General features: G+C 54.4%; 31 protein-coding genes and 1 tRNA gene (1 of these 32 only partly in view). 22 read left to right on the forward strand and 10 right to left on the reverse strand.

From position 1 onward, the window contains the following. The 5 genes from ROA7450_RS08750 to ROA7450_RS08770 form a co-directional block, all read left to right on the forward strand. A protein-coding gene (locus ROA7450_RS08750) for a GcvT family protein (protein ID WP_085805321.1) crosses the window boundary here: on the forward strand, positions 1-1,207 show its final stretch. It extends 1,226 nt beyond the left edge of the window; 1,207 of the gene's 2,433 nt are visible here — the last part of the coding sequence; its start codon lies off the left edge, out of view; it ends in the stop codon at positions 1,205-1,207. A gap of 128 nt (positions 1,208-1,335) precedes the next feature. Next, on the forward strand, positions 1,336-2,430 hold the full coding sequence (locus ROA7450_RS08755; RefSeq protein WP_085805322.1) for an efflux RND transporter periplasmic adaptor subunit: 1,095 nt from the start codon (positions 1,336-1,338) through the stop codon (positions 2,428-2,430). Next, positions 2,427-5,507 carry an efflux RND transporter permease subunit gene (locus ROA7450_RS08760; RefSeq protein WP_085805323.1) on the forward strand — a complete coding sequence of 1,027 codons (3,081 nt, stop codon included), beginning with the start codon at positions 2,427-2,429 and terminating at the stop codon, positions 5,505-5,507. Before ROA7450_RS08755 ends, ROA7450_RS08760 begins: the two co-directional genes overlap by 4 nt. 241 nt (positions 5,508-5,748) lie before the next feature. Further along, positions 5,749-7,452, forward strand: coding sequence for an autotransporter assembly complex protein TamA (locus ROA7450_RS08765; protein ID WP_234999472.1), 1,704 nt, complete (start codon positions 5,749-5,751; stop codon positions 7,450-7,452). After that, positions 7,452-11,726 carry a translocation/assembly module TamB domain-containing protein gene (locus ROA7450_RS08770; RefSeq protein ID WP_085805324.1) on the forward strand — a complete coding sequence of 1,425 codons (4,275 nt, stop codon included), beginning with the start codon at positions 7,452-7,454 and terminating at the stop codon, positions 11,724-11,726. Before ROA7450_RS08765 ends, ROA7450_RS08770 begins: the two co-directional genes overlap by 1 nt. 45 nt (positions 11,727-11,771) lie before the next feature. Here ROA7450_RS08770 and ROA7450_RS08775 read toward each other — a convergent pair whose 3' ends face one another. The 7 genes from ROA7450_RS08775 to pdxH all read right to left on the reverse strand — a co-directional run bounded on the left by ROA7450_RS08775 (position 11,772) and on the right by pdxH (position 18,562). After that, the gene (locus tag ROA7450_RS08775; protein ID WP_234999473.1) at positions 11,772-12,029 is read right to left on the reverse strand and encodes a hypothetical protein; all 258 of its coding nucleotides are present in this window, start codon (positions 12,027-12,029) and stop codon (positions 11,772-11,774) included. A 508-nt stretch (positions 12,030-12,537) separates the two neighbouring features. Beyond that, positions 12,538-16,215, reverse strand: coding sequence for a vitamin B12-dependent ribonucleotide reductase (locus ROA7450_RS08780; protein ID WP_085805326.1), 3,678 nt, complete (start codon positions 16,213-16,215; stop codon positions 12,538-12,540). After that, complete coding sequence (locus ROA7450_RS21265) at positions 16,199-16,402, reverse strand: hypothetical protein (RefSeq protein ID WP_085805327.1); 204 nt, start codon at positions 16,400-16,402, stop codon at positions 16,199-16,201. The genes ROA7450_RS08780 and ROA7450_RS21265 overlap by 17 nt, the downstream gene beginning before the upstream one ends. Before the next feature lie 327 nt (positions 16,403-16,729). Continuing rightward, positions 16,730-16,806 (reverse strand) — tRNA-Pro (locus tag ROA7450_RS08790). A 45-nt stretch (positions 16,807-16,851) separates the two neighbouring features. Beyond that, on the reverse strand, positions 16,852-17,334 hold the full coding sequence (locus tag ROA7450_RS08795; protein ID WP_085805328.1) for a DUF192 domain-containing protein: 483 nt from the start codon (positions 17,332-17,334) through the stop codon (positions 16,852-16,854). Further along, the gene (locus ROA7450_RS08800; RefSeq protein WP_085805329.1) at positions 17,307-17,828 is read right to left on the reverse strand and encodes a cold-shock protein; all 522 of its coding nucleotides are present in this window, start codon (positions 17,826-17,828) and stop codon (positions 17,307-17,309) included. The genes ROA7450_RS08795 and ROA7450_RS08800 overlap by 28 nt, the downstream gene beginning before the upstream one ends. A gap of 128 nt (positions 17,829-17,956) precedes the next feature. Next, positions 17,957-18,562 carry a pyridoxamine 5'-phosphate oxidase gene (pdxH, locus tag ROA7450_RS08805; protein WP_085805365.1) on the reverse strand — a complete coding sequence of 202 codons (606 nt, stop codon included), beginning with the start codon at positions 18,560-18,562 and terminating at the stop codon, positions 17,957-17,959. Between the two features lie 184 nt (positions 18,563-18,746). On the opposite strand from pdxH, the gene fabI reads away from it, so the two are divergent. Both fabI and gpt read left to right on the forward strand, forming a co-directional pair. Continuing rightward, positions 18,747-19,553: an enoyl-ACP reductase FabI gene (gene fabI / locus ROA7450_RS08810; protein WP_085805330.1), complete on the forward strand. Its 807-nt coding sequence runs from the start codon at positions 18,747-18,749 to the stop codon at positions 19,551-19,553. A 9-nt stretch (positions 19,554-19,562) separates the two neighbouring features. Continuing rightward, positions 19,563-20,066, forward strand: a complete 504-nt coding sequence (gene gpt, locus ROA7450_RS08815) for a xanthine phosphoribosyltransferase (RefSeq protein WP_085805331.1) — start codon at positions 19,563-19,565, stop codon at positions 20,064-20,066. Positions 20,067-20,152: 86 nt separating this feature from the next. Here the strand turns inward: gpt and ROA7450_RS08820 are convergent, their stop codons facing one another. Then, positions 20,153-21,070: a DMT family transporter gene (locus ROA7450_RS08820; RefSeq protein WP_085805366.1), complete on the reverse strand. Its 918-nt coding sequence runs from the start codon at positions 21,068-21,070 to the stop codon at positions 20,153-20,155. A 134-nt stretch (positions 21,071-21,204) separates the two neighbouring features. Between ROA7450_RS08820 and ROA7450_RS08825 the strand changes: the two genes are divergently transcribed. The 4 genes from ROA7450_RS08825 (at position 21,205) to ROA7450_RS08840 (ending at position 26,419) form a co-directional block, all read left to right on the forward strand. Continuing rightward, positions 21,205-22,395, forward strand: a complete 1,191-nt coding sequence (locus tag ROA7450_RS08825) for an aminotransferase (protein WP_085805332.1) — start codon at positions 21,205-21,207, stop codon at positions 22,393-22,395. A gap of 82 nt (positions 22,396-22,477) precedes the next feature. Continuing rightward, positions 22,478-24,319, forward strand: coding sequence for a peptidyl-prolyl cis-trans isomerase (locus ROA7450_RS08830; protein ID WP_085805333.1), 1,842 nt, complete (start codon positions 22,478-22,480; stop codon positions 24,317-24,319). A 12-nt stretch (positions 24,320-24,331) separates the two neighbouring features. Next, positions 24,332-25,843, forward strand: a complete 1,512-nt coding sequence (gene trpE, locus ROA7450_RS08835; RefSeq protein ID WP_085805334.1) for an anthranilate synthase component I — start codon at positions 24,332-24,334, stop codon at positions 25,841-25,843. A gap of 15 nt (positions 25,844-25,858) precedes the next feature. Further along, entirely contained in the window at positions 25,859-26,419 is a 561-nt protein-coding gene (locus ROA7450_RS08840) for a pseudouridine synthase (RefSeq protein WP_085805335.1), read from the forward strand. Here ROA7450_RS08840 and ROA7450_RS08845 read toward each other — a convergent pair. Further along, on the reverse strand, positions 26,406-27,827 hold the full coding sequence (locus ROA7450_RS08845) for a divergent polysaccharide deacetylase family protein (protein WP_234999474.1): 1,422 nt from the start codon (positions 27,825-27,827) through the stop codon (positions 26,406-26,408). The genes ROA7450_RS08840 and ROA7450_RS08845 overlap by 14 nt on opposite strands. A gap of 99 nt (positions 27,828-27,926) precedes the next feature. Between ROA7450_RS08845 and ROA7450_RS08850 the strand changes: the two genes are divergently transcribed. The 6 genes from ROA7450_RS08850 to lexA all read left to right on the forward strand — a co-directional run bounded on the left by ROA7450_RS08850 (position 27,927) and on the right by lexA (position 32,768). Then, entirely contained in the window at positions 27,927-28,508 is a 582-nt protein-coding gene (locus tag ROA7450_RS08850; protein WP_085805336.1) for an anthranilate synthase component II, read from the forward strand. Then, a complete protein-coding gene (gene trpD, locus ROA7450_RS08855) occupies positions 28,505-29,527 on the forward strand; it encodes an anthranilate phosphoribosyltransferase (protein ID WP_085805337.1) in 1,023 nt (340 codons plus the stop codon). Before ROA7450_RS08850 ends, trpD begins: the two co-directional genes overlap by 4 nt. Continuing rightward, complete coding sequence (gene trpC / locus ROA7450_RS08860; protein ID WP_085805338.1) at positions 29,524-30,339, forward strand: indole-3-glycerol phosphate synthase TrpC; 816 nt, start codon at positions 29,524-29,526, stop codon at positions 30,337-30,339. The genes trpD and trpC overlap by 4 nt, the downstream gene beginning before the upstream one ends. Beyond that, on the forward strand, positions 30,339-30,815 hold the full coding sequence (gene moaC, locus ROA7450_RS08865; RefSeq protein WP_085805339.1) for a cyclic pyranopterin monophosphate synthase MoaC: 477 nt from the start codon (positions 30,339-30,341) through the stop codon (positions 30,813-30,815). The genes trpC and moaC overlap by 1 nt, the downstream gene beginning before the upstream one ends. Continuing rightward, a complete protein-coding gene (locus tag ROA7450_RS08870) occupies positions 30,812-31,984 on the forward strand; it encodes a molybdopterin molybdotransferase MoeA (protein ID WP_085805340.1) in 1,173 nt (390 codons plus the stop codon). Before moaC ends, ROA7450_RS08870 begins: the two co-directional genes overlap by 4 nt. Positions 31,985-32,066: 82 nt before the next feature. Then, complete coding sequence (lexA, locus tag ROA7450_RS08875) at positions 32,067-32,768, forward strand: transcriptional repressor LexA (RefSeq protein ID WP_085805341.1); 702 nt, start codon at positions 32,067-32,069, stop codon at positions 32,766-32,768. Here lexA and ROA7450_RS08880 read toward each other — a convergent pair whose 3' ends face one another. Next, positions 32,769-34,781 carry a ComEC/Rec2 family competence protein gene (locus tag ROA7450_RS08880; RefSeq protein ID WP_085805342.1) on the reverse strand — a complete coding sequence of 671 codons (2,013 nt, stop codon included), beginning with the start codon at positions 34,779-34,781 and terminating at the stop codon, positions 32,769-32,771. Between the two features lie 80 nt (positions 34,782-34,861). Between ROA7450_RS08880 and gltX the strand changes: the two genes are divergently transcribed. The 5 genes from gltX to ROA7450_RS08905 all read left to right on the forward strand — a co-directional run bounded on the left by gltX (position 34,862) and on the right by ROA7450_RS08905 (position 40,635). Continuing rightward, positions 34,862-36,271 carry a glutamate--tRNA ligase gene (gene gltX, locus ROA7450_RS08885; protein WP_085805368.1) on the forward strand — a complete coding sequence of 470 codons (1,410 nt, stop codon included), beginning with the start codon at positions 34,862-34,864 and terminating at the stop codon, positions 36,269-36,271. Positions 36,272-36,338: 67 nt separating this feature from the next. Then, on the forward strand, positions 36,339-37,634 hold the full coding sequence (gltA, locus tag ROA7450_RS08890; RefSeq protein ID WP_085805343.1) for a citrate synthase: 1,296 nt from the start codon (positions 36,339-36,341) through the stop codon (positions 37,632-37,634). 184 nt (positions 37,635-37,818) lie between these two features. Then, positions 37,819-38,490, forward strand: a complete 672-nt coding sequence (locus ROA7450_RS08895) for a TetR/AcrR family transcriptional regulator (protein ID WP_085805344.1) — start codon at positions 37,819-37,821, stop codon at positions 38,488-38,490. An 85-nt stretch (positions 38,491-38,575) separates the two neighbouring features. Next, positions 38,576-40,147: a DUF1254 domain-containing protein gene (locus tag ROA7450_RS08900; protein WP_085805345.1), complete on the forward strand. Its 1,572-nt coding sequence runs from the start codon at positions 38,576-38,578 to the stop codon at positions 40,145-40,147. 92 nt (positions 40,148-40,239) lie between these two features. Next, the gene (locus ROA7450_RS08905; RefSeq protein WP_085805346.1) at positions 40,240-40,635 is read left to right on the forward strand and encodes a hypothetical protein; all 396 of its coding nucleotides are present in this window, start codon (positions 40,240-40,242) and stop codon (positions 40,633-40,635) included. Positions 40,636-41,068 lie beyond the last annotated feature (433 nt).

The raw sequence follows: 41,068 nt of genomic DNA on the forward strand, positions 1-41,068 counted from the left end.
TAATGAGCATCGCCCCGCGGGCCGCTACGCCAAGACCACGCCCCTCACCCCAGTGCTGGAGGCGAATAATGCAGAGTTCACAGTGGTGAACGGTTGGGAACGTGCTGAGTATTTCAAGCCCTCACCCGATTTCCATGTGACTCATAGCTTTAAGTTCGATGAGGCACACGACATCGTCGGGGAAGAGGTTAAGGCGGTACAAAACGCCGTTGGTATGGCCGAAGTCAATGGGTTTAACCGGTTTGAGATCACAGGCGCCGACCGCCACAGTTTCCTAGATCGGATGATCTGCGGCACTGTCACAAAACGTGATGGCCGCGTCGGGTTGGGCTACCTGCTCAACCATCATGGCATGGTCAAAAGCGAAGCAACCGTGGCCAATATCCCGGCCTCAGACCGTGGCCCTGCCCGGGTCTGGTACGGCTCGGCTGCGGCGTCAGAATTTCACGACATGGATTGGTTGCATAAACACCTGCGCGATGATGAAGACGTTCAGATCAAATCGCTAACCAATGATCAAACCATTCTGGTTCTAGCTGGTCCCAATTCCCGCGCGGTTCTATCAGAAGTCTCCCGCGCGGATTGGTCGAAGGAAGCGTTTCCGTGGCTATCAGTGCGTGAGTGTTTCATTGGAATAGCCCCGGCGACGGTTATGGCGGTCAGTTTCTCAGGCGAGTTGGCCTATGAGATCCACATCCCCAACGCCAATCTTTATTCTGCCTATCGTTCGTTGCGAGAAGCGGGCAAGGCACACGGCATGAAGCTTTTTGGTGCGCGCGCGGTAGAATCAATGCGAATGGAGAAAGGCTTCCTGCATTGGAAGGCGGACCTGATCACCGAATTTGACCCGTTTGAAACTGGCCTGGATCGTTTTGTGAAGCTCGATAATGAATTCATCGGTAAAGAAGCCTTGCTCAAACGCCAAGAATCGGGTCCGAACCGCAAACTGGTCACGCTCAAGGTCGACTGCAACTATGCGGCAGCCCATGGCGGGGCGTCAGTGATGATCGGGGACAAGGTCATCGGCACCGTCACCTCGGGCGATTGGGGGTACAGAACCGACCTCAACTTAGCATATGCCTTTGTTGACCCTGAGCATTGCGCAGAAGGCAGCAGCGCCGAGATTGACATTCTGGGAAATATGATCCCCTGCACGGTCATTCCCTCAGCCCCTTATGACCCGGACATGACCCTTCCTCGAGGTTAAAGGCAAATACATTCAACATTGTGAATTGGCGTCTCCATTCAAGGAGTTGCCATTCCTATCGCTTGCTTTACCTTTCTGAGCACTGAGTCTCTGACCAGCCTTGACGCCAGAAAGAAAGAGAGCACTGCGTGACCGTCTGGAAACAACTGCTGATCGTGTGCCTTCTGGCCGCTGCCGGATATGGCGGCTTTACCTATTATCAGCATTACACAACCTCGGATGAAGATGAATCAACCGAACGCCCTGCCCGCCCAATCTTGGTGGAAACCGCTCATGTCGAATCTCAAATGATGGTTCAAAGTGTTGAGGCGGTGGGCACAACCCGTGCGTTGCGTTCCATTTCCATTGTTCCTTTAGTCAGCGGCAGGATTGTCTCGCTTGAAATCTCCCCCGGTCAAGCTGTTGAAGTCGGTGATGTACTGGCGCAGTTGGATGACCGGATCGCACAAGCCGATCTGGCCGAGGCGCAGGCTCGCCTGACCGAACAAGAGCAAGTTCTAACGAGAGTCAGACAACTGCGAGAGACAAACGCCGTTTCACAAGCCTCTCTGGATGAAGTCACCGCCAGACTGGCCGAAGCGAACGCACAGCTCGACCGGATGGAACAGCAACTCGAAGATCGGACCATTCGCGCGCCCTTTTCTGGGGTCATTGGTCTCAATGAAATCGATCTCGGCGCACGCGTCGATGAGGGTGAAACCCTCACGCGACTCGATGACCTGTCGCAAGTTATCATTGAATTCTCTCTGCCTGAAACGCTATTTGCCGAGATCGCGATTGGGCAGCCGATCAGTGCGCGTTCAGCAGCGTTTCCGGGACGCGCGTTTGCGGGTACCGTTTCGGCAATAGACACTCGGATTGATCCGACCAGCCGCGCGTTTCGCGCGCGCGCCATTGTCCCAAACCCTGACGGCACTTTGCCAGCTGGCATGTTCATGTCTTTAACGCTGATATTGTCGGAAAGTGAAAATCTGGTGGTACCGGAAGAGGCAATCGTTTTTGAGGCGGCATCGACTTATGTCTTTGTCATCGTTGATGATGTTGCTGAGCGCCGCAACGTTACGACCGGCCAACGTCAATCAGCAATTGTTGCCATCAATGATGGCCTTCAGAGTGGCGATGAAGTGGTCATTCGCGGTCTGAAGCGCGTGCGCGACGGCAGCCAAATCAATAGACCGGACCCCACCTCCGAGACAGATCAAACTGTGGAAAACGGCTCATGACCTTGTCTGACATTGCAGTTCGGCGCCCCGTTTTGGCGGCTGTAGCCAGCTTGTTGATCATCGTCTTTGGCATCGCCGCAGTGCAGTCCATCCCGATCCGCGAATTGCCAGATATCGACAACTCGGTTGTGACCATTCAAACCACCTATACCGGTGCCGCAGCCGAGGTCGTAGATACCGACATAACTGAAACCATTGAAGGCGCGGTCTCTGCCATCAACGGCCTGCGCACGATCAGCTCGGAAAGCCGTCAAGGGCGTAGCAATGTCACGCTGGAATTTGAAGTTGGCCGCGATATTGACCAAGCCGCCAATGACGTGCGTGACGCGGTGGGTCGTGTGCGAGGGCAGCTGCCAGAGGAAGCAGATGAGCCACGTGTCATCAAAAGCGACGCCGATGCCGACCCGGTAATGCGGCTTGCGGTAACTTCCTCGCGGATGACGACGGCAGAGATCACAGATTATATGGATCGATTCATTGTCGACCGGATTTCGACCATTGATGGCGTGGCCAGCGTTCGGATTTACGGCGACCGGCCGTTCGCAGTGCGCATTTGGTTGGACCGCAGAGCCTTGGCGGCCCGTAAGCTAACGGTAGCCGATGTCGAGGCCGCGTTGCGTCGCAATAATTTGGAACTCCCGGCTGGTGAGTTAAAATCGCAAAACCGGCAAATGACGGTCCGCCTGAACAGCCGTTTGGAAGCGGTCGATGATTTTCGCAATATCGTTGTCGACCGTATTGCCGGTTACCCCGTGCGTCTGGGTGACGTTGCCGTGGTGGAACCAGGCGTTTCAGATGATACCACCATCGTACGTACAAACGGCGAGGATGCTGTTGGCATAGCCGTCTTGCGACAAAGCCAATCCAACACGCTGGCCATCTCTAAGGCAGTTCGCAGCGAAGTTGCCCTGCTGGAACCCACCCTGCCCGAAGGCATGGAAATCATCGTGGGATCTGATGACGCCCTGTTTGTCGGGGCGTCAATCCGGGAGGTTCTGACCGCGCTGATGATTTCTTTGAGTTTGGTCATTATGGTGATCTTGCTGTTTTTGCGCAGCATTCGGATCACCTTGATCCCGGCGATCACAATTCCAATCTCTTTGGTGGGCTGTTTCATTTTCATCAATGCAATGGGATTCTCGCTTAACACCCTGACATTGCTCGCGCTGCTTCTTGCCATTGGTCTGGTGGTGGACGATGCCATCGTGGTGCTTGAGAACATTCAACGTCGCATCGAGCAAGGCGATACCCCTATTGTCGCCAGCCTGCGCGGCGCGCGTCAGGTCACCTTCGCCGTGATCGCCACAACGGTCACACTTGTCGCTGTCTTTGTCCCACTCTCGTTCATGCCGGGACAGGTAGGCCGCTTGTTTGTAGAGTTTGGTTGGGTGTTGGCGGCAACCGTCATCATTTCAACCTTTGTCGCCTTAACTGCCTGTCCTGCATTGGCGTCAATACTCCTGCGCAGCCGGGAAAGGGCAACGGGCGAAAGACTGGAACATAAACAGTCAACCATTGAGCGACCCTACGAAACCATCTTATCAAGGGCTTTGGGGATGCCGCTGGTTGTTCTGGCCATTTCGGCAGCCCTGTGTTCGGGCGCCTTTCTGGTTTACGAGACACTACCGCGCGAACTGAGCCCAAAAGAAGATCGCGGTGTTGGCTTTGTCCCTCTTACAGCTCCAGCAGGCAGCACGGTGACCCATTCAGACATCGCCGCCCGTCAGGTTGAAGAGATTCTTGCCCCGATGCGTGATGAGGGCATTTTGGAGACGGTTTATACCTTTACCGGCTGGGGCAATCGCGCGTGGCGTTCTTTTGTCGTGTTCCGTCTTGCCCCATGGGAAGACCGCGATGTGTTGGTGTCTGATGTGATTGGCCGGATCATGCCCCAGATGGGGAAAATCACCATCGCGCGTGGTTTCCCTGTGGCCCCGTCAGGGTTGGGGCTACGTGGCAGTTCGACCCCGGTTCGAATTGTGATCGGCGGACCAGATTTCGAGAGCGTTAAAGGCTGGGCAACGGAATTGTTGGCTGCTGCAGATGACGTGCCCGGCTTGGTCAACCCTGACATTAACTTTGAGCAAAACCTGCCGCAACTGGATATCAGCATCGACCGTGCGCGCGCCGACGATCTGGGCATCACCGTGGAGACCATTGCCAACACTCTGCAAACCTTCCTTGCTTCACGCGAGGTCACCGGATTTGTCAGCCGCGGTCGGGAATATCCGGTGTTGTTGCAAGCCAAAGCGGATGATCGCAACGCCCCTGCAGACATCAACAATATCTTTGTTCGCGCTGGAAACGGAGAATCCTTGGTGCCGCTGGGTGCCTTGGTCACTCTGACTGAAAACGCCGCCTCCCCGTCTCTCCGCCGCTATGACCGTCTGCCGTCGGTTCAATTGTCAGGTGCCCTAGCTCCGGGCTATAATCTAGGCGAGGTGTTGACATCTTTGGAAACGATTGCGCAAGACATCCTTCCCGCCGAGGCCAAGCTGGGCTTTGCCGGGCAATCCCAGACCTTCAAGGACACAACTTCTGGGACCACTTTGATATTCGCGTTGTCAATATTGATCGTCTTTCTAGTGCTTGCAGCGCAGTTTGAAAGCTTCATCCATCCCATCACCATCATGCTTACCGTGCCAGCCGGTTTAGCAGGTGCAATATATGCCATGGGCCTGTCTGGTTTGTCGCTCAACATCTATAGTCAAATCGGGATCATCCTTCTCACCGGAATGGTGGCAAAAAATGGGATATTAATCGTCGAATTCGCCAATCAACTACGAGACGATGGGTTGGCAACACGCGAGGCAGTACTTCAGGCATCCGTTCAGCGATTGCGCCCAATCGTGATGACGGTATTGTCCACAATCCTTGGCGCAGTACCTCTAGTGTTGGCTAGCGGTGCTGGAGCCGAAAGCCGCATTGCAATCGGCACTGTAATTGTTGCGGGGTTGGGTATGGCGTCAGCGCTGATGCTGGTGGTCACACCAGTCCTGTACGATTTATTGGCTCGTTTTACACGGCCGCAAGCAGAGCGAGAGGCGCTCTTGAGCGAAGGTATGTCACAGCATTAGCGACAAAGCCTGTTACGGATACAATTCATCGGCAAATATCAGCCAGTTATCAGCCCTTTTTCTGATTTCAGGCATAGCCAACCTTGATTTGTGATGTGATATTCATGCCCGAGGGGTGGGTAAACGCGTGTTCGAATCGAAGATCAGAAAAATACTTTGTTTTACGATATGGCTCATCATATCAGCGCAGTCATCAAATGCAGTTGAATTGACAATATATGCTCCAGGTGCTGACGAAGACTTGGCAAAAGCCCTTGAAACGGCCTCGTTAACGAACAAAACCAGGAGCGAAGAAACAAGCACATCGCAGGATTTTCTCGCCGCAGCTCGAGCCGATTATGCCCGTATAACCAGTGTTTTGTACGAATTCGGCTATTATGGCGGGGTCGTACACATCTTTGTGGACGGACGCGAAGCCGCTTCAATCCCTCCCGTCGACGAGCCACGTTCAGTCAACACCATTCAGATCACGGTCAAAACCGGTCCCAAGTTCGCCTTCTCCAAAACGCAAATTAGACCTTTGGCCCCTGAAACAATGTTGCCAGAAGGCTTTGCGATCGGAAAGCCTGCACTCAGCGGACTCGTCGGCGACGCAGCTGCCGAAGCTGTGTCCGCCTGGCGCGAGCACGGTCATGCCAAAGCCAGCATCAGTGACGAAAATATTACCGCAAATCATAAAAGCAGGACGCTGTCTGCCGACGTTGGAATTGCGCCGGGACAGCAAGTACAATTTGGTGTGCTAAATGTGGTAAAGGCTGAATCCGTCTCGACACGACGCGTTCAACAAATCGCCGATCTCCCCACTGGCGAAAACTTTTCTCCCCGCGAGTTACGTGACGCTGCCGATCGATTGCGTAAAACCGGAACATTTCAATCTGTCGTTTTACAAGAAGCCGAAGATATTAACCCAGATGGGACGCTGGATATCAACGCCGAACTGATCAACGCCAAACGCAGGCGCATCAGTGCGGGCGTCGAATATGAAACCATTGACGGCATAACGCTCACCGGCACTTGGCTTCATCGGAATATTCGCCGAGACGCAGATCGCCTCAAGGTTGAGGCTTCAGTTGGCGGCATCGGCGGCGACATCGGTGGTGTCAGTAGCAACGATAGCGGAATAGATTACAGCATTACGACACGGTATGATCGGCCCGCCACCTTCTCCCGTGACACAGGCCTATTTCTGGGGTTCCGAATCCAGTTGGAGGACGAGCCAGAATACCGCGAATACAGCTTTGAGATTGGAGGCGGTGTCACCCATGAATTTGCAGACGATCTGAACGCGGAGCTTGGGATCGGATACCGTTTCTCTGATGTTCGGGATGATCTAGGCACGCGGACGCTTCAGCACCTCATCCTTCCGGGCAAAGTGACATGGGATACGCGAGACAATGAGCTGGATGCGCACAAAGGAATATATGCCAACTTGCAACTCATCCCCTTTTACGAATTGAAAGACTCCGATCTCGGCACACGAGTTTACACAGATTTGCGTTCATACCGGGCCGTTGGCGCCAACAAGAATCTCGTCTTTGCGGGCCGTGCACAGCTCGGCGCAGTCAGTGGCTCAAGTCTTGCGAATGTCCCTCCTGAATATCTGTTTTACTCAGGCGGTGCTGATACCGTGCGTGGGCAGCCTTATGAATCTTTAGGCGTTGATTTGGGGAATGGCCAAACCATCGGTGGCCGGTCGTTCGTCGGTTTTTCGGGTGAGGCCCGCATTCCCGTTGCTGGAAACTTTTCCGCCGTGGCGTTTGCAGATACTGGATTTATCGGTCCCGAAGCTTTCAGTATCGACAACGGCGAATGGCAAAGCGGCGGTGGTCTTGGCGTGCGGTACGCCACCAGCATCGGTCCGATTCGGTTCGATCTGGCCACCCCGTTTGATGATAACGCGGGGCAGGATTTCGAATTTTACATCGGTATCGGTCAGGCCTTTTGATGCGCCGGTTTTTTATCATATCTCTTTTCATCGCCTTCGCCACGGTTTTGTGGGCGCAAGACGAACCTCCTGCTGAAGCAAGCGATGACGCGAGCTTTCTCGAAGGTTTGATTCAGAATGCTCTTTCTGGTGCTGGGCGTGAGGTGGAAGTCAAAGGCTTTCAAGGGGCGCTGTCCTCAAACGCCACGCTTGACGAACTGATCATCTCAGATGCAGATGGGCCCTGGCTCATACTCAAAGACGCATCCTTAGTCTGGACTCGCACAGCCCTTTTGCGCGGTCGGTTGAAAGTAAATGAATTGACCGCCAAAGAGTTGATCATTTCGCGTCTTCCCGACAGCTCGGAAGCGCCCAGCACAGAAGATTCCGTTGCCCAACCGTTTGCACTTCCGGAACTTCCTGTCTCGGTCGATATTGGGAAGATCAGTATCGAGAATGTTGAAGTAGGGTCTGATGTTCTGGGTGAAGCGTTGTCGCTCAGTGTTTTAGGAAATCTGACGCTCGAAGGAGGCAATGGTGAGGTCTTGATGAAGATCGCACATCAGCCTGAGGATAAGGGCCGGTTCTTTATCGATGGCAGTTACTCCAATGAAACGCGTCAATTAAAAATCCTTGTAGATTTAGAAGAGCAAGAAGGCGGCATTGTTGCAACCCTTTTGAAAATTCCGGATGAACCCCCTGTATCACTCAGGATCTTCGCTGATGCGCCGCTGTCGGATTTCAAGGCGAGCCTTGCTCTGGAAACTGAAGGTGAGCCCCGACTGGCGGGCATCGTGACCTATGCGGAAAAAGGCCACCCCACTGACCGCGTAAAAGAGTTCACCGCCAACATGGCTGGCGATCTGCGCAAGCTTTTCAAAACTGAACTACAACCGTTTTTTGGTGAAAAAACCCTGTTCAGCCTGAAGGGCCACCAAAAGCCGGACGGTGCCACCGATATCGAGCGCCTGTTTCTGAGTGCGGCGCAAATGCAGCTGGATGGCAACGCCGAACTAGCCCCCGGCGGCTGGCCTAGCAATTTTAATCTAAAGGGGCACATCGGTGGCAATGAGGTCGTTCAATTGCCCACTGCGGGACCAGCGACTTACCTTGAGAAAGCGGATATCACCGCATCATACGACGGTAACAACGGAGAAGCCTGGCAAGCCCAACTATCATTGAACGGCTTTACCCAAGAAGATGGCATAGCCTTTGAAAATACCATGTTGTCCGCATCCGGGACCTTCGGCCAAATGCGCCCTCGAAAACTCACCGGCAATTTGGAGCTATTGATCGAAGGCCTCACAGATGAGAACCCTGCACTTGCGAAAGTAATGGGCACGACCGTCACCGGCCAAACAGGCATCGTCTGGCAGAAAAACACCGGGGTGAACTTGCGGGGTTTTGAAATTCAAAGTGGTGACCTGCGGCTGTTGGCCAATGGCGGTTTAGGTGGCTTTGAAAAAGGCCTTCCTTTCAGAGGTCGCGCTTATCTTGGCGCTGGAGATTTGTCCCGCTTCTCAGAGATCGCCAAGCGTGATCTGAGCGGTGCAGTTGAGTTGGCATTACGCGGCGAGGCCGAGCTGCTCGGTAAGTCCTTTGACGCTGATCTGTCCATCCGCTCAACTGACATGAAAATCGGAGAGGACCGGCTGGATCCTTTACTGGCAGGCAAGGCCCAATTGGAAATTTCTGCACGACGCGATACCACCGGCACGACCATCGACAACATGACCGTGCAAAGCCCCCAAGTGGATGCTAAACTGCAAGCCCAGCTGAATCCTGAAAGCGGCGACCTGACTCTTGCAGCAAAATTGAACGATCTAGCCGTAGTGGAACCCACTTTGTCGGGCCCCGCAACGGTAGACACTGTCGTGAGCTGGGCTGCAGGCCAAAACCTGACCATCGACAAACTTGTCGCGCAGGCCATGACGGCTGAACTCTCCGTAACCGGAACCCTTGACCCAGAAGATGAAAAGCTCCCCTTCGAGGGTGACATCGATTTTCGGGCTACTGATCTATCAGCTTTTTCTGAAATTGCTCAACGCCCACTCTCTGGTGTGGTTGATCTGCAATTCAGTGGCGCGGCACAGGCCGGAGGGGACTTTATCAACGCCCCCTTCTCTGCTGAACTTTTCATGACATCGTCTGACATTCAAATCGGTGAAGACCAAATTGATGCTTTGATGTCAGGCAATACCAAACTGGTAGCTAAAGCCACGCAGGATGAAAATGGATTGCGCCTGGATACCTTCAACATTCGTAATCCCGCGCTGACCGCCACGGCAACAGGTCAACTGGTCAAAGGCGAGGATGGTACATTTGTCCTCAACGCCGAGATTGCGGATGCCTCGGCGATTGATCAGCGCCTGAACGGGTCAGCGCGTTTGGATACTGATCTTGGATGGGATGGGACAACAGAAACGTTAACCTTGAACCACTTATCAGCAGCGGTATTCGGCGCAGACCTTGCCGCGAAAGGTATGGTACAGCCATACGATGAAACTTGGCCATTCGAAGGCTCGCTGACCTTCACGGCTCCGGATTTGTCGCAGTTTGCTCCTCTGTTCAATAAGTCAGTGGCGGGTGCGATTGATCTGAAAGCCACTGGTAATGGCAAACTCAAAGGGCAAGAGTTCGATGTTGAATCCGATTTTTCCGGAACAAATCTAAGAAGTGGCAACTCCCAAATCGATGCACTCTTGGGGAGCAAGGTTATTTTCGAACTGTCCGCTTCATTGCTCAATCATGAACTGGATTTGCGAAAATTAATTCTGGACGCCGCTGAAATAACTGCTGATATCAAAGGATCAGGTCCTGGTTCTCCTATAAGCTTTGATGCACGCCTTGCCAATCTCGGGCGCTTTGCTCCCGGCTTTGAAGGGCCGCTGTCCGCCAAGGGGCAGGCGACGTTAAATGACGCGGCAGGCGAAAACATCTCCCTCGAACTCTCGGCTGAAGGGCCAGGTGGGGTGACGGCCAACATTGCTGGCGATATTCTGGAATACGGAAAATCTGTCGCGCTCTCCGTCACTGGCGGGCTTCCACTTGGCCTGATCAACCAATTCATCACGCCCACGGCCTTGGACGGCAACGCAACCTATGATCTACGCATCAATGGCAAACCATCGCTTTCTGCGATTTCCGGCACCGTCAACTTGGGGCCTGCACGGGTGTCCGACCCCAAATTGAATGTCTCCTTCGAAAATGTCAGGGGCACAGCCGACCTGGCCGGGGGCCAGGCGACCATTGATCTGACCGGGCAATCCGTTTTGGGGGGGTCGGTTCGTGCAACTGGCCCTGTCACGTTGACCCCGCCCTTCTCTATGGATCTAACGCTGAAGTCCCAAACTCTCACGATCCGTGATCCCGAGTTGTACCAAACTTCGCTCAATGCGGATCTCAAACTTACAGGTCCCTTGCTCTCCGGAGCCAAGCTAAGCGGCCGTGTCGATTTGGGAAAAACCGAAATTCGACTGAGTCCAAGCGTCGGATCCGGGATCAAAGACCTGCCGGGCTTGAAACACATCAACGAACCTGCAGCTGTTCGTGCAAGTCGCGAACGTGCAGGCCTTATTAAAAAGGAAAAGTCTGAACCCGTTATTCTTGGGTTAGATCTGGAAATTAATGCTCCAAACCAGATTTTTGTGCGCGGGCTTGGTTTGGATGCAGAACTGGGCGGAGAGCTTCAGGTCAGAGGCACCACCAAGGACGTTGCCCCCAGTGGATTTTTCGAACTGATACGCGGGAGAATTGATATCATTGGACAACGCATTGAATTGTCCGAAGGGCTGGTCGATCTGCGAGGCTCTTTGATCCCTTACATCCGCTTTGTTGGGGAAACAGACACGGGCGACATCACTGCGCGGGTAATCGTCGAAGGCGCCGCAGATGAGCCCGAGATCACTTTTGAATCCACGCCGGAATTGCCGGATGAGGAAATCGTCGCCCACCTGTTGTTCGGTCGGGGGCTAGACTCGATTTCGCCAATTCAGGCCGCGCAGCTCGCGGCGGCTGTCGCGTCGCTGTCGAGCGGTGGCGGTGGGCTCAGTGGAGGGCTGCGCAGCCGCCTTGGCCTCAGCAATCTTGACATTGGTTCGACCGATGACGGAGGAACAGAAGTCACGGCGGGCACTTATATTTCAGACAACATCTATTCTGAATTCACGGCAGACAGCGAAGGTAACGAAAAAATAAATCTGAATCTCGACGTCTCACCCAGCTTCACCGTCAAGGGGTCAACAAGCACCGATGGCAACAGCGGCGTCGGCGTGTTTTTTGAGCGGGACTACTAGGTTCGCCCCGCCACTTCGCATCAATCAGTAGGGTAATGAACGCGTTTAGGCGTTTTTCTGGCGTTCGCCCTCTGCTCGGCAAATATTATCAGCCTCTTGAACGCTCATGCTGTTCGGACGGCCAATTGAGCGGTCCCAAAGAACCCGTTCTTTCGTATACAGTTGGCAGGTCACCACGCCTTTGGACGAATTTACCTTAACTGGAGTTGTCTCGTATTTTTGCGGATCAATGGAGCACCCAGACAAAACCACAGCCAATGCTGCGCCACCCATTCCGATTCTAACGTTACTGATCAATTTCATCAGTTTCACCTTATACACACTCGTTTCTCTTACATACCCATGCTGAATTATATGAGGATGTTTCTTAGTTTCGCGCGTTAGACAGGTTTTGGTTAGGGTCTGTCAAACGAATTTTCGTTATTTCAACATACTCTTCTTTTTTGTGTCATCGCTCTCACAAAAGAAATCAGAGGCGATTTCCCGCTTTACGCGAAGGACTAAACTAGAGATCACCTTTAAAAAATCTGGACAAGTTCCAAACGTTAGTCAACCGGCGAACCAAGGCACGCTTTAAAGTTGTTCAATGTCCTTATTCCACGAGAACATTAACATTGCGAAAAGATTCGAAAAAATCAAACCTAACAAAGAAAATAGGGGGCAGATTGCCCCCTTTTAGTTTCGCCGTTCAGGCTCTGTCTGTTAACCGCCCGGTGTTTTTTTGCCTGCGGCCTGAACGTCGTCCGGATCAGGCTCACCTAATCCGTGTGAGTGGAGGGGCGGATAACAATTTCCCACCCCTGTTCCGTGATCAACTACAGCCGCTGGTCGCGCCGCAGGTGTTGCATTTCATGCAGGTGCCGTTGCGCACTAGGGTGTAGTTTCCGCAATCCCCACATGGGTCGCCCTCATAACCCTGCATACGGGCTTTGGCGCGGGCATCCATGCCGGTGTTTACGGTCGTGGTGGTGGTTTCTGTTGTTGTTATCGTCGGTGCTGCGACGGTTTCGGGCACCAGCGTTTGTAACGCACCAACAGGGTCGGCAGCGCCTGCCAATGCTGTCGCACCGGCGGTTTGCCCGCCATTCAGAACAACCAGTTCTTGCGGAAGACGCTTGCGAAGATAGCCGGTCGAGCTGATTTGCTTCAGAACCTCCAAGGAATTAGACGCAGCTTCACCTGACAACTCTCTAATATTGCTGACACCTTCCTCTTCACCGCGACCGATGTCATCAAATGTGGCCCCTTCGGGTTTCACATGTGCCAGATCGGTGCGATCCAGATAGCTGACCGCCAGTTCGCGGAAGATGTAGTCAAGGATCGAGGTTGCATTTTTGATGCTGTCGTTGCCCTGCACCATGCCCGCAGGCTCAAACTTGGTAAAGGTAAAGGCGTCAACAAACTCTTCCAGCGGCACACCGTATTGCAGACCAACAGACACCGCGATGGCAAAGTTGTTCATCATTGCCCGGAAACCTGCTCCTTCCTTGTGCATATCAATGAAGATCTCGCCCAAGGAACCATCGGTATATTCACCAGTGCGCAGGTACACCTTGTGGCCGCCAACAACGGCCTTTTGCGTGTAACCCTTGCGACGCTCCGGCATTTTTTCGCGGTGCGATTTGACGATTTCTTTGACAATCACCTTCTCGACGATTTTTTCTGCCAGAACTGCCGCTTTTTCTTGCGGTGTCCCGATTTCCAGCACTTCGGCTGCCTCGTCGTCATCTTCGACCAGCGCCGCTGCCAATGGCTGACTCAGCTTGGAACCGTCGCGATAGAGCGCGTTTGCCTTAACACCCATCTGCCAGCTGCGCTCATACGCTTTTTGGCAATCTTCGATGGTTGCATCGTTCGGCATGTTGATCGTTTTGGAAATCGCGCCCGAGATGAACGATTGCGCAGCCGCCATCATGTCGATGTGTGAATTCACCGACAAAAAGCGCTTGCCCTTCTTGCCGCATGGGTTCGCACAATCAAAGATATGATAGTGCTCTTCACTCAGGTGCGGCGCACCTTCCAGTGTCATGGTACCACACACGTGATCGTTGGCCGCGTCCACATCACGTTTGGAATAGCCCAGATGCGCCAACATATCGAAGGTTGGATCGTTCAGCTTAGCCGCTGGAATACCCAAAACGTTGGTGCAGAACTCTTCGCCCAGTGTCCACTGGTTGAACACAAAGCGGATGTCGAACGCGCTGCCAAGGGCCGCGTCGATTTTGTTCAGCTCGTTCTGACCAAAACCATGACCTATCAGCGAGGTGTGGTTGATCCCCGGCGCATTGCCGATCGTGCCGTGACCAACGGCATAGCTGACAATCTCTTCGATCTGGGCCGAGCTGTAGCCAAGCGTTTCAAGTGCTCCAGGAACAGAACGGTTGATGATTTTGAAGTATCCGCCACCGGCGAGTTTCTTGAACTTTACCAGTGCGAAGTCAGGTTCAATCCCAGTCGTATCACAATCCATAACCAGACCAATGGTGCCTGTTGGAGCCACAACAGAAGTCTGAGCGTTGCGATAGCCGTGTTTTTCACCCAGCTTAAGTGCCTCATCCCAACTTGCCATCGCCAAGTCCACCAGACGGCTATCAGGGCAGTTTGTCAGATCCAATGGGACCGGCTTCACAGCCAGCTCTTCATAACCTTCGGTCGCGCCATAGGCCGCATTGCGGTGATTGCGCATGACCCGCAGCATGTGTTTTGAATTGCGCTCATAGCCTGCAAACGGCCCCAGCTCGCCCGCCATCTCAGCCGAGGTCGCATAGGCTACACCAGTCATGATCGCGGTCAGCGCACCACAGAGCGCCCGGCCCTCTTCACTGTCATAGCCATAGCCCATGTTCATCAGCAAGCCGCCGATGTTGGCATAGCCCAGACCCAATGTACGGAACTCATAAGACAGCTGTGCAATCTCCTTTGACGGAAACTGAGCCATCAGAACTGAGACTTCCAGTGTCACAGTCCACAAACGCGTGGCATGCACATAGCTGTCAGCGTCAAACTTGCCATCTTTGTAGAACGTCAACAGGTTCATCGATGCCAAATTACAGGCCGTGTCGTCCAGGAACATGTATTCGGAACAGGGGTTTGAACCGCGAATCTCACCGTCTTCCGGACATGTATGCCAGGCATTGACGGTGTCGTGGTACTGAATGCCTGGATCGGCGCAGGCCCATGCCGCATGCCCGACATCTTCCCACAGATCGCGGGCTTTGATTGTTTTTGACACGCTGCCATCCGTGCGGTTGATCAGCGCCCAGTCTTCATCGTTTTCCACTGCCTTAAGAAAAGCATCAGTCACGCGGATTGAATTGTTGGAGTTTTGTCCGCTGACCGATGCGTAGGCTTCACTGTCCCAATCAGTGTCGTAGGTCGGAAATTCGATGCTGTCATATCCCTGCCGCGCATAATCCAACACACGTTTGACATATGTTTCAGGGATTTGGGTCTGTTTTGCCCCCCGAATGGCAGTTTTGAGCTGCTCGTTTTTCTTGGGGTCAACCGCATCTTCTGAACTGCCATCCCAAGCGCGGATCGCGCCAAAGATTTCGTTCAACTTCTGCTCGTGCATTTTGGAACCGGCCACGATGGAGGCCACTTTTTGCTCTTCTTTGACCTTCCAGTTGATGAACTCCTGCACATCTGGGTGATCCGCGTCGCAGATTACCATCTTGGCCGCACGTCGTGTGGTACCACCCGATTTGATCGCGCCTGCAGCACGGTCGCCAATTTTAAGGAACCCCATCAGACCAGATGATTTCCCGCCACCTGACAGCGATTCCCCTTCGGCCCGCAAGGACGAGAAGTTCGTGCCCGTGCCTGAACCATACTTAAACAGGCGCGCCTCGCGCACCCACAGATCCATAATGCCGCCATCGCCAACCAAGTCGTCCTTGACTGACTGAATGAAGCACGCATGGGGCTGCGGGTGCTCATAGGCGCTGCTCGATTTGGTCAGTTCGCCCGTTTGGAAATCGACGTAATGGTGCCCCTGTCCTGGCCCATCGATGCCATAAGCCCAATGCAGGCCGGTATTGAACCACTGTGGGGAATTCGGTGCAGCCATTTGATTGGCCAGCATAAAGCGCATCTCGTCATAGTAAGCAGAGGCGTCTTCTTCGGTGGTAAAATAGCCACCTTTCCAGCCCCAGTAGGCCCATGCCCCTGCGAGACGATCAAACACTTGCTTAGCGCTGGTTTCACCGCCCATCTTGGCATCGTCATTCGCGGGAACCGAACGCCACAGAAATTCGGGAACACCCTTTTCCTTAACCTTCTTCATTGTCGAAGGAACGCCAGCTTTGCGGAAATACTTTTGGGCAATCACATCGCTCGCAACCTGGCTCCATTTGGCAGGAACTTCGACTTCATCCAGCCGGAAAACAATTGTTCCATCCGGATTCCGAATCTCCGAACTGGTTGTGATGAAATCGAGGCTCGCATATGCATCCTGCCCCGCCGTGGTAAATTTACGTTCGATTTTCATTATAGCTGCCCCATATCTCAGCAATCATGACAAAATGTGTTAAAATCTGACGTTGCAGATCTGCAAAGCCACCAAACATAACGGGTACAAACATCGGTAACGCAGCCCTGATATCAGGATGCGGTGAATAAGCCCGGCTTGCACCGAGGTGTTCTTGAAGTTCTGTCCCCGCCTTGCTTGTTGCCACTATATATTGTGGTCAGCCAGCTTGCCCGCACAAGGTGGCGTATATACCCCTATGTGGTCAACGCTTTTTTTGAACTTTTTTTTGGAAAAAACTGTTGACCGGTAGTTAGTAAATCGCGGCGACCATAGCCTGCCGATTCCTCCACAGGACGTTTGGTTCTATTCCGTGTATGCCTAGATCACGTAAAAGCCTTGGTTTTCGGCTGCCTTAGGTGGAAGCATTGAAGTTTTACTTGCAGATTCATCCACAACAAGCACTTCACTCGGGTTATGAATCATTAACGCAGCTTGCACTGCGTTTATGACATCTCGATGATTGAGAGAGAAGTGGTCGGGGCGGCAGGATTCGAACCTACGACCCCCTGTACCCAAAACAGGTGCGCTACCAGACTGCGCCACGCCCCGGACCATGGCGCTTCTCTAAACCTCTTTTTCTGATTTGAAAACCCCTTAACAGGGCCAAGATGCATATTCTTTTTCGATAGAAGGATGTTGGATTTCACTGCCGACGGAAATACCAATCAAATTGGATAAACCACCATTGATTTCAAGCACATACTGTATGTTATCGCCGCCATAAATCGGGCTTTTATCCAATGGTATGGCGTTGCTATGGATCTTTTGCACAACCCCAGTAGAATCGAGAAACAGCATATCCAGAGGAATCAGCGTGTTCTCCATCCAAAAGCCCACGACTTGCGGCTCGGGATAGACAAACAGCATGCCGGCGCTCTTGGGCATTGATTCACGATGCATCAATCCTTGCGCTCGCTCTACCTTATCATCTGCAACTTCTACGGAAAAGCGCGCTTGCCCCCAATCTCCGCGGACAGCAAGCGAATCTTCACGGCAGGAATTTTCCGCAACTGCCGCCGTTCCAAACAAACTAAGAAATGTGAAAGCAATCAGCTTTGCTTGACAGCCACTTCCCATCCGCAAACCTCTGTTGCCATACGGCCTCGTTTTCCTTCGATCACACGAATGGCAAGCGCTTCACCAGGCTGGAGATCTGCCAGACCAGAGCGACGCAACACTTCCATGTGCACAAAAACATCTTCGTCTCGGCCAAAGGTATTCGCGAATCCAAAGCCCTTTCCCTTGTCGAACCATTTCACCCGCGCCGGTTCCAGCTTGGCCGCCTTGATAACTTCAGGATCGATATCATCCAGGTCTGCCAAAGCGATGCCACCCGCATCTGCAGGAGGTTCAATATGGTGTACAACTACGGCCTGTGTACCGCGCTCGGTTTTTTGAACATCAATTTCAACCACCGCTTCATCTGCAACCGAACTCTGGCCGAAATTTCGGAGCACGTTCGCGTGCAGCAAAATATCTGGGCCACCTTCGTCGGAAACTACGAATCCGAATCCCTTGACCGGGTCAAACCACTTGACCCGACCTTTGATTGTCCGAATATCGTCGTTCATTTGCGTCACCGTAGTCCACCAAGTGTTAGAGCTCTTAACTCAAATCGCTTCTTGTGCCATTTTGCACCCAACGCGCAAGCAAAAAGTCTATTATTTTTCAAGGCCTAGCATTTCGCGAAACGCGAAAATTATGGGTTTAGCCGTGTAATTTTCCATTCATTTTCAGAGGCTTCACGCCGCCACACAAACCTGTCATGAAGACGATACGCTCCATCTGCCCAAAATTCAATTTCTTCTGGAACAATTCTGAAACCACCCCAAAACGGTGGTCGCTTTGGATTTGCTCCCTTTTGGGTTGTAATCTTCGCAACCTTTGCCATCAAAGCGCTGCGTGATTCAAGCGGACGTGATTGCTCTGACGCCCATGCCCCCAGCCGACTTTTAAGCGACCGTGATGCATAATACTCGTCTGCTTCCAGGCCATCTTCCCTGATAACAATGCCCCGAACCCTAATTTGTCGCCGCAACGACTTCCAGTGCATGACCATCGCCGCCTTTCCGGTTGCAGCAATTTCTTGTCCTTTGGCGCTTTCGTAATTCGTGTAAAACCAGAAGCCATCATCTGTGATTGATTTCAGCAATACCATTCGCACATTGGGCAGACCATCGGCATCGACGGTCGCAAGCGCTATAGCATTTGGATCATTGGGTTCAGATTTCTCCGCGTCCCGCAGCCAAGCTTTCGCAATTTCAAACGGGTTCTCCCCCGCAAAAATTCCGTTCAGTTTCACCATTTCGTTCCCCAAAAACATCTCAGACACGAGTTACACACTCCAAACCCTAGCACAACCATTACATTATTATAGGTGGTTTATATTCCACAGAGCCCATTTCTGCCGGTCTTCAGTGCCTTCCACTTGATGCAAGGTCGTGTATCGCCTAAAGACAAGCCAAATAGAACATGTTCGAGGGCAAGAAATGTCAAATCAACTGATGGCGGGCAAGCGCGGGCTCATTATGGGACTCGCCAATGACAAATCCATCGCTTGGGGGGTCGCCAAGGCTTGCGCCGACGCAGGGGCGGAACTGGCCTTCAGCTATATGGGTGATGCCTTCAAAAAACGCGTTGAACCGCTGGCGGAACAGCTGGGTGTCACACAGTTGTTCGATTGTGATGTGTCTAATCCGGCATCGATCGATGCGGCTTTTGCGGAGATTGAAAAAGTCTGGGGCAAAATTGACTTTCTGGTGCACGCGATCGGCTTTTCGGACAAGAACGAACTGCGCGGTCGTTATGTCGATACCAGCCGCGACAACTTCCTGATGACGATGGATATCTCGGTCTATTCCTTTACGGCCGTCGCACAACGCGCTGAAAAGATCATGACAGATGGCGGCTCAATGTTGACGCTCACCTATTACGGTGCGGAACAGGTCATGCCGCATTACAATGTCATGGGCGTGGCCAAGGCAGCACTGGAAGCCTCGGTCAAGTATTTGGCCGAAGATCTGGGCAAAGACGGCATCCACGTCAATGCGATCTCCGCCGGACCAATCAAGACACTGGCGGCCAGCGGCATTGGTGATTTCCGCTATATCTTGAAATGGAACGAATTGAATTCGCCTTTGCGCCGCAACGTGACCATCGACGATGTCGGCAAATCAGCGCTGTATTTGCTGAGCGATTTGAGTTCTGGCGTAACCGGCGAAAATCTGCATGTCGATAGTGGCTACCATATTGTCGGCATGAAGGCCGTAGACGCGCCTGATATCGACAAATCATAAGGAAAGACCATGACCGAGCGCCTACCCCACGAACGCGGATTCCACGTCAGCTGGGACCAACTGCATCGCGACGCCCGCGCGTTGGCATGGCGTCTGCAAAGCGAGGCCCCTGACGATACGGGCTGGCGCGCGATTGTGGCGATCACCCGTGGCGGTATGGCGCCAGCGATGATCATCGCGCGTGAACTGGATATCCGTACGGTGGATACCATCAGCGTCAAATCCTACGACCACCAAAACCAAAGTGAAGCGGTTGTGATCAAAGCCCCGGATATGAATCTGATCGGCGACGGCGACGGTGTGTTGATCATCGATGATCTGGTCGATACCGGCAAAACTTTGGAAATCGTCCGCAAGCAAATGCCCAAGGCACATGTTGCCACGGTTTACGCCAAACCGATGGGACGAGAGATGGTTGATAGCTTCATTACCGAAGTCAGCCAAGACACCTGGATCTTCTTCCCATGGGACTTAGCGCTGCAATATGTCGAGCCCTATCGAGGCCAAGGCTAACGCGCAGCACAAACAGTACCATGTGAACCCCGGTCATCCCCCGGGGTTTTTTCTTTGCGTCTAAGAAACATTAACTGGTGCGTAGCCTACTGTCGCATCGCCATTATCCCTGCCCCCGTGATCATCAGCATGCCCACAATCGATACCGGGTCAGGCGTTTCACCCAAAAGCAGAATGCCCCACATCACCGCAAATCCGACATAGGCAAAATCAAACGTGCCGACCAAGGATGGTGGCCCGTTCTGATAGCCAACAACCGCCCCGATACTGCCGATCAACAAGGCAACCCCCAGTATTGCCATGACACCCCATTGCGTTGTGCCCATTACCCCCCAGGACGCAAACAGAGAGCTACCTTGCGTCGCATCGCTTGGCCAGACAACTCCTAACGCCATGATCGCAGCCCCGGTGATAATAAAGGACACATGCAAGCTCATCGCCAAAATCAAAGGATGTTCATCACGCATCTTTGCGCGTGTCGCGATCATCGCCAAGGCATAAAGCACCGCCGACACGATTGGGAACAAAGCGTACCAGTTGAAGTCATCGGCCTTGGGGCGCAGGATCAGCAACACCCCCAGAAAACCAACGATGACAGCAATCCAGCCAACCGCTTTGATCTTGTTGCCCAAGAGCATGGCAGAAAACAGAGTAATGAAGATCGGGCAAGTATAATAGGCCGCGGCTGCGGCTGACAATTCCAAGTGCGGTAACGACAGGTAGTAAAATACCCACATGATGGTCATGAAAAAGCCGCGCAACGTCGCCCAACCCAATCGTTTAGGCAGACGCAAGGCCTTGGGATTACGCATCATGATAATCGCGACAAAAACCGGAACCACCAAAGCCGAGCGTAGGATAAAGATCTGAGAAATCGCGAACCCGGTATTGGCCCCTTTGATCAGCGCATCCCCCAGCGGCAAAGCCAGCACCGCCAAAACGATTGCGGTTACCGCCAAGGGAATATTGTCCGCACGGGGTTGGGAAGTGTTTTCACTGCTCATGATGGACCTGATCGGAATGCTGTCCGCCCAGCAGTAGGAGATGCGTGCCGTAGATGCAATCACCGCCACAAAGATCCTGCTTTTCCCCGTACATCGGGTCTGCTAGCCCTACCGGCAACAAGAGGAGATCAACGATGGCCACCGGCAGAACCACAACAACCTTCCTCCCGCCTGTGATGGAGGCGCGCCGCTGGCTAGAGGGTGTCGAATTTCCGCCTGAACGCCCACTGATCAACGTGAGCCAGGCTGCGCCCGTGGACCCGCCGCCAGAAAGCCTACGCAAGGTGATCGCTGAAGCGGCCATGAACCAACCCGAGGCACATCTGTATGGCCCCGTTCTGGGTCTGCCCGAGTTGCGCGCTCAAGTGGCACAGGAATGGAGCACAGCCTACGGCGGAGATCTAAGCGCAGAAAATGTTGCCATCACATCAGGCTGCAATCAGGCATTTTGTGCGACCATTGCTGCGCTCTGCAGTGACCACGATGAGGTCATCCTACCAACCCCATGGTACTTCAATCATAAAATGTGGCTGGATATGTCCGGGATCACCACTGTGCCGCTGCAAACCGGTGCTGATCTTCTGCCTGATCCAGGTGCCGCCAAAGACTTGATCACAAAACGTACCAAGGCCATTGTACTGGTCACTCCCAACAATCCCGGCGGTGTGGAATACCCGTCCGAGCTTGTTCAGGCGTTTTTCGAGCTCGCCCAAAAGCACAACATCGCCTTGATCATTGATGAGACCTACCGTAATTTCGACGCCCGCACCGGCGCGCCACATACTCTGTTCCAAGATCCAGAGTGGGATAAAACGCTGATCCAGCTGTATTCCTTTTCCAAGGCTTTCCGCCTGACCGGGCACCGCGTGGGTGCAATCACCGCCGATCCGGCGCTATTGACCGAGATCGAGAAATTCCTGGACACCGTAGCCATATGCCCAAACCAGCTTGGCCAGATGGCTGCTATTTGGGGAATGCAAAACCTAACCCAGTGGCTTGCAGGTGAACGCGACGAAATCCTTGATCGCCGCGCCGCCATTCATGACAACTTCCACAAGGTCGAGGACAAAGGCTGGAAGCTCTTGGGCTGCGCCGCTTATTTCGCTTATGTCGAACACCCGTTTGACCTACCCTCGGATCAGCTGGCCAGGGAAATGGTGCGCGATCTGGGTGTTCTGATGCTGCCCGGCACCATGTTCCATCCAGAAGACACCCCGCGTGCCGCACGAGAGTTCCGCGTCGCCTTTGCCAATGTGGATCGCGAACAGATTAGCGTCTTGTTTGATCGCCTGGCGCAGGCAGATTGGCCCAGAGTAAAGACCTGAGCTGACTGACCTCTTGCCCCCACCCGGGACAGCGCGTAGACAGTCCCGCAAGTAACATAGACCACCATCGAAGGGAGCCATCATGGCCGCCAAAAAGCTCTCCAATACCTTTGTCTGGATCCTGATGGGTTTGCTCATTCTGGGCTTGGGCGGTTTTGGCGTCACCAACCTGTCGGGCAACGCCCGCAGCATCGGTCAAGTAGGCGACTCTGATATTGACGTGAACGAATACTTCCGTGCTCTGCAAACTGAAATCCGTGCTCAGGAAGCCACCCGTGGTGAAGCGCTCAGCTTTCTTCAAGCGCAGGAGTTGGGTGTGGTCGACAATGTTCTGGCGCGGCTCGTTTCCGTCGCAGCATTGGATGATGAAACCAAACGTCTGGGTATTTCTATCGGTGATGAAAACCTGCGCGACGAAATCGTGCAAATTCCGCAGTTTCAGGGCATTGATGGCGAGTTTGATCGCGTCGCATATGAAGGCGCGTTAGAGCAGATCGGCCTGAACGAGGCCCGCTTCGAAGAGCAGATGCGTGACGAAACTGCCCGCACCTTGTTGCAGGCGGCCGTTTTAGGCGGTGTGAATGCACCGGATACCTACACAGATTCTGTGCTGAAATTCATCGGTGAAAAACGTAATGTCACCTGGGCCACGCTGGATCGCAGCAATCTGACCACCGGCGTGCCCGTCCCATCCGAGAATGATCTGGTGACATTCCACGAAGAAAACGCGCCGTTGTTCACAGCTCCGGAAACCAAGCGCATAACTTATGTCCAGCTAAGCCCCGAGATGATCATCGACACGGTTGAGGTGGATGAAACCCTGTTACGTGAGGCGTATGAAGACCGGGCTGAGCAATACAATCAGCCAGAACGACGTCTGGTCGAACGTCTGGCCTACCCGGATCAGGGCGCAGCCGATGCCGCCTATACCAAACTGTCGAATGGCGAGGCCACGTTCGAAGATCTGGTCGCCGAGCGAGGGTTGGAGCTAATCGATATCGATTTGGGCGATGTGTCTCAGTTGGATCTGGGCAGCGCTGGTACTGCCGTTTTCGCCGCCTCCGCTGGTGATGTGACTCACCCAGTCTACACCGACCTTGGCCCCGCCCTGTTTCGCGTAAACGCCGTGTTGACCGCGCAGCAAACCAGCTTTGAAGATGCCCTGCCCGAACTGCGCGAAGAGCTTGCGATTGATCGCGCTCGCCGCGTGATCGACAGCCAGATCGACTCGATTGATGATCTGCTGGCTGGTGGTGCCTCTTTGGAAGACCTCGCTCAGGAAACCGATGTGGAACTGGGTCAGATCGATTGGCACCCCTTTGTCGCCGAAGGCATCGGGGCCTTTGAAAACTTCCGTACGGCGGCAGCCGAGGTGACAGACTCCGATTATCCCGAAGTGCTGCAACTGCAGGATGGTGGCATCTTCGCCCTGCGCCTTGATGAGGTTGTGCCTCCCGCGCTCCAACCACTGGACGACGTCCGGGATCAGGTTGAAACCGCTTGGACAAACGTTGCTATTGTCAACGAACTGGAAAAGCAGCTTGAGACCGACCTCCCACGACTGCGTGATGGTGCCACGTTCGAGGAAATCGGCCTGACGCCACGTTTGGCCGAAAATCTGACCCGCACCAGCTTTGAGCCAGAAACACCGGCGGAGTTTAACCAGACCGCTTTCGGGATGCAGCAAGGCGACGTCAACACGCTGAACTCGAACGGACAGATCTTCATCTTGCGGCTGGATACCATCACACCTCCCGACGATGATGACCCGGCACTGGCCCAGATCAAACCGGCGATTCAGAACCAATATGCCAACGGCCTGTCGCAGGATCTGTTCCAGCTGATGGCCGATGACATCCGCAGCCGTGTCGGGATCGAGTTGAATCAACAAGTGCTCAACGCAGTGCACGCAAACTTTCAATAACAGGCGTACCCCGTGGATCTGACCCCTTCTTTCGAAAGTTTTGAACGCGGCTATAACGCCGGTAAAAACCAAGTTGTCTTCACCCGTCTGGCGGCCGATCTGGATACACCAGTTTCGTTGATGTTGAAACTGACCGGTGCGGCACGCGATGCCTTTGTGCTGGAGTCTGTGACCGGCGGCGAGGTGCGCGGGCGCTATTCCATCATCGGCATGAAACCCGATCTGATCTGGCAGTGTCACGGCAAAAACAGCCGGATCAACCGTCAGGCCCGCTTTGATCCAGACGCGTTCGAAGATCAGGATGGCGCTCCGCTCGACAATCTGCGAGCTGTGATTGAATCTGGTCGCATCGATCTGCCTGACGATCTGCCAGCGGCAAGCGCCGGTCTGTTCGGATACCTTGGCTATGACACCATCCGTCTGGTTGAACACCTGCCAAACATCAATCCTGATCCTCTAGGCGTACCAGATGCAATCATGATGCGCCCGTCGATCATCACCGTTTTAGACGGGGTCAAAGGAGAGGTGATTGTCGTGTCTCCTGCATGGGTGCAAGACGGTGTGAATGCGCGTGCTGCCTATGCACAGGCGGCTGAGCGTGTCATGGATGCCGTGCGTGATCTGGAACGCGCCATGCCGCAGGCCAGCCGTACTATTGGCGAGGCGCATGAAGATGCGCCACCAGTGTCGAACTTCACCCGCGAGGGCTATAAAGCTGCCGTCGAAAAGGCCAAGGAATACATCAAAGCTGGCGACATTTTTCAGGTCGTACCGTCGCAACGCTGGACCCAGCCCTTCCGTCAACCGCCTTTCGCACTTTACCGAAGCTTGCGCCGCACTAACCCGTCGCCATTCATGTTCTATTTCAATTTTGGTGAGTTTCAGGTTGTAGGTGCCAGCCCGGAAATTCTGGTACGGGTTTTTGGTGACGAGGTTACCATTCGGCCAATCGCGGGCACCCGCCCTCGTGGCGCGACACCGGAAGAGGATCGCGCGCTTGAGGCAGATTTGCTGGCCGATCAAAAAGAGTTGTCCGAGCATCTGATGCTGCTGGATCTGGGCCGCAACGACACGGGTCGAGTGTCCAAAATCGGCACCGTGCGCCCGACCGAGAAGTTCATCATTGAGCGTTACAGCCATGTAATGCACATCGTGTCGAATGTTGTTGGCGAACTGGCCGACGATCAAGATGCCCTCAGCGCCCTGCTTGCAGGTCTGCCAGCGGGCACCGTTTCCGGCGCGCCCAAGGTGCGCGCGATGGAAATCATCGACGAGCTGGAGCCGGAAAAACGCGGCGTTTACGGCGGCGGGGTTGGATATTTCAGCGCCAATGGCGACATGGATGTCTGCATTGCCCTGCGCACCGCTGTGGTCAAAGACGAAAAGCTTTACATTCAAGCCGGTGGCGGCGTTGTTTATGACAGCGACCCCGAGGCGGAATATATGGAAACCGTCCACAAATCCAACGCCATCCGTCGCGCCGCCGCCGATGCCGCACGGTTCACCGGCAGCGGCAATGATTAATCTGGCAATGATGCCATGACTAAACTGATCCTGTTTAACAAACCCTACGGTGTGCTCTCTCAGTTCACCGACAAAGGCACCACAGGGTCAGACCGCCCCACCTTGTCAAAATACATTGATGTTCCCGGCGTCTATCCCGCCGGGCGGCTGGACCGCGACAGCGAAGGGCTATTGTTACTGACCGACAATGGCAAACTGCAAGCCCGCATTGCCAGCCCGAAGTTCAAAACAGAAAAAACCTACTGGGTTCAGGTCGAAGGTCTGCCTGATGATGCTGCGCTCAATGCCTTGCGCCAAGGGGTCACCTTGAAAGACGGCCCCACTCGGCCAGCCAAAGTCCGGCGCATTGATCCACCGAAAATCTGGGAGCGCGACCCACCGGTCCGTTTTCGCAAATCCGTACCTGACTGCTGGCTGGAAATGATTATATCTGAAGGCCGCAACCGCCAAGTGCGCCGCATGACCGCCCATGTCGGCCACCCGACCTTACGTCTCATTCGCGCATGTATTGGTGACTGGTCGCTTGAGGGGATTGCCCCCGGTGAATGGCGGCATGAAACCCTTACTGGCCGATAGCCAGTCGCGTTTGATCGGCAGACAAGACTGCTGATACCGGGGCCAAAGCCACCAGTCCGGCCCGGTCTTCCAGTGCCCACACCACAAGCGCTTTGGCGGTTTCGGGGCGCAGACGTCCCATCATGATCACGCCTTCCTTTTCTTGCCCGGCACGAAATGCACCTTGGTCCAGAAACCGGCGTATTGTCCGCTCACTCTGTCCCTGAGAATCGAAATCACGAAAGACCGAGGCTGACGGCACCCCTTCGCGGGCGATCAGCTTTTGCGCCGTGTTGAGCCCATTCGACAACAAAACCGCGCCATGCCCGCTGTCACGCAGGATCGGGGCCAGTTGTTTGCTGGCTGCCCGGTTGCTTTGTACCCCAGTGTTCAACCCCTCGATCACGGCCACAGCTTCCGGAACGGCCTTCATATAGATCTGCATGGCCTCTTCGGTGCCCTTGGCATCCGCCTCGGCAGGCAGATCAATCTGTGCCAGCACCTCGTGCCCCGCCGCGCGAATGCGCTCAGACATCGCTGCTGCGTCTGGGTTCGTGACGTCAATGGCAAAGCTCAATGGATAGGGAAAATCCTCCAGCGCGGTGATGTCCAAGGAACTGGCCCTCTCCACCACCAACACGATGGCCATTAATGGCTTGTCATCCGGATTATCAAAATCGCTGGCAAAACGTTCTAACGCAGACACTGCACTGTCGTCTCCAAAGGCAGAGCTATCCACATCAGGCGCGGCACCCAACACTGCACCCTCATCTTCTGGCGTGGTGATTGAGGGCAGGCGGTCCGTGGTTACACCATCGGCAATATTGTCAATCGTACCTGAACTTTCAGGGATCACGACCGCTGCAATTTGCTCTTCTTCCACGACGCTCTCGGGTTCAACCACGTCAGCGGGCTCGGCAAAGACAGACTCCTCCTCAGCCAACGCAGGTGACAGAGGCTGTGCTGGCTCCGTCGACAAGGACACCTCACCCTCAGATTCCGGAACCTCAACTGCTCCCGCTTCCGGCGTCTTGGAGATCGGCTCATCCGCAGTTGCCCCAACTAACGGGGCGTCTTGCGTCTCAGGATTGACCAAGGACAGATCAAAGCTCTCCGCTTCGGGCTGATCGGCAGATTGGGTAATCGATTCTGATATCGCGCTCAAACTATCTGGAACAGTGGAGACGCCTGACAGCGTGGTCGCAGGCTCTTCGACTTGTGCCTGTATTTCGACATCGACTTGCTCTGCACTTTGCGCAAAGCCTGAATATTCCGGAACGTTGAGATCAATGACGGTTTCAACACGCGCTTCCGGTGCGCCCGCCAACAACGACATGCCCCCAACAGCAAGCCCGGAAACCACAGTGCCCGAGAGAATGCCTGCAAAAAATCCCTGTCCCAATGTTTTTGCCTCTGATTTTGCCTTCATATAGCTATGCGCCTCTTGACGCTGCCGCGCAAGCCTGAGCAATTATACTCCGACCAATGGGCGGTGCTCTACCCCCAAATCCGACATGGGATAAGCAAAATGTTGCTACTGATAGATAACTACGACAGTTTTACCTACAATTTGGTTCACTATGTGGGCGAATTGGGTGCCGAAGTTGTTGTCAGGCGCAACGACTCGATCAATGTTCAAGAAGCGATGGCAATGAACCCTGCGGGGATTCTCCTCAGCCCCGGCCCGTGCACCCCGAATGAGGCTGGTATTTGCTTGGCACTAACCGAAGCTGCCGCTGAAACCAAAACGCCGCTTCTTGGCGTATGCTTGGGCCATCAATCAATCGGTCAGGTGTTTGGTGGCAACGTCGTTCGCCACACCGACATCGTGCACGGCAAGATGGGAATGATGCATCACAAAGACAAAGGCGTCTTTGCAGGCCTGCCAACGCCTTTCGAAGCCACACGGTACCATTCTTTGGTGATCGAACGCGACAGCTGCCCTGACGTGCTGGAAATTACCGCTGAACTAGAAGATGGCACCATTATGGGTGTCCAACACCGCGAGCTGCCGATCCACGGCGTGCAGTTCCACCCTGAATCTATCGCCTCGCAGCATGGGCATGCGTTGCTCAAGAACTTCCTTGATGTGATGAAGGTCCCTGCATGAGCGAAGACCTGAAGCCGCTGATCGGCATTGCCGCTGATCGCCCATTGACCCGTGCCGAGGCCGAAGTCGCATTCCAAACGCTTTTCGAAGGCGAAGCTACGCCCAGCCAGATCGGTGGTTTGCTGATGGCGCTGCGTACGCGCGGCGAAACAGTTGATGAATACGCCGCCGCCGCTGCCGTCATGCGCGCCAAGTGCAATGCCGTCAAAGCGCCTGCAGGCGCGATGGACATCGTTGGCACCGGTGGCGATGGTAAACACACACTCAATATCTCGACTGCCACTGCCTTTGTAGTTGCGGGCGCTGGCGTACCTGTGGCCAAACATGGCAACCGCAATCTATCGTCTAAATCCGGCACCGCCGACGTGCAGACCCAGATGGGTGTCAACGTAATGGTTGGCCCGGAAGTTGTTGAAAAAGCTTTAGAAGGTGCTGGTATTGCCTTTATGATGGCACCGATGCACCACCCGGCAATCGCTCACGTCATGCCGACTAGGTCTGAGTTGGGAACACGCACCATTTTCAACATCCTCGGCCCGCTGACCAACCCGGCGGGCGTCAAACGCCAACTGACCGGCGCATTCTCCCGCGATCTGATCCGGCCGATGGCCCAAACGCTTGGCCAACTGGGATCTGAACGAGCTTGGCTGGTCCACGGCTCGGATGGTACGGATGAACTTACCATCACCGGCACCAGTTGGGTTTCCGCGCTCGAAGAAGACGGCACAGTACGCGATATCGAGCTTCATCCCGAAGATTTCAGCCTACCTGTACATCCGTTCGAGGACATCATCGGCGGCACGCCCGAGGAAAACGCTGTTGCCTTCCGCGCCCTGCTGGATGGTGCGCCAGGCGCCTATCGCGATGCCGTCCGCTTGAATGCCGCCGCTGCTTTGGTTGTGTCCGGCACCGCTGATAATCTGAAAACCGGTGTTGAGATGGCAACCACCAGCATCGATAGCGGTGCCGCCCGCGAAAAAATTGAACTTCTGGCCAGAATCACATCGGAGAGCGCATGACCACGCCCACCATCCTTGAACGAATCAAAGAATATAAGCTGGAAGAGATCGCCGCCGCCAAGGCCGAGCGCTCGCAAGACGATATCGAAGGGGATGCCAAGGCCGCTGATCCCGTACGTGGGTTCACCAAAGCCCTTCAAGCTGCATCCCGCGAAGGTTATGGCCTGATCGCCGAGATCAAAAAAGCCAGTCCCTCCAAGGGTTTGATCCGCGAAGATTTCAATCCGCCAGAGCTGGCCAAAGCCTATGAAGATGGTGGTGCTACCTGCCTGTCAGTGCTCACAGATACCCCCAGCTTTCAAGGGGCGCCTGAGTTCTTGCAACAAGCCCGTGACGCAACCAGCTTGCCCGTCCTGCGCAAGGATTTCATGTACGATCCTTATCAAGTGGCAGAGGCCCGTGCTTGGGGCGCGGACTGCATCCTGATCATCATGGCTTCGGTCAGCGATGATCAAGCCGCCGAGCTGGAAGCAGCTGCTTTCGAGTGGGAAATGGATGCCTTGATCGAAGTGCATAATGCCGAAGAGCTCGAGCGTGCAACCCGGTTAAAGTCACATATGATTGGGATAAATAACCGTAATCTCAATACGTTCGAGACCACACTTGATACAACCCGCACGCTCTCGAAGCGTGTTCCTGCTGACAAAATGATCGTTTGCGAAAGCGCTTTGAGAACCCGTGAAGACCTTGCAGAAATGGCTCGCTATGGTGCTCGGACTTTCCTCATCGGCGAGTCGTTAATGAGAGAAGAAGATGTAGCGAATGCCACCCGTGACCTGCTCTCATCACCTCTGCGCCCAGGTGGTTTCTAATGGCAGACCTGACGCATTTCGATCAACAAGGCCATGCCCATATGGTCGATGTATCAGAGAAGTCCGTCACGTCTCGCGTGGCTAGAGCGGCTGGACACGTCAAGATGGCAGCAGAAACCTTTGAAATCATTTCGGAAGGCCGCGCCAAAAAAGGCGATGTTCTCTCTGTCGCGCGACTTGCGGGCATCATGGGCGCCAAGCAAACTTCGACATTGATCCCGTTGTGTCACCCGCTGGCCATTTCCAAGGTCGCTGTGGACCTCACCCTCGATCCAGATCTTCCCGGTGTTCAAGTTGAGGCGACCGTGAAAACCACTGGCCAGACCGGAGTGGAAATGGAAGCGCTCACTGCCGTCAGCACCGCCGCCCTGACCGTCTATGACATGGTCAAAGCGGTTGATAAGGCTATGGAGATCGGGAATATCCGCGTCATCCTGAAAGATGGCGGTAAATCAGGCCGTTACGAGGCATCATGATCAGCGTTGGCGCCGCACTTGAGCAGCTGTTTGAGCTCGTTACCCCACTTGATACCGAAACCGTTCCGCTTGTTGAAGCCTCCGGTCGCGTTATGGCCCAGGACGCCATTGCCGAGCGAGACCAGCCACCCTTTTCCGCCTCGGCCATGGATGGCTATGCCGTGCGTAGTGCGGACATTTCGGAAGCGACAGCCTTCAAAGTCATTGGCGAATCCGCCGCAGGCCACGCCTTTGATACGGAAATCGGCCCCAACCAATGCGCCCGCATCTTCACTGGCGCACCGCTGCCCGCAGGTGCGGACCGCGTGATCATTCAAGAGGATGTGACCCGCGACGGCGATACAATTAAGTTCACCGGTGACATCGGCACATCGACGCATATCCGCGCCCAGGCCTCAGATTTCGCTATTGGCGACGCCTTGACCGCCCCGCGCCGCCTGCGCCCCTCAGACATCGCCCTGTTAGCCGCCATGAACGTTGACAAAGTCACAGTGTACCGCAAACCCGACATCGCCCTGATCTCCACCGGCGACGAATTGGTCATGCCCGGTGAAACGCCAGGCCCCGATCAGATCATCGCCTCCAACACCTTTGGGCTTAAGGCGATGCTCGATGAACTGGGGGCAAATGCCCGTATTCTACCCATCGCCCGCGACAATCGCCCGGCGTTGGAGCTATGCTTTGACCTTGCCAAAGACGCGGACCTGATCGTCACCATTGGCGGAGCCTCGGTTGGTGACCATGATCTGGTTGGCAAAGTGGCCGCTGATTTGGGATTGGACCAAAAGTTCTACAAAATCGCCATGCGTCCGGGTAAACCACTCATGGCAGGGAAACTTCAAAACGCGGCCTTCGTTGGTTTGCCCGGAAACCCTGTATCAGCAATGGTTTGCGGCCATGTCTTCCTCAAACCCATGGTGCTGGCCATGCTTGGGTTCCCAGCCCAAGCCGCACCACGCCTGGAAGCACCCATTACGGCAGACATTCCTGCCAATGGCCCACGAGAACATTACATGCGCGCGCACCTCAAAGACAGTCAGATCACCGCAGAATCACGGCAAGACAGCGCACTTTTGTCCGTCTTTGCCGACGCCAATGCCCTTTTAGTCCGCCCGCCACATGACGGGCCGCGCAAAGCGGGTGAGATTATGGACTATCTCCCCATCTAGAACCACATCCACAGGCTGGGTTGACACAAAACGAGAACATGTGTAGAACAAATGTAAACGCATGAACCGAAGGAACCCACGCATGTTGACGAAAAAACAGCTGGATCTGCTTGAATTCATTCATAAACGCATTCAACGTGACGGCGTCCCCCCCAGTTTCGATGAAATGAAAGAGGCGTTGGACCTGCGGTCCAAATCCGGCATCCACCGGTTGATCACTGCTTTGGAGGAACGCGGCTTCATTCGTCGACTCGCCCACCGGGCGCGCGCCTTGGAAATCATCAAACTGCCCGAAAGTCTTGGCGGCGAGACCAGTCATGGTTTTTCCCCTCGGGTGATCGAGGGTGACAAGCCTGATGCGGCCAAACCTGCCAATGCGATCCCGGTAGATGCCGTGCATGCGCTGGAACTGCCCGTCATGGGCCAGATTGCCGCCGGTGTCCCGATTGAAGCAATTGCTCATGCGTCACACAATGTGACCGTTCCGGATTCAATGTTGAACGGCCCCGGAGAGCACTATGCCCTTGAGGTTAAGGGGGATTCCATGATCGACGCCGGCATAAATGACGGCGATATCGTGATCATCAAGGAAACCAAATCAGCCGACAACGGCGACATCGTCGTCGCATTGGTGGAAGATCAGGAAGCGACGCTCAAAAAATTCTATCGCCGTAATGGCTCCATCGCGCTTGAAGCCGCTAACCCGGCTTATGAAACTCGGATGCTGTCTGACGACAAAGTCAAGGTTCAGGGTCGGCTGGTTGGTTTGATCCGCACCTACTGATCAACGATTCAGAGCATTCCACAACCGCGTGCCCGTGATCTGGCGCGCGGCTATTTCTTTGACATCCCCTGCCTTCACATAGAACGCTAAGGCGCCGGTTTCTTTTAGGTTTCCCGGATGAATAACGCGGCATGGTAGATCCTGCGGCGGCATTTTATTTAACACCAGAAAGTCGTCCCGATCACACCCCTTAAGTTCTGAGATCTCTCTTTTACCTTGCACTACGCGTATGGATGACCCACCAATTTTATGTACCTCCCACCTTGCTGCTGCCAGCGCCTGCTCCGCCATATCACCATCGTTTTCCAACCAGTTTTGAGCAATGAAGCCTGCCCCGCGTGGCTTTGACAGGGCGCGCCCTTCCGTTGTCATGACACCGACCAATGCGCCAGTATCGGCGATCAATACATCCGGGCGTTCAGATCCGGCCCAGATCAGGAAACCTATAACAACAGGCACGAAGCCCAACACCCGCGTTCGCCCTTGCCAAAGGATCGCGAACAACAGACCCAAAGCAATGAACGGTAACACCTGACCACTGGGGCTAATCACCAACCTGCGGACCCCGTCCAGCCCTGAAACCCACTCGGCCACATGCAGAATCCACGTCAACCCCTGCCCCATGATCCACAACGGTATCGCCTCCAAACCTAATGGCATCAGGCACATCGCCACCACGGCGGCCGGCATGACTACAATCCCCATCACTGGCACGCTCAACACATTGGCCAATAATCCGTAGTGTACGATCTGGTTGAAGTGCGCCGCAGCAATTGGTGCGGTCGCCAATCCGGCCACCAAGGACGAGATCACCACCGCTGAGACCGGTTTCAACCACTTTGGTCCCAGTGAAAGCTCAAGTTCTCGGATCAGACCAAAGGCCGCCACCAATCCTGTTGTTGCCGCAAAAGACATCTGAAACCCTGGCCCCAGCAGCGCTTCGGGTCGTAATGTCAGAACAATTATCGCCGCCACGGCGACCGCACGCAGGCTAATCACCCGCCGGTCCAGCATCACCGCCACCAAGGCCACCGCCGCCATTACAAAGGCCCGCTCGGTCGCTACATTGCCACCTGAAAGCGCCAGATACCCAGCAGCCGCAGTTAACGCGATGCCTGCCGACAGCTTTTTCGCGGGTATCCGCATCCCGACGGCAGGAACCATTGCAAATCCCAACCGGGCCACGGCAAACACAAAGCCTACCAACAACCCCATATGCAGGCCGGAAATGGCCAACAGATGGGCAAGATTGGAATGGCGCAGATCCTCCATTGTCGCTTGGCTGATCGCCGAACGATCCCCGGTCACTACCGCCGCCGCAAAGGCCCCAACTTCGCCGCGCAAATGCGCCTGTATGCGCTTTGACAAGGCCAGTCGTGCGGACATAAGCGGCAAGCCCCCGTCCGGTGGTGTAATCGACAAGACCGGGGTGCGTGTATATCCGATGGCGCCAATTTTCTGAAACCAGGCATGACGTTGAAAATCAAATCCATGGGGTTCAATCGGGCCACTGGGCGGCGACAAATGCCCTGTCAGCATCACCCGCAAGCCTGCCTGTGGCACGAAGGTATCCCAATTGCCGTGTAGGGAAACCCGCACGCGTTCCGGCGTTCGGTCTTGTGGCACCTTCAGCAATCGCACGTGATCCAAGGTCAGGCGCAACGCATCGCTGGCAGACCGATCCAGGGCCACCAACCGCCCCTCGATCGGGCCATAGTAGCGCCAGCCCAAAACCGGCTCTGCCACCAGATGCGCCCGCGCCCCGGCAAGACAAAACCCGGTTGCGACAAAGATCAGCCCCAAGATCAGGGGCGCAAACGCGTTTGGGCCAGTAACCGCTATCCAAACCGCAAACACTGACATTAGAAAAATGGAAATATAAACAGAGGCCTGTGGTTCATACCTCAGAGAAAAAAAGACACCAATTCCCACCGCTATCGCAACAGAGACCCAGGGAAACAGATACCCACGCTGACTTAGCCAACAAAGTTTGATACGTTCCAACAGCCCCAAGGCTTGTCTCCTTTCAGACAGGCCGATAGAGAGACCTTAACGCTATCTCCCTTATGGTTACCGAAAGGTTAATTGCACCCATGTCGCAAAAAGTTGTGACCCGCTTTGCCCCGTCGCCCACCGGTTTTCTACACATCGGTGGGGCGCGTACCGCCCTGTTCAACTGGCTTTATACCCGTGGCCGCGATGGCACCTTCCTGCTGCGGATCGAAGACACCGACCGCGCTCGTTCCACGCCAGAGGCCACAAAGGCGATTCTGGACGGTCTGCGCTGGCTTGGCTTGGATCACGATGGCGAGGTCATCAGCCAGTTCGAACGCGCCCCCCGCCACGCCGAGGTAGCACATCAGTTGCTGGCCGAGGGCAAAGCCTACAAATGCTTCTCCACGCAAGAAGAAATTCAAGAATTCCGCGATGCCGCCCGGGCCGAAGGCCGCTCGACGCTCTATCAAAGCCCGTGGCGCGACGTTGATCAGTCCGCCCACCCTGATGCGTCTTTTGTGATCCGTATCAAGGCCCCACGTGACGGCGTAACCCTGATCAAGGATGAAGTCCAAGGCGAGGTTAAAATCCGTAATGACCAACTCGATGACATGGTTCTGCTGCGTGGCGATGGCACACCCGTTTACATGCTAGCTGTTGCCGTTGATGACCATGACATGGGCGTCACCCATGTGATCCGGGGGGATGATCACCTCAACAATGCAGCGCGCCAGATGATGATCTATACCGCTATGGACTGGCCCCTACCGGTCTATGCGCATATTCCGTTGATCCATGGCCCTGATGGCAAGAAGCTGTCGAAACGTCACGGCGCACTTGGCGTCGAAGAGTATCAGGCCATGGGTTATCCGGCGGCAGGGATGCGCAACTATCTGGCGCGTTTGGGCTGGAGCCACGGTGACGATGAATTCTTCACAGATGCGCAAGCCAAAGAGTGGTTTGACCTAGGTGGCATCGGCAAATCACCCGCGCGATTTGATTTCAAGAAGCTGGAAAACCTTTGTGGTCAGCACATTGCCGCAACGGAAGATGCTGCACTGCTGCATGAATTTGCCAGCTATCGCGCCGCAGCCGGTCAGGAAACCCTGCCTGACGATAAGTTGACTTTGCTAGGGTCCGGCATGTATTGCCTCAAAGAACGCGCCAAGACATTCACTGAACTATTTGATAAGGCATCATTTATACTCAATTCACGACCAATCAATCTCGATGATAAATCTGCGGCACAGCTTGACATTGTATCCCGTGGCATACTGTCTGAATTGACGCCGCACCTGCAAAATGTTACGTGGAGTCGGGAAGGCCTTGAAACTGTCATCATGGGGTTCGCAGAAGCCCGGGAAATGAAGTTCGGAAAACTGGCCGGTCCGTTGCGCGCTGCCCTTGCTGGCCGTAGCGCAACCCCCAGCGTCTTTGATATGATGTTGGTCTTAGGGGCAGACGAAACAATTGCCCGTTTAAATGATGCGAGCCAACCCGGCGGTTAAGATCGTGAGGGTCGGCCAAAATTAGGCACCTGAAGGCGACATTCAGGAACTGTAAGGGAGAAAATCTATGGCAGATGACAAGAAAACCGCGACACTCAGTATTGGCGGCCAGGACTATGAATTGCCAGTGTTTACTCCCACAGCGGGCCCCGATGTGATAGACATCCGCAAGCTTTACGCGCAGGCGGGTGTCTTTACCTATGATCCGGGTTTCACCTCGACGGCCAGCTGTGACAGCACAATTACCTATATCGATGGCGGCAAAGGAGAGCTTTTGCACCGCGGCTACCCCATCGATCAACTGGCTGAGAAATCACATTATCTCGAGGTTTGCTACGTGCTGCTCTATGGTGAATTACCCTCACCCGCGCAGCTGGAAGAATTTGAAAGCCGCATCACCAATCACACCATGTTGCATGAACAGATGCATTTCCTGTTCCGCGGGTACCGTCGTGATGCACACCCAATGTCGATCATGGTGGGTGTGGTTGGCGCGCTGTCTGCCTTCTACCACGACAGTTTGGATATCAACGACGAATGGCAGCGAGAGGTCGCCTCTATCCGGATGATCTCCAAGATGCCGACCATCGCGGCGATGGCGTATAAGTATACTCTGGGTCAACCCTTTGTGTATCCACGTAATGATCTGGATTATGCGTCAAACTTCCTGCGCATGTGCTTTGCTGTTCCTGCCGAAGATTACGAGGTCAACCCGATCCTGAGCCGCGCGATGGACCGGATCTTTACCTTGCATGCTGATCACGAACAGAATGCCTCGACCTCAACCGTACGTCTGGCGTCCTCTTCTGGCGCGAACCCCTTCGCCTGCATCGCAGCAGGCATCGCCTGCCTTTGGGGCCCAGCCCATGGCGGTGCAAACCAAGCCTGCCTTGAAATGCTGCAGGAAATCGGATCTGTTGATCGGATCCCTGAATTCATTGAGCGCGCCAAGGACAAAAGCGATCCGTTCCGCCTGATGGGTTTTGGTCACCGGGTCTACAAAAACACCGACCCACGCGCCAAGGTGCTCAAGCAATCCGCTGACGAAGTACTGGAACTGTTGGGCGTCGAAGACAACCCACTGCTGCAGGTCGCCAAAGAGTTGGAGCGCACCGCGCTGCATGACGAGTATTTCATCGAGAAAAAACTCTTCCCGAACGTGGATTTCTACTCGGGCATCATTCTTGAGGCGATGGGCTTCCCCACTTCAATGTTCACACCGATCTTTGCCGTCTCACGGACGGTGGGCTGGATCTCCCAGTGGAAAGAGATGATCTCGGATCCACAATTAAAAATCGGCCGCCCGCGCCAGCTTTACCAAGGTGCAACCTTCCGCGACTACGTGGATATCGAAAAGCGGTAAAGTCGCCTCAAAACAAGGTTTAAACGAAGAGCACCCTTGCAGAAACCTGCGAGGGTGTAGTCTTGTTGAGCGGCAGGTACGCGGACAAAGCGGACAATCGCTTCATTCGCTGCCTCCGACACTAAGCCCGTTCAATGGAAACTTTTTGATGGACAACTGACATGATGTCACCTTTAGTGACAGTATGTCAGAAAAGTCAAAGTCCAATCTTTTGCGGGATCAGTTAGCGGCCCGGGCGTCCGCGCCAAGCAAGGCCGCGCAAACGCGCTCGGCCATTTTGGATGCTGGGAGGGATTTCCTAGACACCAATCCCTTTCGGAACCTGACAGTTGGCACTCTAATGGCCGTTACGGGCTATAGTCGCTCAGCTTTCTACCAACATTTCAACGATCTTCATGGACTGATGGAAGCTTTGCTGGATCAAGTAAAGGACGGGATCGTGCAAGGAGCGCAACCCTGGTTCGTTGGAGAAGGTGACCCGGTTGCCACCTTGCAGGAGAGCCTGACCGCACTTGTCGATGTTGGTTACGAACATGGATCTATCCTGCGGGCGGTGTCCGATGCAGCACCAAGCGACGATAGGCTAGAGTATGTTTGGCAGGCATTTTTGGGATCGTTTGATGAGATCGTCGCTGCCAGAATCCAAGAAGACCAAGAACGCGGGCTAACGCCGGAGTTCGATCCGATGCCCGTGGCGCATGCTCTGAACCGGATGGACGCAGGCGTGCTGATCCAAGCGTTTGGAACTGGCAAAACAACCTCAAAGGAGGATGTGTTGTCCGGGATCATGCGTGTCTGGTTGTCTACGCTCTACCCGTTCGATGCCGCCTCTGCGATCCAGCAAAAACAAGAGTGACATGCAACCATTAAACTGATTGGGCGCGGCACGTTGGAAAGCGCGCAGTTTGAGAGAATTCTATCAAAAGGGAGAAAGACTGAGAATGAAACGGATTTCCAAAGCGGTATTGTCCGCAGCAACAATTGTTGGCCTTAGCGTCAGTGTTGCCAACGCCGAAGAACCAACCCCCGGGTACAACAACAAGATCCCCGAGGGTCTTCTGACACCTGATAAGTATCCTACCCGCGTCGGCGACATTGAGTTTTTTGATGGTATTCCCACAGCGGCAACGGCAGAAGCTCTGTACAACCATCTGGATTACATTCGCGGTGTGCAAACGTTTCTGAACGGGATGCCCGCGGCCTCTTTGGAAGCCATACGTCGCAGCCAAGAGGTTGACGGGAAGACCAGCTCTAATCAGGCGCGTATCTTCGACGAGTTGATGGACAGCAACCCTCTGTTTCTGACCGGCAATACGGATACAGTATATCTCAGCGTAGTTCTAAATCTTGAGGAAGACGGTCCGACAGTGATTGAAGTTCCGGCTGGAACGGGTCCAGGCACGGTAAACGACGCATTCTTCCGGTTTGTCGTGGACACCGGCGCGCCTGGTCCTGACGCGGGTGAAGGCGGAAAGTATCTGATCTTACCGCCGGACTACGAAGGCGACTTGGAGGGACCGATTGGCGGCGTTGTGACGGAAATTGATGGAGAGACCTACTTTGTGGCAAGATCGACCAGCTACATTAACTGGTACATCGCCCGCGGATTTCTCAAGGATGGCAAGCCCGATTTTTCCAGCCAACTTTTCCGGGACGGTTTGAAGGTTTACCCTCTGGCTCAGAAAGATAGTCCCCCAGAAATGGAGTTCTTTAATGGCTCGGGCGTCGCCTTCAACACGATCCACTCCACGGATTTCAACTTTTACGAGGAACTGCACGCTGTCATTGACCGCGAGCCGGTTGCTTTCCTCGACCCCGAACTTCGAGGGCTGTTTGCATCTGTAGGGATTGAAAAGGGGCGGCCGTTTGACCCCGACCTGAGGATGAAAAACATTCTGATCAAGGCGGCCGAGGTCGCCAACGCCACGGCGCGTACGCTGCTTTGGTACGAACGCACGCCCTCCGATTTCCTATATGAAGATAGCTATTGGAAGGTTGGTTTCCCGGGGGGCAACTATGAGTTCTTGCGCAATGACGGTGCAGGTGGTCGTGATTTGGATGGCCGCACCGAGTTCTTCTATTTTGCAACCGTCAACACGCCCGCCATGGCAATGAAGCTGGTTGGCAAGGGTTCACAATACGCGTGGGGCGCTTTGGATGATAACGGCGACTACCTCGACGGAAGCAAGACCTATCGTCTAAACCTTCCAGCGGACGCGCCTGCGGAGAACTTCGTATCGATTGTCCTTTATGATCCTCAAACCCGTTCTCAGTTGCAAACAAGTCAGCCTTTTCCAAGCTATAACAGCGAAAAGCACAAGGACGTTTACACTTATAATGATGACGGATCAGTTGATCTGTACTTCGGCCCAGAGGCCCCGGAGGGTTGGGAAAACAACTGGATTGAGACAGTGCCGGGCAAGGGTTTCTTTGCAATCCTGCGTCTATACAGCCCAACGGAAGCGTGGTTCGAAAAGACTTGGCGTCCGGGCGATATCGAGCTGCTCGAATAATGCAGGCATGCCAAGCGCGGTCACCCCGCGCTTGGTTCTGCTTTTGACCAAGGCGGATACGATCAATCCAAAAGTGTAGTAGGGGAAAGCCGATGCGAACTGTGTACATCATGACATGGGTAATGGTGGCCGTTTTTTTGATTGGCGAAACGGCTCGGCGTGGAATTGACTACTTTGCAATCAATGCCACGACCATGATCGAAGATTACCTTTGTGGCCTGTTATTGGTTGCAGCCGCATTGGTGTGGCGCGCCAGCAACCGTTACGGCCCACCGCTGATGGCGTCAGCTTGGCCCTATGCCACAGGCGGCATGTTCGTACCGTTCGCAGCTCACTTGGAAGCATGGCTTCGACAAGAAACATTCCGACCAGACCACCCTCACGAAGACCTCAATTCGGTGATCCTGAAGGGCGTAATTTGGGCAGTTTGTTTGATTTGTTTCGTCGCGTCGCTGGTAAACGCGGCCAGCAAAACCAGATCTGGTTAAGCTAAGATTCTGCCTTTACTTCTTTGTCCCGAAGCAACACGTAGCGCGGGCGTCGTTTGCTTTTTCTCAACGCTTGATATGGCTTAGAGCGAAAACTTAGATTGAGCGACGCAACTGATCGCAACCTGCACTTCGACACGCCCATTTCAATCTAACTAGTATCCGCTTTGGGCTCCAAGCATGCGTAATTGGGCTGCCTCTGTTTTGAGGTCGAGCTCCCGATAGGATCACAGGATAGCTGTGAACAAGGGAGATAGATGATGGATTACTTTGTTGGGCTGGATGTGTCGCTGCGGTCATGTGCGTTTTGCATTGTAGACACCAAGGGTACGGTGCTGGTTGAGCGGGAACTGCCTTGTGAGGTTGCTGATATAGCCGCGTGCCTTGCAGGGTTCCCGCATCCGATTGAACGTGTTGGATTGGAGGCTGGAAC

Source organism: Roseovarius albus (assembly GCF_900172335.1).
Classification (GTDB): Bacteria; Pseudomonadota; Alphaproteobacteria; order Rhodobacterales; family Rhodobacteraceae; genus Roseovarius; species Roseovarius albus.

What these genes read in the sequence shown, in the direction of transcription:
- ROA7450_RS08760 (WP_085805323.1), top strand. Translation starts at nt 2,427, where the DNA reads ATGACCTTGTCTGACATTGCAGTTCGGCGCCCCGTTTTGGCGGCTGTA.
- ROA7450_RS08770 (WP_085805324.1), top strand. Translation starts at nt 7,452, where the DNA reads ATGCGCCGGTTTTTTATCATATCTCTTTTCATCGCCTTCGCCACGGTT.
- ROA7450_RS08775 (WP_234999473.1), bottom strand. Translation starts at nt 12,029, where the DNA reads ATGAAATTGATCAGTAACGTTAGAATCGGAATGGGTGGCGCAGCATTG.
- ROA7450_RS08780 (WP_085805326.1), bottom strand. Translation starts at nt 16,215, where the DNA reads ATGAAAATCGAACGTAAATTTACCACGGCGGGGCAGGATGCATATGCG.
- ROA7450_RS08795 (WP_085805328.1), bottom strand. Translation starts at nt 17,334, where the DNA reads ATGGGAAGTGGCTGTCAAGCAAAGCTGATTGCTTTCACATTTCTTAGT.
- ROA7450_RS08800 (WP_085805329.1), bottom strand. Translation starts at nt 17,828, where the DNA reads ATGAACGACGATATTCGGACAATCAAAGGTCGGGTCAAGTGGTTTGAC.
- pdxH (WP_085805365.1), bottom strand. Translation starts at nt 18,562, where the DNA reads ATGGTGAAACTGAACGGAATTTTTGCGGGGGAGAACCCGTTTGAAATT.
- fabI (WP_085805330.1), top strand. Translation starts at nt 18,747, where the DNA reads ATGTCAAATCAACTGATGGCGGGCAAGCGCGGGCTCATTATGGGACTC.
- gpt (WP_085805331.1), top strand. Translation starts at nt 19,563, where the DNA reads ATGACCGAGCGCCTACCCCACGAACGCGGATTCCACGTCAGCTGGGAC.
- ROA7450_RS08820 (WP_085805366.1), bottom strand. Translation starts at nt 21,070, where the DNA reads ATGAGCAGTGAAAACACTTCCCAACCCCGTGCGGACAATATTCCCTTG.
- ROA7450_RS08825 (WP_085805332.1), top strand. Translation starts at nt 21,205, where the DNA reads ATGGCCACCGGCAGAACCACAACAACCTTCCTCCCGCCTGTGATGGAG.
- ROA7450_RS08830 (WP_085805333.1), top strand. Translation starts at nt 22,478, where the DNA reads ATGGCCGCCAAAAAGCTCTCCAATACCTTTGTCTGGATCCTGATGGGT.
- ROA7450_RS08840 (WP_085805335.1), top strand. Translation starts at nt 25,859, where the DNA reads ATGACTAAACTGATCCTGTTTAACAAACCCTACGGTGTGCTCTCTCAG.
- ROA7450_RS08845 (WP_234999474.1), bottom strand. Translation starts at nt 27,827, where the DNA reads ATGAAGGCAAAATCAGAGGCAAAAACATTGGGACAGGGATTTTTTGCA.
- ROA7450_RS08850 (WP_085805336.1), top strand. Translation starts at nt 27,927, where the DNA reads ATGTTGCTACTGATAGATAACTACGACAGTTTTACCTACAATTTGGTT.
- trpD (WP_085805337.1), top strand. Translation starts at nt 28,505, where the DNA reads ATGAGCGAAGACCTGAAGCCGCTGATCGGCATTGCCGCTGATCGCCCA.
- trpC (WP_085805338.1), top strand. Translation starts at nt 29,524, where the DNA reads ATGACCACGCCCACCATCCTTGAACGAATCAAAGAATATAAGCTGGAA.
- moaC (WP_085805339.1), top strand. Translation starts at nt 30,339, where the DNA reads ATGGCAGACCTGACGCATTTCGATCAACAAGGCCATGCCCATATGGTC.
- ROA7450_RS08870 (WP_085805340.1), top strand. Translation starts at nt 30,812, where the DNA reads ATGATCAGCGTTGGCGCCGCACTTGAGCAGCTGTTTGAGCTCGTTACC.
- lexA (WP_085805341.1), top strand. Translation starts at nt 32,067, where the DNA reads ATGTTGACGAAAAAACAGCTGGATCTGCTTGAATTCATTCATAAACGC.
- gltX (WP_085805368.1), top strand. Translation starts at nt 34,862, where the DNA reads ATGTCGCAAAAAGTTGTGACCCGCTTTGCCCCGTCGCCCACCGGTTTT.
- gltA (WP_085805343.1), top strand. Translation starts at nt 36,339, where the DNA reads ATGGCAGATGACAAGAAAACCGCGACACTCAGTATTGGCGGCCAGGAC.
- ROA7450_RS08895 (WP_085805344.1), top strand. Translation starts at nt 37,819, where the DNA reads ATGTCAGAAAAGTCAAAGTCCAATCTTTTGCGGGATCAGTTAGCGGCC.
- ROA7450_RS08900 (WP_085805345.1), top strand. Translation starts at nt 38,576, where the DNA reads ATGAAACGGATTTCCAAAGCGGTATTGTCCGCAGCAACAATTGTTGGC.
- ROA7450_RS08905 (WP_085805346.1), top strand. Translation starts at nt 40,240, where the DNA reads ATGCGAACTGTGTACATCATGACATGGGTAATGGTGGCCGTTTTTTTG.